This is a genomic window from Exiguobacterium sp. s39 (assembly GCF_018618925.1).
Classification (GTDB): domain Bacteria; phylum Bacillota; class Bacilli; order Exiguobacteriales; family Exiguobacteriaceae; genus Exiguobacterium_A; species Exiguobacterium_A abrahamii.
Window position 1 is genome coordinate 1,835,712 of the sequence record NZ_JACSNA010000001.1, and the last position, 56,425, is coordinate 1,892,136.

General features: G+C 49.0%; 63 protein-coding genes and 1 other annotated feature (2 of these 64 only partly in view). Of the genes, 20 read left to right on the plus strand and 43 right to left on the minus strand.

The genetic code is table 11. The features are described 5' to 3' along the window. The 11 genes from ftsX to KNQ11_RS09660 all read right to left on the minus strand — a co-directional run. Positions 1 to 444, minus strand: the start of a protein-coding gene (gene ftsX, locus KNQ11_RS09615; protein WP_058704575.1) for a permease-like cell division protein FtsX. 456 nt of this gene lie to the left of the window's left edge; the window shows 444 of its 900 coding nt (coding positions 1-444); the start codon lies at positions 442 to 444; the stop codon falls past the left edge of the window. Next, positions 434 to 1,120, minus strand: coding sequence for a cell division ATP-binding protein FtsE (gene ftsE, locus KNQ11_RS09620; protein WP_035410018.1), 687 nt, complete (start codon positions 1,118 to 1,120; stop codon positions 434 to 436). Before ftsE ends, ftsX begins: the two co-directional genes overlap by 11 nt. A gap of 194 nt (positions 1,121 to 1,314) precedes the next feature. Next, positions 1,315 to 1,686 carry a cytochrome c551 gene (gene cccB / locus KNQ11_RS09625; RefSeq protein ID WP_208796364.1) on the minus strand — a complete coding sequence of 124 codons (372 nt, stop codon included), beginning with the start codon at positions 1,684 to 1,686 and terminating at the stop codon, positions 1,315 to 1,317. A gap of 114 nt (positions 1,687 to 1,800) precedes the next feature. Beyond that, on the minus strand, positions 1,801 to 2,670 hold the full coding sequence (locus KNQ11_RS09630; protein ID WP_023469242.1) for a YitT family protein: 870 nt from the start codon (positions 2,668 to 2,670) through the stop codon (positions 1,801 to 1,803). A gap of 97 nt (positions 2,671 to 2,767) precedes the next feature. After that, on the minus strand, positions 2,768 to 3,271 hold the full coding sequence (locus KNQ11_RS09635; protein WP_214771300.1) for a GNAT family N-acetyltransferase: 504 nt from the start codon (positions 3,269 to 3,271) through the stop codon (positions 2,768 to 2,770). Beyond that, positions 3,271 to 4,038: a class I SAM-dependent methyltransferase gene (locus KNQ11_RS09640; RefSeq protein ID WP_214771303.1), complete on the minus strand. Its 768-nt coding sequence runs from the start codon at positions 4,036 to 4,038 to the stop codon at positions 3,271 to 3,273. The genes KNQ11_RS09635 and KNQ11_RS09640 overlap by 1 nt, the downstream gene beginning before the upstream one ends. A gap of 60 nt (positions 4,039 to 4,098) precedes the next feature. Next, a complete protein-coding gene (gene prfB, locus KNQ11_RS09645; RefSeq protein WP_023469245.1) occupies positions 4,099 to 5,199 on the minus strand; it encodes a peptide chain release factor 2 in 1,101 nt (366 codons plus the stop codon). 68 nt (positions 5,200 to 5,267) lie between these two features. Beyond that, complete coding sequence (gene secA, locus KNQ11_RS09650; protein ID WP_214723912.1) at positions 5,268 to 7,787, minus strand: preprotein translocase subunit SecA; 2,520 nt, start codon at positions 7,785 to 7,787, stop codon at positions 5,268 to 5,270. A gap of 3 nt (positions 7,788 to 7,790) precedes the next feature. Continuing rightward, positions 7,791 to 7,919, minus strand: a complete 129-nt coding sequence (locus KNQ11_RS16910; RefSeq protein ID WP_255343755.1) for a hypothetical protein — start codon at positions 7,917 to 7,919, stop codon at positions 7,791 to 7,793. Between the two features lie 84 nt (positions 7,920 to 8,003). Continuing rightward, positions 8,004 to 8,567, minus strand: coding sequence for a ribosome hibernation-promoting factor, HPF/YfiA family (gene hpf, locus KNQ11_RS09655; RefSeq protein ID WP_023469247.1), 564 nt, complete (start codon positions 8,565 to 8,567; stop codon positions 8,004 to 8,006). A 279-nt stretch (positions 8,568 to 8,846) separates the two neighbouring features. After that, positions 8,847 to 9,047: a cold shock domain-containing protein gene (locus KNQ11_RS09660; RefSeq protein ID WP_023469248.1), complete on the minus strand. Its 201-nt coding sequence runs from the start codon at positions 9,045 to 9,047 to the stop codon at positions 8,847 to 8,849. 251 nt (positions 9,048 to 9,298) lie between these two features. Between KNQ11_RS09660 and KNQ11_RS09665 the strand changes: the two genes are divergently transcribed. The 8 genes from KNQ11_RS09665 to KNQ11_RS09700 all read left to right on the plus strand — a co-directional run bounded on the left by KNQ11_RS09665 (position 9,299) and on the right by KNQ11_RS09700 (position 16,317). Continuing rightward, on the plus strand, positions 9,299 to 9,805 hold the full coding sequence (locus KNQ11_RS09665; RefSeq protein ID WP_029342501.1) for a competence protein ComK: 507 nt from the start codon (positions 9,299 to 9,301) through the stop codon (positions 9,803 to 9,805). A gap of 108 nt (positions 9,806 to 9,913) precedes the next feature. Next, complete coding sequence (locus tag KNQ11_RS09670; protein WP_214771307.1) at positions 9,914 to 11,767, plus strand: hypothetical protein; 1,854 nt, start codon at positions 9,914 to 9,916, stop codon at positions 11,765 to 11,767. Between the two features lie 15 nt (positions 11,768 to 11,782). Next, positions 11,783 to 12,073 carry an EscU/YscU/HrcU family type III secretion system export apparatus switch protein gene (locus KNQ11_RS09675; RefSeq protein ID WP_029342503.1) on the plus strand — a complete coding sequence of 97 codons (291 nt, stop codon included), beginning with the start codon at positions 11,783 to 11,785 and terminating at the stop codon, positions 12,071 to 12,073. Then, positions 12,070 to 12,462: a flagellar export chaperone FliS gene (locus KNQ11_RS09680; RefSeq protein ID WP_149427778.1), complete on the plus strand. Its 393-nt coding sequence runs from the start codon at positions 12,070 to 12,072 to the stop codon at positions 12,460 to 12,462. Before KNQ11_RS09675 ends, KNQ11_RS09680 begins: the two co-directional genes overlap by 4 nt. After that, positions 12,459 to 13,349 (plus strand): flagellin N-terminal helical domain-containing protein, encoded by an 891-nt coding sequence (locus KNQ11_RS09685; protein WP_149427779.1) that lies wholly within the window; start codon positions 12,459 to 12,461, stop codon positions 13,347 to 13,349. The genes KNQ11_RS09680 and KNQ11_RS09685 overlap by 4 nt, the downstream gene beginning before the upstream one ends. Positions 13,350 to 13,362: 13 nt before the next feature. Continuing rightward, entirely contained in the window at positions 13,363 to 13,803 is a 441-nt protein-coding gene (locus tag KNQ11_RS09690) for a YaaR family protein (RefSeq protein ID WP_149427780.1), read from the plus strand. 24 nt (positions 13,804 to 13,827) lie between these two features. Further along, positions 13,828 to 14,490, plus strand: coding sequence for a DUF2225 domain-containing protein (locus tag KNQ11_RS09695; RefSeq protein ID WP_064299405.1), 663 nt, complete (start codon positions 13,828 to 13,830; stop codon positions 14,488 to 14,490). Positions 14,491 to 14,577: 87 nt separating this feature from the next. Beyond that, on the plus strand, positions 14,578 to 16,317 hold the full coding sequence (locus tag KNQ11_RS09700; RefSeq protein ID WP_214723917.1) for a sensor domain-containing diguanylate cyclase: 1,740 nt from the start codon (positions 14,578 to 14,580) through the stop codon (positions 16,315 to 16,317). 49 nt (positions 16,318 to 16,366) lie between these two features. Here KNQ11_RS09700 and KNQ11_RS09705 read toward each other — a convergent pair whose 3' ends face one another. Genes KNQ11_RS09705 through KNQ11_RS09725 form a run of 5 tightly spaced genes read right to left on the minus strand, consistent with a single transcriptional unit; the run spans position 16,367 to position 19,250 of the window. Continuing rightward, a complete protein-coding gene (locus KNQ11_RS09705; protein ID WP_167507588.1) occupies positions 16,367 to 16,543 on the minus strand; it encodes a hypothetical protein in 177 nt (58 codons plus the stop codon). Positions 16,544 to 16,570: 27 nt separating this feature from the next. Next, a complete protein-coding gene (locus tag KNQ11_RS09710; RefSeq protein ID WP_029342509.1) occupies positions 16,571 to 16,924 on the minus strand; it encodes a hypothetical protein in 354 nt (117 codons plus the stop codon). Then, positions 16,921 to 17,289, minus strand: a complete 369-nt coding sequence (gene fliS / locus KNQ11_RS09715; RefSeq protein WP_056063022.1) for a flagellar export chaperone FliS — start codon at positions 17,287 to 17,289, stop codon at positions 16,921 to 16,923. Before fliS ends, KNQ11_RS09710 begins: the two co-directional genes overlap by 4 nt. A gap of 15 nt (positions 17,290 to 17,304) precedes the next feature. After that, complete coding sequence (gene fliD, locus KNQ11_RS09720; protein ID WP_149427782.1) at positions 17,305 to 18,876, minus strand: flagellar filament capping protein FliD; 1,572 nt, start codon at positions 18,874 to 18,876, stop codon at positions 17,305 to 17,307. A gap of 17 nt (positions 18,877 to 18,893) precedes the next feature. Beyond that, entirely contained in the window at positions 18,894 to 19,250 is a 357-nt protein-coding gene (locus tag KNQ11_RS09725; protein ID WP_149427783.1) for a flagellar protein FlaG, read from the minus strand. A gap of 128 nt (positions 19,251 to 19,378) precedes the next feature. Here KNQ11_RS09725 and KNQ11_RS09730 point away from each other — a divergent pair, with 128 nt between their 5' ends. Continuing rightward, the gene (locus KNQ11_RS09730) at positions 19,379 to 20,212 is read left to right on the plus strand and encodes an endonuclease (RefSeq protein WP_244290057.1); all 834 of its coding nucleotides are present in this window, start codon (positions 19,379 to 19,381) and stop codon (positions 20,210 to 20,212) included. Between the two features lie 398 nt (positions 20,213 to 20,610). Here KNQ11_RS09730 and KNQ11_RS09735 read toward each other — a convergent pair whose 3' ends face one another. The 6 genes from KNQ11_RS09735 to KNQ11_RS09760 all read right to left on the minus strand — a co-directional run bounded on the left by KNQ11_RS09735 (position 20,611) and on the right by KNQ11_RS09760 (position 27,069). Beyond that, the gene (locus KNQ11_RS09735; protein ID WP_149427784.1) at positions 20,611 to 21,453 is read right to left on the minus strand and encodes a flagellin N-terminal helical domain-containing protein; all 843 of its coding nucleotides are present in this window, start codon (positions 21,451 to 21,453) and stop codon (positions 20,611 to 20,613) included. Between the two features lie 214 nt (positions 21,454 to 21,667). Further along, positions 21,668 to 22,951 (minus strand): methyl-accepting chemotaxis protein, encoded by a 1,284-nt coding sequence (locus KNQ11_RS09740; protein ID WP_050678723.1) that lies wholly within the window; start codon positions 22,949 to 22,951, stop codon positions 21,668 to 21,670. 161 nt (positions 22,952 to 23,112) lie between these two features. Further along, the gene (locus tag KNQ11_RS09745; RefSeq protein ID WP_149427785.1) at positions 23,113 to 24,621 is read right to left on the minus strand and encodes a peptide ABC transporter substrate-binding protein; all 1,509 of its coding nucleotides are present in this window, start codon (positions 24,619 to 24,621) and stop codon (positions 23,113 to 23,115) included. Between the two features lie 98 nt (positions 24,622 to 24,719). Further along, positions 24,720 to 24,957 (minus strand) — a binding site (T-box leader). A 62-nt stretch (positions 24,958 to 25,019) separates the two neighbouring features. Further along, on the minus strand, positions 25,020 to 25,412 hold the full coding sequence (locus KNQ11_RS09750; RefSeq protein ID WP_035396226.1) for a hypothetical protein: 393 nt from the start codon (positions 25,410 to 25,412) through the stop codon (positions 25,020 to 25,022). A gap of 280 nt (positions 25,413 to 25,692) precedes the next feature. Next, on the minus strand, positions 25,693 to 26,523 hold the full coding sequence (locus KNQ11_RS09755) for a GNAT family N-acetyltransferase (protein WP_214771310.1): 831 nt from the start codon (positions 26,521 to 26,523) through the stop codon (positions 25,693 to 25,695). A 63-nt stretch (positions 26,524 to 26,586) separates the two neighbouring features. Continuing rightward, complete coding sequence (locus tag KNQ11_RS09760; protein WP_214771313.1) at positions 26,587 to 27,069, minus strand: hypothetical protein; 483 nt, start codon at positions 27,067 to 27,069, stop codon at positions 26,587 to 26,589. Between the two features lie 137 nt (positions 27,070 to 27,206). On the opposite strand from KNQ11_RS09760, the gene KNQ11_RS09765 reads away from it, so the two are divergent. Next, the gene (locus tag KNQ11_RS09765; RefSeq protein ID WP_035410079.1) at positions 27,207 to 27,710 is read left to right on the plus strand and encodes a hypothetical protein; all 504 of its coding nucleotides are present in this window, start codon (positions 27,207 to 27,209) and stop codon (positions 27,708 to 27,710) included. 257 nt (positions 27,711 to 27,967) lie between these two features. On the opposite strand, the gene KNQ11_RS09770 is transcribed toward KNQ11_RS09765, so the two are convergent. Continuing rightward, positions 27,968 to 29,233: a HAMP domain-containing sensor histidine kinase gene (locus tag KNQ11_RS09770; protein WP_214771316.1), complete on the minus strand. Its 1,266-nt coding sequence runs from the start codon at positions 29,231 to 29,233 to the stop codon at positions 27,968 to 27,970. Continuing rightward, positions 29,230 to 29,886, minus strand: a complete 657-nt coding sequence (locus tag KNQ11_RS09775) for a response regulator transcription factor (protein WP_214723927.1) — start codon at positions 29,884 to 29,886, stop codon at positions 29,230 to 29,232. The genes KNQ11_RS09770 and KNQ11_RS09775 overlap by 4 nt, the downstream gene beginning before the upstream one ends. Positions 29,887 to 30,016: 130 nt before the next feature. Here KNQ11_RS09775 and KNQ11_RS09780 point away from each other — a divergent pair, with 130 nt between their 5' ends. From KNQ11_RS09780 to KNQ11_RS09800, 5 genes are all read left to right on the plus strand, one after another. Then, positions 30,017 to 31,171 (plus strand): hypothetical protein, encoded by a 1,155-nt coding sequence (locus KNQ11_RS09780; RefSeq protein WP_214771318.1) that lies wholly within the window; start codon positions 30,017 to 30,019, stop codon positions 31,169 to 31,171. A gap of 198 nt (positions 31,172 to 31,369) precedes the next feature. Continuing rightward, on the plus strand, positions 31,370 to 34,195 hold the full coding sequence (locus KNQ11_RS09785; RefSeq protein WP_149427789.1) for a sensor domain-containing protein: 2,826 nt from the start codon (positions 31,370 to 31,372) through the stop codon (positions 34,193 to 34,195). Positions 34,196 to 34,281: 86 nt separating this feature from the next. Beyond that, entirely contained in the window at positions 34,282 to 35,163 is an 882-nt protein-coding gene (locus tag KNQ11_RS09790) for a YitT family protein (protein WP_035410093.1), read from the plus strand. A gap of 23 nt (positions 35,164 to 35,186) precedes the next feature. After that, positions 35,187 to 36,083 (plus strand): alpha/beta hydrolase, encoded by an 897-nt coding sequence (locus KNQ11_RS09795; protein ID WP_149427790.1) that lies wholly within the window; start codon positions 35,187 to 35,189, stop codon positions 36,081 to 36,083. 15 nt (positions 36,084 to 36,098) lie between these two features. After that, a complete protein-coding gene (locus KNQ11_RS09800) occupies positions 36,099 to 36,266 on the plus strand; it encodes a hypothetical protein (RefSeq protein ID WP_214771321.1) in 168 nt (55 codons plus the stop codon). Positions 36,267 to 36,316: 50 nt separating this feature from the next. Here KNQ11_RS09800 and KNQ11_RS09805 read toward each other — a convergent pair whose 3' ends face one another. From KNQ11_RS09805 to KNQ11_RS09870, 14 genes are all read right to left on the minus strand, one after another. Further along, positions 36,317 to 37,141, minus strand: coding sequence for a squalene/phytoene synthase family protein (locus KNQ11_RS09805; RefSeq protein WP_029342526.1), 825 nt, complete (start codon positions 37,139 to 37,141; stop codon positions 36,317 to 36,319). Between the two features lie 194 nt (positions 37,142 to 37,335). Next, on the minus strand, positions 37,336 to 37,560 hold the full coding sequence (gene csrA, locus KNQ11_RS09810) for a carbon storage regulator CsrA (protein ID WP_029342527.1): 225 nt from the start codon (positions 37,558 to 37,560) through the stop codon (positions 37,336 to 37,338). Continuing rightward, positions 37,560 to 38,000 carry a flagellar assembly protein FliW gene (gene fliW, locus KNQ11_RS09815; protein WP_244290058.1) on the minus strand — a complete coding sequence of 147 codons (441 nt, stop codon included), beginning with the start codon at positions 37,998 to 38,000 and terminating at the stop codon, positions 37,560 to 37,562. The genes csrA and fliW overlap by 1 nt, the downstream gene beginning before the upstream one ends. A gap of 4 nt (positions 38,001 to 38,004) precedes the next feature. Further along, positions 38,005 to 38,583: a DUF6470 family protein gene (locus KNQ11_RS09820; RefSeq protein ID WP_214771327.1), complete on the minus strand. Its 579-nt coding sequence runs from the start codon at positions 38,581 to 38,583 to the stop codon at positions 38,005 to 38,007. A 13-nt stretch (positions 38,584 to 38,596) separates the two neighbouring features. Next, complete coding sequence (gene flgL, locus KNQ11_RS09825; RefSeq protein WP_064299389.1) at positions 38,597 to 39,535, minus strand: flagellar hook-associated protein FlgL; 939 nt, start codon at positions 39,533 to 39,535, stop codon at positions 38,597 to 38,599. Positions 39,536 to 39,542: 7 nt separating this feature from the next. After that, positions 39,543 to 41,069, minus strand: coding sequence for a flagellar hook-associated protein FlgK (flgK, locus tag KNQ11_RS09830; protein WP_029342531.1), 1,527 nt, complete (start codon positions 41,067 to 41,069; stop codon positions 39,543 to 39,545). A gap of 12 nt (positions 41,070 to 41,081) precedes the next feature. Continuing rightward, positions 41,082 to 41,489 (minus strand): flagellar protein FlgN, encoded by a 408-nt coding sequence (locus KNQ11_RS09835; RefSeq protein WP_058705005.1) that lies wholly within the window; start codon positions 41,487 to 41,489, stop codon positions 41,082 to 41,084. Positions 41,490 to 41,585: 96 nt separating this feature from the next. Beyond that, complete coding sequence (gene flgM / locus KNQ11_RS09840) at positions 41,586 to 41,834, minus strand: flagellar biosynthesis anti-sigma factor FlgM (RefSeq protein WP_047393186.1); 249 nt, start codon at positions 41,832 to 41,834, stop codon at positions 41,586 to 41,588. A 36-nt stretch (positions 41,835 to 41,870) separates the two neighbouring features. Then, the gene (locus KNQ11_RS09845; RefSeq protein WP_029342533.1) at positions 41,871 to 42,251 is read right to left on the minus strand and encodes a hypothetical protein; all 381 of its coding nucleotides are present in this window, start codon (positions 42,249 to 42,251) and stop codon (positions 41,871 to 41,873) included. A gap of 42 nt (positions 42,252 to 42,293) precedes the next feature. Beyond that, the gene (locus tag KNQ11_RS16820; RefSeq protein WP_251139649.1) at positions 42,294 to 42,698 is read right to left on the minus strand and encodes a ComF family protein; all 405 of its coding nucleotides are present in this window, start codon (positions 42,696 to 42,698) and stop codon (positions 42,294 to 42,296) included. A gap of 233 nt (positions 42,699 to 42,931) precedes the next feature. Beyond that, positions 42,932 to 44,140, minus strand: a complete 1,209-nt coding sequence (locus tag KNQ11_RS09855; RefSeq protein WP_214771333.1) for a helicase-related protein — start codon at positions 44,138 to 44,140, stop codon at positions 42,932 to 42,934. A gap of 229 nt (positions 44,141 to 44,369) precedes the next feature. Further along, entirely contained in the window at positions 44,370 to 45,218 is an 849-nt protein-coding gene (locus tag KNQ11_RS09860) for a DegV family protein (RefSeq protein WP_214771336.1), read from the minus strand. A 134-nt stretch (positions 45,219 to 45,352) separates the two neighbouring features. After that, the gene (locus tag KNQ11_RS09865; protein ID WP_029342537.1) at positions 45,353 to 46,045 is read right to left on the minus strand and encodes a response regulator; all 693 of its coding nucleotides are present in this window, start codon (positions 46,043 to 46,045) and stop codon (positions 45,353 to 45,355) included. Beyond that, entirely contained in the window at positions 46,042 to 47,202 is a 1,161-nt protein-coding gene (locus KNQ11_RS09870; RefSeq protein ID WP_230088503.1) for a sensor histidine kinase, read from the minus strand. Before KNQ11_RS09870 ends, KNQ11_RS09865 begins: the two co-directional genes overlap by 4 nt. A gap of 111 nt (positions 47,203 to 47,313) precedes the next feature. On the opposite strand from KNQ11_RS09870, the gene KNQ11_RS09875 reads away from it, so the two are divergent. The 3 genes from KNQ11_RS09875 (at position 47,314) to KNQ11_RS09885 (ending at position 49,447) form a co-directional block, all read left to right on the plus strand. Next, a complete protein-coding gene (locus tag KNQ11_RS09875; protein ID WP_214771349.1) occupies positions 47,314 to 47,955 on the plus strand; it encodes a YigZ family protein in 642 nt (213 codons plus the stop codon). Positions 47,956 to 48,090: 135 nt separating this feature from the next. Further along, complete coding sequence (locus KNQ11_RS09880; RefSeq protein WP_353049752.1) at positions 48,091 to 49,056, plus strand: LCP family protein; 966 nt, start codon at positions 48,091 to 48,093, stop codon at positions 49,054 to 49,056. Next, positions 49,031 to 49,447, plus strand: a complete 417-nt coding sequence (locus KNQ11_RS09885) for a GNAT family N-acetyltransferase (RefSeq protein WP_214771375.1) — start codon at positions 49,031 to 49,033, stop codon at positions 49,445 to 49,447. Before KNQ11_RS09880 ends, KNQ11_RS09885 begins: the two co-directional genes overlap by 26 nt. Positions 49,448 to 49,501: 54 nt before the next feature. Here the strand turns inward: KNQ11_RS09885 and chrA are convergent, their stop codons facing one another. The 4 genes from chrA to KNQ11_RS09905 all read right to left on the minus strand — a co-directional run bounded on the left by chrA (position 49,502) and on the right by KNQ11_RS09905 (position 53,376). Continuing rightward, positions 49,502 to 50,653, minus strand: coding sequence for a chromate efflux transporter (gene chrA, locus KNQ11_RS09890; protein WP_214771378.1), 1,152 nt, complete (start codon positions 50,651 to 50,653; stop codon positions 49,502 to 49,504). A gap of 52 nt (positions 50,654 to 50,705) precedes the next feature. After that, positions 50,706 to 51,809: a DUF418 domain-containing protein gene (locus tag KNQ11_RS09895; protein ID WP_214771381.1), complete on the minus strand. Its 1,104-nt coding sequence runs from the start codon at positions 51,807 to 51,809 to the stop codon at positions 50,706 to 50,708. 62 nt (positions 51,810 to 51,871) lie between these two features. Next, complete coding sequence (locus KNQ11_RS09900) at positions 51,872 to 52,915, minus strand: glycosyltransferase family 4 protein (RefSeq protein ID WP_029342543.1); 1,044 nt, start codon at positions 52,913 to 52,915, stop codon at positions 51,872 to 51,874. Between the two features lie 59 nt (positions 52,916 to 52,974). After that, on the minus strand, positions 52,975 to 53,376 hold the full coding sequence (locus tag KNQ11_RS09905) for a Rok-like winged helix domain-containing protein (RefSeq protein ID WP_029342544.1): 402 nt from the start codon (positions 53,374 to 53,376) through the stop codon (positions 52,975 to 52,977). Between the two features lie 293 nt (positions 53,377 to 53,669). Here KNQ11_RS09905 and KNQ11_RS09910 point away from each other — a divergent pair, with 293 nt between their 5' ends. After that, positions 53,670 to 55,157 (plus strand): N-acetylmuramoyl-L-alanine amidase family protein, encoded by a 1,488-nt coding sequence (locus tag KNQ11_RS09910; protein ID WP_214771384.1) that lies wholly within the window; start codon positions 53,670 to 53,672, stop codon positions 55,155 to 55,157. A 94-nt stretch (positions 55,158 to 55,251) separates the two neighbouring features. Here KNQ11_RS09910 and pgmB read toward each other — a convergent pair whose 3' ends face one another. After that, a complete protein-coding gene (pgmB, locus tag KNQ11_RS09915; protein WP_214771387.1) occupies positions 55,252 to 55,923 on the minus strand; it encodes a beta-phosphoglucomutase in 672 nt (223 codons plus the stop codon). A gap of 279 nt (positions 55,924 to 56,202) precedes the next feature. Here pgmB and secA2 point away from each other — a divergent pair, with 279 nt between their 5' ends. Then, positions 56,203 to 56,425 carry the 5' portion of an accessory Sec system translocase SecA2 gene (gene secA2 / locus KNQ11_RS09920; RefSeq protein WP_214771402.1) on the plus strand. 2,141 nt of this gene lie beyond the right edge of the window, so only the first 223 of its 2,364 coding nucleotides appear in the window; it begins with the start codon at positions 56,203 to 56,205; its stop codon lies off the right edge, out of view.

Below are 56,425 nucleotides of genomic sequence, written 5' to 3' on the forward strand. Positions count from 1 at the left end.
TACATTTTCCATTTTTTTGATGGAATTTGCAAGTGTTTCTGTCTCTTTTGGTGAGGTAGCTTTGACGATATATCGGTCGTGAAGTGGGTTATCCTTTTCAACCGACTGATAAGCTTGTGAGCCTTCGCCAAGTTGCTCCTTGAAGCGGTCCAGTTCTTCTTCTTTCGAACTATAACGAACAGAGTTGACACCCGGCATCTGCTTGAGGGAGTCACCCACTGCATCAATCTTCGACTGGTCTGCTTCCCGTTCGACGAACACTTGGATTTCAACGTCTTTTTCGACGTTATCGGAAATCTTGTTGACGTTGAACATGAGCATCGCGAATATTCCTACGAGAAGTAAAGTGACGGTAACAGCACTGACAGAAGCGAATGTCATCCAGCCGTTCCGGACGAGACCTTTTGCCCCTTCCCGTAAATGACGGAATCCATTAAACTTCATAGCCGTACATTCCTTTCTCTTCGTCTCGGACGATTTTTCCTCCGTCGATCGCTAAGACACGATGACGCATCTTGTTAACGATGTCTCGGTTGTGTGTCGCCATTACGACCGTTGTCCCACGGCGATAGATCTCTTCGAACACTTCCATGATCTCCCATGCTGTATCCGGGTCTAGGTTCCCAGTCGGCTCATCGGCGATGACGAGTGACGGACGATTGACGATGGCTCTCGCGATCGAGATCCGTTGTTGTTCGCCCCCAGATAATTCGTCCGGATAGTTGCGCTCTTTATGCTTGAGCTTCACGAGATCGAGGACCTCGAGGACTTTCTTCCGGATTTGTGCTTTGTCTTCTCCTACGACTTCTAGCGCGAAGGCAACATTTTCATAAACCGTCAATGACGGGAGTAGTTTGAAATCTTGGAAGATGACGCCGATTTGGCGACGAAGTTCGGGGATTTGACGGTTTTTCAGCTTACCGACTTCGATTCCTTTAAATAAAAATGAACCGCTCGTGGGTTTCTCTTCGCGGTACATCATTTTCATGAATGTTGATTTACCCGCACCCGACGGACCGACGATATAGACGAATTCGCCTTGATTGATCGTCAAATCGACCTCACGGAGTGCCGTGACGCCGTTCGGATAAATCTTACTGATTCGTTGCATCTTGATCACGTACTTCACATCCTTACTTATTTACTGATGCTGAATGGATAGGTCTAAAAACCTACCGACCACCATTATAACAGGGACAAAATTGAACGCACATTACAATCAAATGTCATTTCAGGCGATTATACCACAAAAAAGAGGCACGAATGACGAACACATGTCGTGTGTGTCATCTCGTACCCCATCATATCCCATAATTACTTTTTCTCAGCGAGCCAGTCAGCAACGGCAACGATTTCTTCATCCTCTTTGAGGATTCCAGCAGGCATTTGCCCTTTCCCGTTCTTGATGATCTCTTGGATCTCTTCTGAAGAGTACTTCGAGCCGACCTTCGTCAGGTTCGGTCCGACATTTCCTTCAAGGTTGTTCCCGTGACACGATGCACAGTTGTTCGCGAAGATTTTTTCCGCATCGACGGCTGTTTCCGTCTTCGACGAATCATCGTTCATCGTCGACTCTTCCTTCGTGCTTGACGAATCGCTAGAGCTTGAGTCGTCACTACCACCACATGCTGCGAGTGCAAGTGTCGTGCCTAACCCTAACGCGAGTAACAAGTTTTTCAGCTTCATCCGGATATCCCCCTCTGTAAGTATCTAAGTAAACGCTTCTGACCTAGTTAGAGTATAACCGTTATCCGGAAGAGTTAAGCGTGATTTCACAAAAACTTCACGAGTTCGGAACAATTACGGCACATTCCGGTAGCGTTTGTCGTCCGTAAAACCAAGTCCCAGTACTTCATGGGCTTCACTGACGACGAGGAACGCTGACGGATCGATGTGTTTGACGATTTCTTTGAGCGTCGTGATCTCCCCTTGGCGGACGACGACCATCAGCATCGGTTTCCGTGTCCGTGTGAACGCACCTGCTGCCTCGATCTCCGTCGCTCCGCGATCGAGCGTCTCGAAGATTTCCTTCACTAACGCTTCCCGCTGATCGGAGATGATATAGGCGAGCTTGTCGTTCGTGATCCCAAGCTGGACGACGTCGATCATCTTGATTGTGATGAACAAGGCGACGAGCGCATACAATCCGATCTCGAGCGAGAAGATTGTCGCTGCACTGATGACGATCGTTCCGTCGAGCAAGGCAATACAGAGATGGAGCGGCAACTTCGTGAAGCGATGCAAGATTTGCGCAATCAAATCCATTCCCCCGGTCGACGCTCGTCCCCTGAAGATCAGACCGAGTCCGATTCCGACACCGGCACCGCCGAAAATCGCGGCAAGCATCGGATTCATCGTCGCAGCCGGAACATCGAACCGCTCATACACGAGGATGACGACCGGTAAAAAGATTGAACCGACGAGTGATTTGACACCAAAGCCCATCCCGAGGATCATCCACCCGATCGCGAGCAAGACGACGTTTGCGACGAGCTGGAACAAGCCTGGCGAGATCCCGAACAAATCGTTCAAGACGATTGATAAGCCACTAACGCCTCCTGAGGCGAGTTGATTCGGTGCTAAAAATAAACTAAAGGCACTTGCGACGAACAAGGACCCGATTAACAAATACGCATAATCGCGCACGACTTCCTGACGCGTCGATGTCATGACATTCCATTTCCCCTTATCGATTGATTCTCGTGTTTCATTTTAGCGGAAAAGTCAGACAACGACTAGAGAGGCGGAACAACTCACAGTGTTCCCTTTATACCGCACTAAAGGGCGGACTGTAGCGGACGATGCCACTAACACCACGCAACCCATTTCGTTCAAGCGCAAGAACGAGAAAGACCTCTGGCGGAACGGGGAACGGCGGCTGAATATCATAGTCGATCGCCCGTTCGAAACCGAACTGTGGATAATAGCTGTCGTGACCAAGCACTACAATGTGTGATTCGCCAGCATCCCGCGCATCCTCAATCACTTGACGGATCAATTCAGAGCCGATGCCCTTTCGTTGCCAGACCGGCAGGACACCGACTGGTGCTAAGGCAAGTGACGGAATGTCATCGATATGGATCCGGCTCAAGAGAACATGACCGACGATTTCCCCTTTGTCGGTCACGGCGACGCGACCAAAAACTGGTTGCGCCGCATCGTCCTCGCGTAACGCATCAACGAGGTTCGCTTCGTTTGGTTGTTCGAACGCTGCTTCATGGACAAGCCGGATTCCCGCTGCATCCTTAAAGCCTTCTTTCCGAATAATCATTAGCTATTGCTCCCTTCGAGTGGTTTCGTTGCGAGAAGCGTGAACTCGGACGGGATGTTCTCACCGTTCCAGCCACGATGCTCGTCGAACCGGTCTAATGTGAATCGCGTCGCGATGACGCCGTTTAAAATCTCACTCAGCGTAAAGTAACGGACGGAGACCTCCGGAAAATCGACTTGCTCCTCGTCCGTAAAGTGTGTCTTATACGCCAAGTCACCCGCTTGTACCGCTTGATCGAAATAACGCGGTCGATACGTCAACTCCGCATCAATCCAGCGTCCGACCGGATGAAAATCGCTAAGGATCAACTGTCCGCCGGGCCGCAAGATTGTAAAGAGAATCTGCAGAAAACGCTCGAAATCCGCAAAATAATGCAAAATCCCGCCTTCTAAGTAGAGGAGATCAAACGTATCGCGATATCGTTCAAGATCAATCGCATAGAGATCACCGACGACATAGTGGATTGATGTCTCAGCATGGTGCGCCAGTTCAAGCGCATACTTGGCATTCTCCTCCGAGATATCGAACACGGTGACGTCTGCCCCGAGTAACGCTAACGGCACCGCCTTGCGTCCGTTCGAACCACAGATGTTCGCGATCGTCTTCCCGGCGACGTCTTCGAAATGACGACGATGTTTCTTCAAACATGCGGCTGGATCTTGTTTGATGATCGCAGCATATTCCGCCGGTGTTCCGTCGCGTTTCTCCCAAAATTCATACGCCCGGTACTCCCACGCTTGTTTGTTGATCCGACTTTGCTCCTGCATGACTGTTCCCCCTTTGACGGTCAAAAAACCAGTCGAACATCGTCCGACTGGTTGATTGTCTTACATATTCATCAGACGGAGGTATGCATCGATGAAGCCCATGATGTCACCATCCATTGCTCCTTGCGTGTTCCCGACTTCATAGTTCGTCCGGTGATCCTTGACCATGCTGTATGGGTGGAAGACGTACGAACGGATTTGGCTACCCCATGCGATATCCGATTTTTCACCACGGATCTCGTCGAGTTTCTTTTGTTGCTCTTCGATTTCACGTTGGTAGAGTTTCGCTTTCAACATTTTCATTGCTGCTTCACGGTTTTTGATCTGCGACCGTTCTTGTTGACAAGAGACGACGACGCCTGTCGGAACGTGTGTGATCCGGACAGCCGAGTCCGTCGTATTGATGTGCTGACCACCGGCACCAGAGGCACGGTACGTATCGATCCGTAAATCTTCCGTACGGACTTCGATGTCGATGTCATCGTTGAATTCCGGCATGACGTCACACGAGACGAACGATGTATGACGGCGACCTGACGAGTCAAACGGTGAGATCCGGACTAAACGATGGATCCCTTTTTCGGCTTTTAAGTATCCATAGGCATTGTGCCCTTGAATACGGAGCGTGACCGATTTAACACCTGCTTCATCACCCGGTTGGTAGTCCATCGTTTCGACTTTCCAGCCTTGCTTGTCGCAGAAACGTTGGTACATCCGCAACAGCATCGATGCCCAGTCTTGCGACTCGGTACCACCTGCACCTGGGTGTAGCTCGAGGATCGCGTTGTTCGCGTCATATTCGCCGTTCAAGAGGATTTGTAGTTCGAAGTCTTCGAACTTCTTCTTAAGGTCGCCAAGTTCTGACTCGAGCTCTTCTTGAAGATCCGCATCCGGCTCTTCCTTGATCAATTCGTATGTCAAAGCGACGTTTTCGTGACCTGCTTCGAGTTCTTTGTATTTGTCGACCATCGCTTTTAAGCCGTTCGACTCATCGATGACTTTTTGTGCCGATTCCTGGTTGTTCCAGAAGTCTGGGTATGTCATCTCGTTTTCAAGTTCTTCGATTCGGGCAATCTTCGACTCGAGGTCGAGTGATGCCTTATATTCGTCGAGTTTCTTTTCCATCCACTCGGCGGTGTTGCGAATTTCTGCTAATTCCATGTGTTCCACCTTCTCTTTCCGTGAAAAGAGGCAGGAATCTCCTGCCTCTCTTTCAGTCGATTCATCACTTATGCCTGACGGCCGTGACAGTTCTTATATTTCTTACCGGATCCACACCAGCACGGATCGTTGCGTCCGATTTGGTCATTTGGATTTTTCCGGACCGGCTTTTTCTTGACCGCTTTATCTTCCTTACCTGAAACAGCGACTTCGTCTTGGACGACTTTTTCACGTTTGAGGTTTGGATCGAGATCTGCCCGAAGGACGAATTGTGTCACTTCTTCAGCAATCGCAGCGTTCATCGCATCAAACATCATCGAACCTTCCGATTGGTATTCACGGAGCGGGTCGTTTTGACCGTATGCCCGGAGGTGAATCCCTTCACGGAGTTGATCCATTTGATCGATATGGTTCATCCAGTGTTGGTCAACGGCACGAAGAACGATGACTTTTTCGAACTCATCGAATGCTTCGGCTGGTACTTCTGACCGTTTGTGCTCGTAGTGTGCGAATGTCCGCTCTTTGAGCAACTCGATGATTTCTTCGCGTTCTTTTCCGAAGAGGTCGCTTTCCGTGACCTTCTCTTCGATCGCGAGCGTCTGGTTTGCCCACTCCGCAAGCGCACCGATGCTCCACTCTTCCGGAACGAACTCGACCGGCGTGTACTGATGGACGCCTGCTTCGATCGTCTGCTCGATCATCGGACGGACGATATCTGACACGGAGCCCGCATCAAGGATCGCTGCCCGGTCCGCGTACATGACTTTCCGTTGGTCCGCCATGACGTTATCGTAGCCGAGGACTTGTTTCCGCGCATCAAAGTTGTTGCCTTCGACGCGTTTTTGAGCCGATTCAACGGCACGAGACACCATCCGGCTCTCGATTGGTTGTGAATCATCCATTCCGAGACGATCCATCATCGATTGCAGCGAATCAGAACCGAAACGACGCATCAATTCATCTTCAAGTGACAGATAGAATTGTGATGCCCCTGGGTCCCCTTGACGACCGGCACGACCACGGAGCTGGTTATCGATCCGACGTGATTCATGACGCTCTGTTCCGAGGATGTAGAGACCGCCTTTTTCCAATACACCTTGACCGAGCTTGATGTCGGTACCACGACCGGCCATGTTCGTTGCGATCGTGACCGAGTTCGCTTGACCGGCGTTCTCGATGATTTCCGCTTCACGCGCGTGGTTCTTCGCGTTCAAGACTTCGTGACGGATGCCACGTTTCTTGAGGATATTGCTGAGTAACTCCGACGTCTCAACGGCAACCGTACCGACGAGGACAGGCTGTCCTTCGCGGTGGGCACGTTCGATTTCGTCTGCGACGGCAGCAAACTTCCCGTTCATCGTCTTGAAGATCAAGTCCGGCATATCGTTTCGGACGACTGGTTTGTTCGTCGGAACCGGTACGACGTGCATGTTGTAGATGTTACGGAACTCTTCTTCCTCTGTCTTCGCTGTACCCGTCATCCCGGCAAGCTTCGTATACATCCGGAAGAAGTTTTGGTACGTGATCGTCGCAAGCGTCATTGATTCGCGTTGAATCTCGACGCCTTCCTTCGCTTCGATCGCTTGGTGCAGACCTTCCGAGTAACGACGCCCTTCCATGACACGACCTGTGAACTGGTCGATGATCATGACTTCGTCTTCACGAACCATATAGTCGACATCACGATGCATGACGGCGTTTGCTCGGAGTGCGAGGCTCAAGTGATGGTTGAGTGAGACGTGCTCGAGACCAAACAAGTTATCGATGCCGAAGTATTTCTCAGCGCGGTCGATCCCTTGCTCCGTCAACAGGACACTCTTCGTTTTGATGTCGACCGTGTAGTCTTCATCTGCCTTCATGATTTTCGCAAATGCATCAGCTTGTGAATAGAGTGCTGTCGATTTCTCGGCAGACCCTGAGATGATGAGTGGTGTCCGCGCTTCATCGACGAGAATCGAGTCGACTTCATCGACGACGGCGTAATGGAGCGGTCTTTGAACACGGTCTTCTTTATACAGGACCATGTTGTCACGCAAGTAGTCGAAACCGAACTCGTTGTTCGTTCCGTACGTGATGTCACAGCTGTATGCTGCTTGTTTTTCCTGACGCGACATGCTTGAGAGGTTCAAGCCGACCGATAGACCAAGGGCCGCATAAAGAGGTTCCATGATGTCACGGTCACGTTTTGCAAGATATTCGTTGACGGTAACGACGTGAACGCCGTTGCCAGCGAGGGCATTCAAATAAACAGGGAGTGTCGCGACGAGCGTCTTACCTTCCCCGGTCTTCATTTCGGCGATATCACCGTTATGCAGGACATATCCACCGATCAACTGAACGCGGTAGTGGCGCATGCCGAGAACGCGTGTCGAAACTTCGCGACAGACGGCGAAAGCTTCCGGTAAAATATCATCTAAGTCTTCTCCGTTAGCGAGACGCTCACGGAATTCAACGACTTTTCCTTCGAGTTCTTGATCCGATAACGCACCGATTTGTGTCTCGAATGATTCCACAGCATCTGCTGCTTTTTCGGCTTTCTTCAGGACACGTTTCGTTGGTGCAAATAATTCTTTTAGAAAATTAGCCATGCCTTACAGTCCCCTTACTTCGAACGATTCTTTGAACGAACAGAATTCCGAGATTTTTCCTTTATTCAGTGTACCGAATACGACGTCAAATTTCAACAAGCGGACCGAGTAGCGGTCTCGGTCTTTTGTCATAGAGCAAACGTACCTTGTGTAAAAATAGTTTTTCATCATATCAAAAAGGGACCCGCCCGTAAGAGCGAGTCCCTGTTGTATTCATTATTCTGGTTCAATCAAACCGTAACGACCATCCTTACGACGGTAGACGACGTTCGTGTTGCCCGTTTCTGCGTCTGAGAAGACGAAGAATGCGTGTCCGAGCATGTCCATCTGAAGAATTGCTTCTTCCGTATCCATTGGTTTGAGTGTGAAACGCTTCGTCCGAACGAGTTCGAGTTCTGCCTCGTCCTCTTCATAGACAGGCGCTTCCGCTTCCGGTCCTTCGAGCGTTTTGAAGTACTCTCCGATGCCGCCTTCTTTAGCGCGCCCTCTCCGGTTCAACTTTGTTTTGTGTTTCCGGATCTGACGTTCGAGCTTATCGACGACGAGGTCGATCGCTGCATACATATCGCCATTGATGTCCTCTGCACGGAGCAAGAGGTTTGGCATTGGAATCGTCACTTCGACTTTTTGCTTCTCATTGTTGACTTTGAGATTGACATAAGCCGTTTGCGCTTCCGTAGGAGTTGTAAAATAACGAGTTAACTTTTCAAGCTTTTTCTCGACGTAATCCTTGAGAGCATCTGTGACGTCCAAGTTTTCACCGCGAATGTTGTAGATCATGTAAACTCCTCCTTAAGTAACCGGTTGAACCTATGAATTCGAGATGATTCAGTCGTTTCCTTCTGAATATTCGAAATTCTTTGGTTCGTTTTTATTATAGCACGATAAGTGAAGGAAGACCATGAAAACGATGACATTCTCATGAACGTTCCCATCTGTTCTTAGCGTACGATAATATTGAAGCATGTTGATGTTAACGTATATACCCGTTTTATTCGAACTCAAAACAAAAACCGCTTTTAGGCGAATAGCCTAAAAACGGTGGCGGCTGCTATTGGATTAGATCTTTGAAACGTTCGCAGCTTGTGGACCACGATCGCCTTCAACGATTTCAAATTCCACTTCTTCGCCTTCTTCAAGTGATTTGTAACCATCGACTTGAATCGCTGAGAAGTGTACGAATACGTCTTTCGCGTCAGACGTCTCGATGAAACCATAACCCTTTTCAGCATTAAACCATTTTACTTTACCTTGTTCCATTCGAATTCACGTTCCCTTCGCAAACCAGAGTTCGAGAGCAAGCTCTCTACGGCTTAGTCTATCAAAAGAAGGAATTATTTACAATTAAAAATTCTGATTAATTTGAATTCATTCAGAAAAATGAATAATATTCCCTACTTATTGGTCTATATTTCAAAAAATTACGTTGTCATTACAGTTGTATTATTGTATTATATCGTTAGTAATTACCTATTTTATCCATTGTCCTATCTTAAGGAGGATGTAGTCGAATGCGACCATTCCATAATGACGAAAAGTATCGAATCACGAAACGGACGGTGGCGATTCTCCCGTGCTACGACATGATGAAGCAATCCATCATCGTACTCGAGGATGGCTCGACCATCATGACACCGCTTCGGCCGTATCAACTACTGCAGCTTTCCTGCAGGCAATACAACAGTTCCATCGAGGAACGCATCGTGACAGCAAAACGTGTCGCATCTGTAAAAGGAAAAGTCCCAGTCGTCATTGAACCGACACTTGGCCTCGTGTTTTTCCCAACGAAATCACCGAAACGTGATGATTGCGAGTGGTACGCTTGGAGCCACATGTCCGAAGTCATCGAGGAAGACGGACAGACGAAGCTCAAGACTCGTAATGGCATGATCCTTCCCGTAAACGCCTCTCCTTACATCGTCCGCAACCAAATGAAAGCAACTGGCGAGCTGATGGCTCGTTATCAACAATTGAACGCGATGACATTAGAGGAACGCTTTAATGCAATCAAATCTTAAGCAGTGACCGTAAAAAAATCAGGGTTGGGCGATGAATTCGCTCAATCCTTTTTGGTTTCTGCCGATATATAATGAGATGACAGTTTTAAAAAACAAGGAGGCTTCTCGATGAACATCCAATTGAACCCGGCACGTCCGGCGCAATCCCCTGGTCAGACGCCGCTTTCGGAGACGAAGACCTATAAGGGAACGGTCCTTGAGCAGACCGGACCACATACGGCTCTCGTCCAGGTCGGTCGGGATAAGATCGAGATGACCTTCACGGGCGACGTCCCGACAGGTGATTTTCAGTTCAAGGTCAAAGGACAGACCGCAGAAGGTTACTTGATTGAACAATTGACGCCCGCGACACCAGACGCGGAAACCCCACCCGTCCTGTCCGTTCCGTCAAACGTTGATCCTGCCTTGCTAGAAGGCGTGCCGGCTGAACTGAAACAGGCCGTCGCAAAGTTACTTGCAAGCGGTCAACTGCCGCAAACACCAGAAATCGTCGCCCAACTCGTGACGGCACTGCAAGGCACTTACAAGGATTTAGCACTCGAACTCGTGTCGCGACCAGACACAGCACTGCCAGTTGATGCTGATGTCTTGATTGCAAGTCTCCTTGCGACGACGGAAGACTATCCGGACGTCCTCCCAGAGCGCGACGCCTTAAAGGAACAACCGACATTCGAAAAAGCCGTCGCGCTTGATGTCGCCCGCGTGACGCTACCGACGCAACGCGAGATCGAGACAGCGTCGCCCCTGCATATCCGTCAATACATTGAACATCTACCAGCGGAAAAACGTCCAGCACTCGTCGCTACGATCGAACGTGGCGATATCGAAACAGTCCGCAAACAACTCGCGCCCTACTTCCCGCAAGCGCCGCTCGAGCCAAAGACGAGCGTCCGCGAGCAACTGATTGGTCTGACGGCACGTGCGAGTCAACCAGAACCAACAACGGGGCAAACGACACCGGTCCGCTCTGCCTTGACACTTGTCCGCGAAGTGACGCCACGGCTCGCTGAGATTACGAATGATTTCAAGAGCCAACAGCGAACGATCGTTTCGCAACTCCGGCAAATCGAACCGCTCGTCGAGACACGTCCGGTCCAGATGGTCGCCGTCATCGAGAGCACGGCGCAACGCTTAAAACAAGTCTTCCAGCAAACAGATGCCTTACTGCATACCTCGATGAAAGATGAAAAACAGCTGATTCATTTCTTATCGAAACTCGAACGGGGCGCGGAACTGGCATTACTCGGACGCGGAACAGAGGCAAAAGCCGTCTTACAGGAAGTCCGGATCGCATTCGAAGCCTTCCGTTATGCGCCGGCGAACGTCCGCCCGACCTACTTACCGGAGATGCAAGGACTGCCACCGCAAGCACCAACGCTACCAGCGCAAGTAGCAACAAAAGCCGTTCCATATGAGCCGCAGCAGAACAGCCCACGACTTTTGCAAGAAACCGTCCAAAAGACGCTTCAGCTTCAGACGGCAGAACTGAAACTGAGTACACCGGCAGCGAACCCCGAAGCCGCCAAATTGCAGACGTTCCTTGCAGCGCAACAGCAAGTCAATAAACCGGATAGCCAGCAACAGTTGAACCAGATTCTCCTGGCGTTACCGGTCCAACTCGTCGAAGCGACGGCAGGACTCCACGTTCACTTGCAAAATAAACGTCCGGACGAAGTGATCGACTGGGAAAACAATACGTTGTATGTCCAGCTCAATACGCCGCGCCTCGGTGAAATCGGTGTCCGCGTTGAGACCGTCAACCGAAAGATGCAGATCACGATTGAAAATGATTTCCCAGTTCTTGAACAACTGGCGACCCCGTTCCTCGACCGAACGACGGATGCCTTGCAAGCGACCGGTTACCAAGACGTCCGAATCCAGTTCCGTCCGTTCACGCGCGAGCAAGTGACGGAGACCGTCAAACAAGACGAGATACCGCGTGGCTACGACTATCGTATCTAAAAAGGAGAGACCGTTATGTATCAGAAAATCGATTTAACCGGACGCAAGACCGCTGCCGTCCTCCGCTACGATGAAGCATCCGGTCAAGCACCGGTCGTCGTCGCTCGGGCCAGCGGACAAGCCGCCGATCGAATCCTACAAGAAGCACGAGCAAACGGTGTCGCGATCGAACACGATACGTCACTGCTCGGTCACTTACTTGATCTTGATCTCGGAACAGCGATTCCCCCGCAACTGTACGACGTGATGGCAGAACTGCTCTTATTGATCGAAGAACTCGACAACGCGAAAGGACGGCAAACATGACAGAACAAGAACTCTACGCGATGACCCCGCAACAGCTGACGGAAGTCATGCTGACGGGGCTCGTCCTACAATATGATCGCGCCACGATTGCGCGTGACGCGAACCGCTTTGACGAAGTCAACGAACGTTTACAAAAAGCCTATCAGTTACTCGACAAACTGCAGGCAGGGTTACACGACGACGGTGGCATCATCACCGCACAACTCGATGCCATCTACCACTATCTTGCCGAGCAGACGTTACACGTCTATAAGACACCAAGTATCTTAGACGAACTACTCGAACTGGCAGAAGACTTACGCGTCACTTGGCAAGCGGCGCAGACCGTCGATCGACCACTCGTGCGCGCCGCACATCATCAACGATACGAAGGGATGGAATACGAATGAGAATCACGAATAACGTCCAAGCCTTGAAGGCTTATCGCAACCTCAGCATCAACCAGGCGAACGTCAAGACGACGATGGATAAACTATCGAGCGGTCAGAAGATCAACCGGGGTGCGGATGATGCAGCTGGTCTCGCGATCTCGGAGAAGATGCGTAATCGCTTGAAGGCACTTGATAAAGCGGAACAGAATGTCCTCGATGGTGTCTCGATGATTCAGACGGCTGAAGGCGGCTTGAGTGAAACGCATAATCTGTTGCAACGGATGCGCGAACTCGCCGTCCAAGCTGGTAACAGCACACTCGCGACAGAAGACCGGACAGCAATTCAAGAAGAGATCAACCAGTTGACGAACGAAGTCTCGCGGATCGCGAAGACGACCCAGTTCAACGGCAAAGAATTGTTGAGCGGCAAGTTCAACGATGCCGACAGTGCCCTGTTCATCCAAACGAATGCGGGAGCCAACGAAGGCATCTCGATCACGATTAACGACATGCAAGCCCTCGCGATTGGTGTCAGTTCAACGACACAAGCTGATCCGTCAATCCGTCCGCTTGATTTCCCGAGTGGTGATGCACCCGAGTATGCCCTTAGCGTCATGACGGCAACGGACGCGAATGACGCGATCAGCCAGTATACGAAAGCAATCGATACGATCTCCCAGCAACGGGCACAACTCGGGGCAATCCAGAACCGGTTCGAAGCAACATCATCCGTCCTCAGTGTCAGCGTCGAGAACTTAACAGCGTCGGAATCACGGATTCGCGATACTGATATGGCGCGTGAGATGATGGAATATGCGAAATACAACATCCTTAACCAATCGGGGATGGCAATGATCGCTCAAGCGAACGCCTTGCCGCAAGGCGTCTTACAATTACTCAACTAAGGAGGCAGACCCGATGGATATCCGCCGCATCCAAGAAACGCAACGACTCCAGTCCTTAAAGGGTGGTCCGCGTGAAGTCGAAGCGTCGACGACCTTCTCTGCCTTGATGCAAGAGAAACGGGACCACAAAGGTTACGAGCGCCTGCAACAAAAGCTCGCGCTCGTCGAAGAACACGGACAATTGCTCGCTGAGAGCCAGACGATCGAACATCTCGAAAGCTACAAAGAAAAGATTAAGGATTTCCTAAAAGATGCCCTCGACCAATCGCAACAACTTGAAGAAAAGCGTGGCTTTAATCGCCGCGGTCGGACGAAAATCTATAAAGTCGTCGAACAAGTCGATGCAAAGCTCCTCCAGTTGACGAATACCGTCATCTCTGGTGAGTCGCGCCGTCTCGATATCCTCGACCAAATCGGCGAAATCAAAGGGATGCTCGTCAACGTTTTCGTTTAATTCAAATTAGAGGAGTTCCTCCACATGCCAGACCTATATCTAAAAAAATGTACCTGCCCCTTCTGCCTGAAGACGACAGAAACGAAACGAGTCCTGTCGCGGCATATCCGTGTCGCTTCGACGGACTTTGATGGCTTCATCCGTCATCAAGGCGTCAACGTCTATCTCTATGAACCGGTTCAGTGTAGTCATTGTCGGTTCTTCTTCCACGAGTCGTTCGGAAAGTTATCACCAGACGTTCGGGCGACCTTACAAGATCACATCCTGCCGACGCTTCCTGTCTTACCATTTGCCGGGACGGAGCGGACGATCGAGCAGGCAATTCAGCTCTATAAGCTTTGCCTCTACACGGCTCAAGTGACGGAGCAAAAACCAGCGATCCAAGCGATGCTCGGAGTTCGTCTATCCTGGTTGCATCGTTTGACCGGTCAATCAGCGGAAGAACAACTCTGGGCCAACCGAGCAATCGAGAAGTATGTCTCGCTTTACGAAAATTACACATCCGTTAAAGAAAGTGGTATTCCAGAAGATGTTCTATGGCTTCGGATTGCTGATTTATATGCTGTGACAAAAGACAAAGAACATGCCCGTTTATGGTACAGCCGTTTGTTCCAAAGTCAAACGGCGACCGACAAAGTTAAAAAAGACGCACGAACCCACTGGGAATGGGTGCAAGAGCAGGATTGATCCTTGTTCGTCAATAGACGCAACAAGGATTTTTTTCCCCACTCGTCGAAAGGAGCCAACACACCGCTTCAGGAAAGGAGGTCCGCGATGCGACCGACGTTACCGCTTCTTTATTTACTCATCACCTATGGGGTGATGTTACTCGTTAGCAGAACACCATTCGTTCCAATAATTGCCGTTCTTGCGACGCTACTTGCTGTGACGTTCGTCGCTGTTAAAGCAAGGCGTTGGTTCTTTCCGAAACACCCGGAACGTTCGGTCGGCATCGCGATTCTCTTGTTCGCAAGTGGTCTCTGGATCAACTTTATCCTGACCTTCTTTCCGCACCCACCGGAAGTCGACTCTGCTGCGAACCTGACATTGACCGCCTTTTTAATGTTGACGGCCATCGCCTTTTCCCGATTGATCGACTGGTCATCGATCCGTCATGCGCGGCTTCTCTACGTCGACGGTATCCTCTTATTCGGGATGGTCTTCGTCTTCGGTTACACGGTCATATTGCAACATGTACCGACGTTCGCTCGCTCCGACATCGAGTTCGTTGCCATGCTCGGCTACGCGATTAGTTTTATTGCGCAGTTGTTCTTCTTTCTGGTCTTATATGCGACAGGACTTCGTGGACCAGCACACAGACGACTGATCCGCGCGATGATGGTATTCATCTTGGCGAACTTCGGTTATTATACGTTCTTCGTTCGTGATGAGTTGACGTTCGCTGCTTGCTTCTTCCCGCTTTATGCGGTCAGTTTGCATGAACTAGCTGTCTATTTCAAAGATGTCCCACCAAAGCAACCGGCACGCGATCGACTCGGGCGACCGTATTTGCCGTATATTAGTTTGCTTGTTCTGATGACAGGCATCACGTTCCTCCCGATGGCGCAGGATGTCTACTTCCCGACCCTGATCATTTTGTTCTCGTTGTTTACGTTCCGGCAGTTTTTCTCCGAACGTCTCAATCGTCAGTTACTAACGGAACTCGAGACGTTCGAAGTCGATTTGACACACCGGATCGACCGCCATACAACACAACTCGAACTCCGGAAGGAAGAGTACCGCCGCCTGTTCCTCGCCCACCCACAACCGATCATTCGTTTCGACGGCAATGGGCATGAGAAAGCGATGAATCCGGCAGCAGAACGTTACTTCCCGCACGGGTATGTTCCTGATGCGTTAGTCGATCAATTGATTGCGGCATTTCTGAAACTTGAGACTGGTGAAAAACAACTCTTGATGCGTCCCGTCGACGGACGGACATTCGAAGTGACGTTGATTCCGATTCCGGGTGAAGCAGATCTTTACGTCATTCTGTCCGATTTGACGGAAGCCTTATCGCAAGAAAAATGGCTCCAGGAGCTCGGTTATCACGACGCCTTGACGGCACTTCCGAATCGCCGGTATTTCGAGGATCACCTTGGAGCGCAGCTCGCAACCTTAACCGAAGGATCACTACTATTCATCGACCTTGACGGCTTTAAGCAGATTAATGACCGCTATGGGCATGACGCCGGCGATTATGTCTTGCAGGAGACAGCACGGCGCTTGCAACTTGATTTAATACAGGATGATTTAGCGGCGCGCCTCGGTGGAGATGAATTCATCGTTTTCCTCGCTCGCAGTCGCGCGGAGACGATCACCTACGCTGAGAATGTCCTCCTTCGCTTGAACGATCCCTTCTTCTTTGACGCTACTGCGATGCAGGTCACGCCGTCAATCGGCATCGCTCGTTATCCCGAGGATGGTCGGACGACGAGTCTGCTCTTAATTCGCGCCGACGAAGCGATGTACACCGTCAAGCAGGAAGAGAAGAACGCCTACCGCTTTAAATGAACGGCAAAATGCCCTATCCATGGAAATGGACAGGGCATTTTTAGTGAGCTTACGACTCACGACGATATTTTTCTTCTTCATAAGCATCTGGCGCATCGGAGACAGGGCGTTCGAACTCTTCCCATGATTCCGATTCAACGTCCGGTTCAATGAACTGATCGTACGAGCCATCCGATTGGAAATACGGCTGCGGTACCGAACGTTTCTTGTCTTCCCGCTTGGTCACGAAAGATCCCTCCCTCACACAAGAAAGTTACTGACGAGAATCAAAATACGGTGAAAAACTATGATCGACTTCCTCATACGGATCAACGTACGATTTACGACTCGTTTGCGTCTGACGCAACTGACTGATTTGTACCCCTAATTTAGCCGTTTCTGCTGATAATTTCAAGTCGATTTTTCGACTATCAGCGACGAGTTCCTGGATGACGGCTTGGTTGGCACCGGCTAGCAGATTCGAGTGTGCCGCGATGAATGCTTCTCGTTCGTTCAGCAGACCTTGAATCTTCTCGATCCATTCATCATACGTCTCTTCATTCGGCGTTTGATCAAGTAATTCAATCAATCGTTTCGTCTTCAGGCGAAGCGGATCGAGCGGACTCATCGTTGCCGTGCGAGTTTCATCGCTTCTTTCCACGTCTCGCGGAACTCCTCGGCAAAACCGATCACTTCGTCAATTGCAACCAAATCATTTTTTACGTTGGCATCAATCAGCCGTGTTTGCATGTAGTCATACAGACTGTTCAAATCCTTTGATAAGGCGATCGATTGATTCAACGTCAATTGCAATTCGGTAATGATTGCTTGTGCTTTTTGGATATTCGTATTTTTTTGTTCAATCATCTTCTGTTCGATCGCTCGTTTTGCGAGCATTGAGAATTTAATCAAGCCTTCGTATAACATCAACGTTAAATCTTGAGGTAACGCCGTCGTTACCGAGTTCGTCTGATACGTTGCATAAGGGTTCATCGCGTTTCCTCCTTTTTATTGTCCTTGTCCGAGATAACCGGCAAGCGTCGCCGATTGACTGTTCGCTTGATTCATTGCTTGTTCCATCGCCGCGAATCGGCGATAGTAACTGTCTTCTTTTCGTTTCAACTTGTCTTCCCACGACAACATACTCTTATCGAGATCAGCGAGTGATTTTCCGAGTCGATACGTCGTCGCTACCGCTCCGTCACGTCCAGCGACGCCAGAAATCTTATCACGAAGTGTCGTCGCAAATCCTTGAATCTGACGCACGAATCCGTCCAGTCCATTTGGGTTTGGAACGGTGTTACCTTGCCCATCTTTCGTCGGTTCCGGCGCATCAGCTGTGAATAGTTTAAAGACACCTTCCGGCTGTTCTTCAAGCATCTTCTTCAATTTCGTCTCATCTATTTTTAGCTTTCCACCGTCACGAAAGTCACTCGTTGAAGTGATCCCGATTTGCGACATGTACCGGAGTTGAATTGTATCCGTACCTGACGTATACGAGTAACCCGTATCGACCTTTGACGAGATTGCACTCCTAAACTGATTCAGCCCGTCCTGCAAGTAGCTATCATTCTTGAGAACACCGCTCATTGCTTTTTCTTCCCATTTTTTGACTTCGTCCTCACTTAGTTCTTTCCTTTGCGCATTCGTCAATGGTTGGAAATCACGATACTTCTCCTCACGAACCTTTTTGTTCATTTTATCGATGACATCGTTGTATTTATCGACGAAGTTCTTAATCGAATCAAAGTTTTTCTGTGTATCGAGTGTCGTATTAATCGTCGTCGCTGTCGTCGAGACATTATTTAACGTGATTGTCAGTCCGTTTTGCGTGAACGTGTTCGTTGTCTGTTCGAGTTCTTGTCCACCAATCGTGTACTTCGCATTCTGTCCTTCACGACCGAATGTGCTGTCTTGTGAATTAACCTTCGCAGTATTATCTGATGCATCGACGATCGAGATTTCCGCTCCCGCGGTGTTTAAGTTACCGGTACTCGTTTTCGTTAAGACCAGTTTTCCTGTTAAATCGTTGAAGACGGCATTCATTCCAAGACTGGTTTTACCGTTGATCGCTGCTGTTAAGTCAGAGATTTTTTGTGTTGCGTCCAGTTGCAGTGTCTCCGTCACCGCTACGCCCGTTGCATCAAATGTATTGATTTGGACATTGATTTTGCCATTCGCATCTTTCGTGAACAGTCCACTTTCTTCAAGAGTTGCATCACTCTTCTTTCCGCTTGCCGCAATGAGTGTTACGGATGCAGCACTCGCGAGTTGACTAATACTGTCAATCGTCACACTGCCAGTTGACGCTGTTGGACTCGCCGTCACCGTCAACGCCGTCGGATTCGAGCTCGTGACCGTTTTCGATTGATAATTCTTTGATAATAACATGTCACTTGCAGCTGTCCGAAAATCAAGCAATGCCCGATTCATCTCTCTGTACGCATCACGTTGCCATGTCAACGTCTGTTTCTTTTGCGATAAACGATCAACCGGTGCTCGCTCCGCCTGCATCAATTGTTTAATCATCGTTTCCGTATCAATCCCACTCGCAAGACCACTTAGTCGAATCCCTGCCATCCAATCAGTCCTTTCTGTTAAATCCGTTTATCGATTAATTGATTAAATTCCATGAATGCCGCAAAGAAATCGAGTTCTTTTTTACTTGGGATTTCTTGCACGACGTTATTATTCGTATCGACGACTTGAATGTAATATTCGTTTAATTTTTCATGTTTGACGAATTTAAGTCCTGTCCGTTGCAGTTCAAGTTTTACATTCGCCTGCTCCATCGCCGTCTCAAGTTTCGTGATGTGTTGCGGTGTCGGTAGGACAACGACTCCTTCTTCTGCTAGCGCTTCCTGATTCGCTTCCACAAACACATTGCGTGTCGCTTCGTACGGCAGGACGTTCGAAGGCAGATGAAGGCGAATTTCCGTATTAATGGAATTCATAGTCGGTCACTCCTTATTTGTTCTCTATGTAGTATATCGGCTGAATTAGATATTTTATAAGTATTAATTTAAGGAACGTGATTTCAGGGTAAAAAGAACGTATGTTTCTATAAAAAGGAGGTATGATAATGCTGTTGCTAAACAATCTATCGTCACAACAACAAGCTATTCTATTAGCTAGTATTCTAGGAGATGGAGAAATCACAAAGTGTTATTCAAGTTCTAGGCGAAAGAACAATAGTTATCGCGAACACTTTGGAGAGTCACAGCGATTTTATCGGGAATGGAAGCGACAACAACTTCCTGATTTGCTATACATTCGTCAAAACAACTTAGTGTCACGCTCCCTTCCTTTATTTACGGAACTTTATCCTTACTTTTATCCATCTGATCAAAAAGATATTCCTTTCGCCTTACTCTCCTTATGTAATCATCCGCTTTTCTTATTGACCCTCTATCTTGATGACGGCTCACTAATTGTCTCAAAACGCCTTACATCAAAACAACAACTGATTGCTTCTCCTACAATCGCACTTTACCTTCAGTCTTTTTCAAAACAGTCACTGACTCTGCTTTGTGAATGGCTAAATCATAATTTCCGACTCTATTTCAGAGTAGCCAAAACGTCGAATGGCTCCGGATATTTCTTGCGAACAACTCGTTTTGAAGACACGATGCAGTTTCTTGATTATTTGACACCCTATGTAAATGAGTTACCTGACTTTTCGTATAAACTCGATTGGAAAATTCGATTGAAACAAATACAACAGGATCACCCACATGTCCATATCTTAAGTACAAAGCCAAATCGATACTTCAGTCCATTAGAAATGGAACAATTGATGAATGACATGGCCAATCAAGTTCCTGTATCAGAAATCGCACAACGCTTAAATCGGTCGATATGGTCAATCTACGCTAAACTCAAGGCCATAAAAAAAGGTCACGGAACGAGTCCGTGACCTGAACAATCGAGATACACCAATTACGATTAACGGAGTAATTGGAGAACGCCTTGCGGCTGTTGGTTCGCTTGCTACGCGCATTAACTTTCGCCAATGATAAGACTATATCTTCATCCTTAAAGTTCAAGGAGCTGGGCACTTCCCCCGCCGTTTACGGAGTACGGATTTCATAACCATCGGACAAGTCCATTAGGTCGTCTATCCTAGTCGTTGAACCTTCACCAAGGTTTCCCTACAGGTGCTTGGCTGCTGATTGTCCAATCCTTGATGTTTTTCAGAACGGTCACGCTCGCCGTTTCCAGCCACGTTGTCGTACATCAAGGCTCTCAGGAGTTCCAGCAATTCACCCAGTCATGATCTAATCCGTTACCAGATTAGACGCCCGGTAGAATCAATCATCGAAGGAGTTGAAGAACGCCCTGCGGAGTTTGATTTGATTGAGCCAACATTGCTTGTGCAGCTTGTGCAAGAATCGAGTTCTTTGTTTGGTTCATCATTTCTTTCGCCATGTCAACGTCACGAACGCGTGATTCAGCCGCTGTTAGGTTTTCAGAAGATGTTTTAAGGTTGTTGATTGTATGCTCTAAACGGTTTTGAGTAGCACCAAGTTTAGAACGCTCTGCTGAAACTGTTTCAATCGCAGTGTTTACTGTAGTGATAGCTGTGTTAGCACCAGTCTGAGTAGTAATGTCAATACCAACTGTTGAAGCCTCATCTGTTCCTGTACCAACTAAAAGTGCAGTTGCATCCATGTTACCAATAACTAATGTAAGGTTTTGTGATTCATTCGCACCAATTTGGAACACTTTACCGTCAGCATCTGAACCATCAAGTAATTTTTGAGTGTTAAACTCAGTAGTTTTAGCAATACGTGTAGTTTCTTTTGCTAACTGAGTAAATTCTTTTTGTAATTCTTGACGGTCAGTAAGTGTGTTAGTATCGTTGGCAGATTGAGTCGCTAATTCACGCATCCGTTGAAGAATGTCATGCGTTTCATTCAATGCACCTTCAGCTGTTTGAATCAAGGAGATACCGTCTTGTGCGTTACGTGAAGCTTGATCAAGTCCACGAACTTGTCCACGCATTTTTTCAGAGATTGCAAGACCAGCTGCATCGTCACCCGCTTTATTGATGCGAAGACCTGAAGCGAGTTTCTCCATTGATTTACTTTGTGCTGCAGAAGCTGCAGACAATTTGTTGTGCGTGTTAAGCGCTGTTACGTTGTGATTGATAATCATTGTAATTTCCCTCCATAGGATAAGTTTTTTGTCTCTTCGAAGATCCGTCTTCTCCGAGATGTGCCCCCTGGCCGGCCCAAGGGTGACACGATAGAATTAGTCGATGACTGCTTCCACCCTATATATCGTCGCCCATCCGAAATGTTTAACAACTTTCTTCAAAAAAATGCAAAAAAATCGTACATCCATGTCGGATGTACGATTTCCCCATAGTTTAGAGACGCGTCGCACCAGTCTCTTCCTGTAGTTGTTCCGCTACAGCAACAAGCTCTTCCATCGCCCCGTTCACTTCACCGAGCGATGCTGCTTGATGGCTTGATGCCTGTAAGACTTGTTCCGCGTGCTTTGATGCTTCCTCAACCATTGCAAGGATATTCGCTGTCGTTAAACCGACTTGATCAATCTCTTGATCCGATTTGACGACGAGCTGGTCGACCGATTTAACGCGTGAGTAGACATTCTCTGTCGAATGATGAATCTCTTCAAATGACGATCCTGCTTGTTCAACGAGTCCGACACCTGTTGCGACTTCACTTTGAACATCAGTCATCGCGTTTGCCGTATCATTAACGAGACGTTTGACGCCAGAAATCAAATCCGTGATTTCTTTTGCTGAGGTCGCCGTCTGTTCCGCGAGCTTCTTGACTTCTGCTGCAACGACCGCAAAACCTCGTCCTGCTTCTCCTGCTCGTGCCGCTTCAATCGATGCATTCAAACTGAGCAAGTTCGTCTGAGCTGAGATATCACTAATGACATCCGTGATCCGTGAGATTTCGCCTGTCATGTCCGTCAGACGACCGTTCAGTGTCGCTGACTGTTCCATCTTCTTCGAAATCATATGCATCGCTTCGACGGAATCTGTTGCGAGTGTCTTCCCGTTCTGTGCTTCCGTCTGCATGACTGTCGCTGATTTCAATGCTTCGTTCATCTCTTTTGCAACTTCATCCATCGTCCGTTTGACCGCACCGAGGGCGTCCATCGACAAGTAGGCTTGATCGACGTTTTCGTTCATCTTCGCTGATAGCTCTGCCATCGCTGAACGGATGCTTTCACCCGACGCATTGCCTTCTTGGACTGCTGCTGCGATCTCTTGCGCGGACGCTGTCAGCTTATCGCTCGAGCTTCCCATCTGTGTCGCTTGTTTACGGATATGTAAGACCATCACTTCTAGTTCGTGCATCAGTTGGTCGACTTCATCACCGCGCTTCGCTTCCTCGAAATCGACGTTGAAGTTGCCATTCGCGACTTCGCGTGCCGTTTCCGTCGCCTTTTCGATCGCTTTGATCGGTTGACGTAAGATCAATTGCGTCAACGACGTCCCTATCAACGATAACAATAAGCCAATCCCTGCTCCAATCCAGATCGCGTTCGTATCCGCGACATCAAGTCCACGGTGGAGATAGAGCACGAGCTGAGCTGAGATGCCGCTCGTGATGACTGAGATCGCCAAGACCCAAAAGAATAACCGTACCTTCAAGTTGCTTCGTAATTTACGCATAACCGAAACTCCCTTTCCTGTATCTTCTTTCACCGTCCTCTCTATCGGTTTCTTTTGTAACCGTTTTAAGTCAGTTGACCCGATTTTCAAAAACGATTCCCAGTGATATGACAAAAACACACCAAAAAGAGTGATGATCGAATCGTCCATCACTCTCTTTCTTATTTCCGCTCAATCTCAACATACTTATACGAGATATCCGTTCCGACATTGTGTCGTGCGAGATTTTTGACTTCCGTGTTTTGCAAGAAGGCATTCTTCCGTTGGTAGACCGGTGAGATCGCTTGATCGTCGAGCAACAAGCTTTCCGCTTTACTGAGTAAGGCAAGACGTTTGTCTTGATCGAGTTCACCTTCAGCCTGTTTCAAGAGACGATCATACTGTTTGTTCGAATAATCCATCATATTGAACGGGTTACCGGTCGTGAACAAGTTCAGGTATGTCGTCGCATCCTGATAGTCCGGAGCCCAGCTCGCAAGTGACAAATCATAGTCCCCTCGTCCTTCACGGGCGAGACGTTCTTTCTTCGGAAGTGACAACAGTTTAACGTCGACATTCTGCTTCTTCAACGCGCCTTGGATATACTCCCCGATTTTTTTCGAGACGTCGTCATCTTCGATCAACATCGTCAACTCAAGATTTTGCTTCGCCAGCACTTTATTTGCCGCTGCTACATCATATGATGATTCGATTTGACGCGCGTTATCGTATTTCGGATCAAGTTCTTTCGGTACGATGTAGTCCGCAGGGAGTGATCCGTTCCCGAGCAACGTTTCCGTCATCGCTTTTTTATCATATGCCGCATCGATCGCTTGGCGTGTTTCTTTATCTTTCAAAGCATCCGTCTTTTCGTTCATCCGGATGAAGAACATCCGCGAATCGCTGAACGTGTTGTACTCTTTTTGATTTTTATACGTCACGACGTTCTCCGAGTTGAGTGGCGCGACATCGAGCTCTCCTGACTCAAACAAGTTGATCGCAAGCATCGGATCCTTGATGATTTTAACGTCGACTTCGTCGATCTTGACATTCTTCCGGTCTGCGTACTCAGCGTTCTTCGCGAGCGTATAGCCTTGTTCCGCTTGATATTTCTTGAACGTGAATGGTCCGTTGTAGACGTTCGTTTTTGGATCCGTTCCGAACTGGTCGCCTTCTGCTTTGACGATATCTTCCCGGACTGGCATATATGTGCCGAACGTCGTCATGCTAAGGAAGTATGGTGTCGGTCGCTTTAGTTCGATTCGGAGCGTTTGGTCGTCGACCGCTGTCGTTTTTTCGACAGGTTCAAGCAAGTAAGCGAACGGTGAGTTCGTTTTGATGACACGCTCGAATGCATAGCGGAAGTTCTCCGCTGTGACGGGCTTTCCATCCGACCATTTTGCATTCGGGTCAAGCTTGAACGTATAGACTTTTCCGTCTTCAGACACGCTATGTGATTTCGCTGCCGCTGGAACAAGTTCGTTGTTCGCGTCAAAGCGATAGAGTCCTTCGTAGATTTGGTTGAAGATGTTTGACGTGATGGCATCTGCCGGGTCAACCGACAGGAGGTCATAACTCTCCATCGTATGCAGGACTTTTTTGTCCGCTTGTTTATCTTCTGCTGGTTCTGTCGTTGCACATCCTGCTAATAGGACTGCCGTACTCGCCGCTGCGATCAATGTCTTTTTCATGTGTAGTGCCTCCTGAGAAATATGATGAGCGTTGGATGATTCGGCATACCTTGACGTACAACAAAAAGCGCCCTCTACGCATAGCTAACAGCTAATGCATAGAGGACGCCTGTATCCGCGCGGTGCCACCTCTGATTGAGACGAAAAATCGTCTCCACTTGTCGCTGGTCCAACAACCAGCTAGCCCGGTAACGGGGGCAACCGTCCTGTCTACTCGAAGGTTCAACAGGCTCTCAGCGGTCCATTCTCGTTCAGCTTACCGTGTCAGGCTCTCACCATTCCTGACTCGCTTGGTCGGCAGTGTTGACGATACTTACTCCGCGTCGTCGATGTAATTGATATGGCTTAACTTGTTGTTTACTTTACACGGCTTGTTTTTCACTGTCAACGAAAAAAACTCAGAACGGATGATCTTCTTGTTTTTCTTGCTCCCGACGGACCGGACGTGGTCGAATCGGTTCGACGTGTTTGACATGTGTTCGTGTAACGATTCGGTTACTGAGTGCTGCGTCAAGTAAGATCGTGATCGCTGCTGCCATGTGTAAGAACATCCCGACGACCGGAATGACACCGACCGTTGATGCGACGATCCCGACGATGTTCCCTTTTGAGACGTTCCCGGCACGTGCCGTCAATACGACGACGACGATGTGAAACGCGAGCATCAACCACAGGGCATTGTAACCTGAGAAAATAACGATTGAACCACCTAGGAGCGGAATCCCAAGCACCGCTTCCATTCCACCTGATACCCACTTCAACGTCCGCAATGAATCCTGTCGACTCTCCATGACGTCGCCTCCTCTTTTTTTCCATATGTCTAGTATACGACGGATTGCAGAAAAGGTTCCAACGTTTTTGTTTAGTTTGTAAAATAACAAAAAAACGATCGACGACTATACTCAAGTCTTGCTCCCTTTCCTCAGGCGAGACACAAGCCGCGACTCTTTCGCTTCAAGCGAAGAGCCGGTTCTTGTTTGTCTCTGACAGCGCAACTGCGCTTTTTTCTGTAGGAGTGGAGCACCTTGAGCATCCAGCATGCACTGGAATATCCGTCAATCGCTCATTATTTTAAACCGCCAACACGTGGAACTGATAACCACGATGGACGACGAATCCTGCCTCTTTGTAAAGATCGAGTGCACGATCATTATCCGTCTCGACGTCGAGCTCAAGTTGTGTCCGACCCGTCCGGAACAACGCTTGAACCATCAATTTCAGCATCTTTTTGCCGTAACCATTACCTTGCGCTTCTGGACGAACCGCAAACGCATGGATGCTCGCTTGTGTATCGGAAGCGAGATAAGCACGGATGACACCGACCGGTTTGCCGCTCGCGACACCGATGAACGTAATTCGGTCGTCAGATTCAATCGCTTGATAGATCGACTCTGCTTCTTCGTCCGTGTTCCCGAACGATTTACCAAGCGTCTCGACGATGAACGGACGGTCGTCTGCTGTCGCTTCGCGTAATTCGAAATCCGGATCGGCTTTCAAGAACAACTGCGCCTTTTTCAAAATCATGTTGTATTCGGTCATCCGGTACTCAGCACCTAATCCTTCGAGGACAGCTTGACCTGACTCACTTGCATCGTCAATGACGAACGTAAATGCTTCGACGCCCGCTTCCGTTGCCCGCGAACGTGCCGCTTCGACAAGTGCCGTGAAGATGCCTTGTTTCCGATAATCCGGATCAACGAAGACATTCAATTCCCACTCCGTCGGTAAGTAAGCGAATGCTTGTAAATATCCAATCAATTGCTCGCCATCATAGATTGCGAAATCGTTCTCGCCAACCCAATCGGCTGCGACTTTTAATTCAATGTCATCGTGATCGTTGACACATTTTTCGAGTTGTAATACATCTGTTGTTTGTTTGACGTCTGTGACGTTCCATTCCATATTCATTCACCTCATTTTCAACTATACCGAACGAACAAAAGAAGCACTAGCAAAAGCTAGTGCTCATTGCAGTTTGAATGTCTTCATCATCTGCGGGACGTCCTTGACGATCAAGTTTTCGATCGTTTTCTTGCCGACAGCGCCTTTGACGGCTTCCGTCGGTAAGACGTAGTAGTACGTTTTGCTCCCTTTCGTCCCGAGATATGTACCATATCCGATTTCACGGTCGAACTGTTTTTTCGAGAGCTTCTTCGGCTCGTAGTTCAAGTTGACGAGCAGCTGATCCGCTCCTTTGACTTTATAGTACAACGCGAACGTGCCGCTCCGCGTGACGACACCGTATTTCGATTTGACCGTCTTGTTCTTAACGAGATCGACTTTATCTTGTTGGATCGCCTTTTTTAACGCGTCCGTCGTCTTGACGGTATAGCCGAACGTCTTGTTTGCGACGACTCCTTTGCTATACGTCACGTTACTTGCAGCAAAGCCCGTCACTGGAGTCAGACATGCTCCGAGTAAGACTCCTGTCATTGCGATTCGTTTCATGCTGACTCCCCCTTAAAATGATCGATAGTTATGAATTCCCTTTTGTGAAATAGGTAAACTCTATTCTTGAAAAAGATTTGACGGAATTGTCTAAATTTCTTACGATAGGGATAACGAAACGAAATGGGGTTAAAGCGATGACTGAACAAGAACAATTAACGCAAGAACAGCTCGATAACTTGCTCAAGAATGCGTTTGCAATGCAGGTTCCGATCCTCGAGAAGTTCATGAAGGATACACACGATCGTTATGCACTCGCAACGACGTCATTCAAGCGTGACATGGAAGCGATGAAAGAGACGGAATGGCATCAGTTCTTCGCTAGTAAACTGTTACCGCACTTCTTCCTCGAGCACCTCGGATTCGGTGCCTCGTTCCGCTTCAACGGACATGATAAGGAAGTCGATCTTCCGGAAAACGTCGTACCGGTCCGCAATGATGCCGATGAGCAAATCGAAAAAGTCGTCCTTGGGGTCAAAAAGGCGATGCAAGACGAGCACATCAAGAATCACGATCTCGTCGCGAACTTCTATAAGGAAACACTCGAACTCGCGTGCCAAATGGGCAGCCGTGTCGGGATGAGCGATGAGTTCTATACCCTCGTCAAACCAAGTCTCGTTCATGCGAACGAAGGCGAATGATCTTTAACTTCTACCAGCATTAAAAGGAGAACAGCTTCTGTGTGAAATGGAAGCTGTTCTCCTTTTTCGTATGCCTATTCCAAAACGAAGTAGCTCATCCGCGACTCCTACAGGAAAAGAAAGTCCAATAGCACTTTCGTCAGGGACTAGTAAGACCCGGCAGATGGCACGGAGTGCAAGATGCCGCGGCTTACTCCCGCCTGTGGAAAGCAAGGATGACGGAATCGTTTGTCAGAATCCTCTACCATTCTACCCCATCAAAACCGAACGTAGAACACCGCTCCGCCACCGCTTCGGTCGCGCACACCATAGTCGAATTGATGACTATCGAGAATCATCCGACTGATTGCAAGACCCAGTCCGTGCCCGGCGCTGCCTTCTTGTTTAACGTAGACGTCCCAAATCGTCGCCCGGTCTTCGGCCTGAACTCCCGCTCCTTCATCCTCGACCGTCAATTCGTCATGCGTTAAGCGAACGGTGACTGTCCCGCCGACGGGTGAAGCAAAACGGGCGTTCATCAAGAAGTTGATTAAAACACGTTCGAACATGCGTGGATCAATGGACTGCTTAATCGGCTGGAGATCGGTCGCCAGTGTCAGTCCTGCCTGCGTGAACGTCCCGCGCAGGCGTTCAATTGTCGCAAGCACGAGTTCATCAAGTGCCACATCCGTTTTTTCAAGCGGCATCCGTCCACCAGCAAGCTTCGAATAAAGCAACGTCTCATCAATCAGATGACCGAGTCGATCCGTCTCCTCGATGATGCTCGTCGTCACGTCGGGCAGTTCAGCGACGGGAATGACACCTGCTGCCAGTGCCTCGGTCTCGTTTCGAATGATCGCGAGCGGCGTCCGCAAGTCATGGGTGATGCCGGCAATGAACGTCTTCTGTAGATGATCCTTCTGTTTGAGTTGCGTCTGCATCTCGTCGACCGCGTCAATCAACTCCCCGACTTCATCCTTCGGTCGCGCCGGCAGGACGACGTCCGTTTCGCCAGCACCAATCTTTTGAGCAACGGATCGAAGCGTGACGATCGGTCGTGTCAGGTGTCGTCCCATATAGTAAGCGAGTAACGATGCGAGTAATAGGGTCACGAGTAACGCGAGTCCGATCGCGAGATAAACACCACTCAGCGCACTACTCGCCAGTGGTGCTTGTCGGACCGTCGTGATGCGCGTTCCGTCAACCGTCAACTGATACGTCAGCAACCGTTCATTTTGCACTTCAATGACATCTTCCTTCTTGAGATTATCAAGAAGTGGCAACCGCCCCGCCGGTCCGCGCGCCCCAATCCGTTGCGTCAACCCGTCGGTCGTCAAAAACCCTTGAATATCACGCGGTATCGGCGTGTCGGCTTCAAGCGCTTGTTTAATGATGTTCGCTTCCCGGGCGAGTTGATCGTACCGTTCGCCTTCTGCGAATCGATTGACGAGAAACGCCGTCAAGACGAAACTGAGGATCCCCATCACGAGCAGCGGACCGACGACAGCGTATAAGAACTTACGTATCAAAGGACGCCGTTTCATTCAATCGCCTCCAATCGATAGCCGACCCGGTGGACCGTCTTCAATTGTTGTTTAATGACAGGTAACTTATCCCGTAATTGTTTAACGTGTGTATCAACGGTCCGGGTATCGCCACCAAACGCGTACCCCCAGACGTCATCAAGAATCTGATCCCGACTCAGTGCCTCCCCGAGGTGTTCGATGAAGTAAAGCAACAGTTCGAATTCCATTTTTGCGAGACTGATCGCCCGCTCACCTGTTTTGACTTGGCGTCCCTTCTCATCGATCGTCAAGTCACCGAACGCATGGCGAGCGACCGGACGGACTTTAAGTGCCCGTTCAAGCCGGATCGTCAATTCTTTCAGGACGACCGGTTTGACGAGATAGTCATCGGCACCGAGTTCGAGTCCGAAGACGCGATCATCGGCCTCGCCGCGTGATGTCATCATGAAGACGACCGGTGGCTGAACTTGTGATTTGATACTTGGTACAAGTGACCAACCGTCCCCGTCCGGTAAGCGGACGTCGATCAAAACGGCATCAAACGCTCTCGTCAGGCACTGTTTCGCCTCTGCTAACGAACCGGCAATCGTCACCTCATACGCATGGTGCCGAAGGAAACGTGCCGTCACCTGCGCTAATTTTTGTTCATCTTCAATCAATAGTACGTTCATGGTCATCCCTCCACTCTTAGTGTAGCGCCTTTTTGCCTACATTTGCCTTTCTTCGCAGTTTCTTTGCAACTTCCTCACAACTTCTCTTTCGTGACCCTCTACCATAAAAGGTGAAAGGAGTGATCATCCCATGACATTCAAAAAACAATGGATCACTGCATTGACAATTAGCGCATTAACAGTCGGAGGCGCATCAGCATACGCTGCGACGAACGACGACTCGAGCACGACAAAACAAGCGAAACACGGGCACCACTTCGAAGGTATGAAAAAACATGATATGACGCTACTCTTGAAAAAATTGAACCTGACACAAGCTGAGGCAGATGCTGCCCGGGAAAAAGGGCAATCAATCGCCGATCTCGCAAAAGCAAAAGGAATCTCGTTCGCTGATTACAAAAAAGCAGAACTCGCAGCAGCGAAGGAGCAGCTGGCAAGTCTCGTTAAATCAGGCGACTTAACGCAAACGCAAGCAGACGACATGTTGAAGCGTCAAACGGAACGGTTCAGTGGCGTCAAGAGCTACGCTGAACTCAAAGACAAGATGCCGATGGGTCGCCACGGTGGACCAGGTTTCTTCAATGAATCATTGATTGCTGACGTCCTGAAGGCACTCGGACTGAGCCAGTCGAAGTTCGACGCAGCGAATCAATCGCTTGCTGCTTATGCGAAGGCACAGTCGATCAAGTTCGCCGACTATAAAAAAGCATTGCTTGCGGCGCAGACAAGTGAACTCAATCAACTCGTCAAAGACGGGAAGATGACGAAAAAGCAAGCAACGGAAATCAAGTCTCGACTGACAGAGAAATATAAGGATGCAAAGAGCTACGACGATCTTCCGGATCGCGGCGAACACGGTAAGCGTGGCGACCATGGACCGGGTGGTGTCTTTGGTGATTCAACATCCGCAATTTTAAAAGCACTTGGACTCGATGAAGCGAAATTTAAAGCTGCAAAGCAATCATTACCTGAATTCGCGGAAGCGAACAAGATCGCTTACGCCGATTTCGAGAAAGCCGTCCTGACAGCTCAAACTGCTGCGATTGATCAACAAGTCAAAGATGGCAAGCTGACAGACAAACAAGCGAAGCAGATCAAGGAACACATCCAGTCTCGAGCGGATGAAGTCTCAAGCTACGCTGATTTGAAGAAAGGACCAGCACGCGATGGTGGTCATGGTCGAGGACACGGACCTGGTCCGGACGGCGACATGCCGGGCGCACCGGATCAAGGAACGGATACCGATCCAAATGCCAGTGACACGTCCGTCGATTTAGCGATTTAAGGGTGAGACCGAAGCTCTTTCATGAGAGTTTCGGCTTTTTTGTGTTCGATTTAGGACAGATGTCTTTTAATCATGATTTTCATATACTGGTTCACTTTTTTGAAAAATAAGTCTATTCCTTGAACGAAGGTTGCAATTTCCATTTCCTACACCCGATACTAGTAAAGAGAACGCTAGTATTGTAAGGAGGTGACGTGGATGGCTTTTCATGAAGCGATGAATCGGATTCGTCAATCCGACACAGCCCCACTCTATATCGGTGGACTGGAAGTGTCCCGTCCGGAAACGGCGGAAGCCTTCTTTCAGCAACAGACAGATGCAATCTTTTTATTCGATGCCTCTGGAACGATCATCTATTTCAATGAACAGTTACCAGACATGCTCGGCTATTCCGCTGAGACGCTCTATGAGCATTTCGCTGTGTTCAATCCGCCTGATCAGATTGAAGCGGTGACTGCCTTTTTCACGCGTGCCTTAAACGGTGAGACCGTTCATTATACGGCGCAAGGACTTCATGCTGACCAACACCGGGTCACATTAAAGATCACGAACATGCCAGTCGAACAAGACGGACAAGTCATCGGTGTCTACGGAGTCGCACGCGATATCACACGTGAAAAACAACTCGAAGAAGATGTCTCGTCGATTCGTTCTCAACTTGAACTGACGGAACAGATTCCGGAACTCGTCGTCTTTCACTTCGACGTCAACACACAAACAATCGAGTTTTCTCCCGCTTTATTGCATTTTCTAGGTCTTTCAGAAGTCAACGCGACGACGCTTGACCAAGGACAGTTATTTAGTCGGATTCATCCACGTGACTTCGATCCGCTCCGGTTCGAGATGGAACGTTTGATTGCGGGTGAAAAGGAACGTTTTGAAATGGAAGTCTCCCTGTTGACCGCTGACGATACCTATCAGCTGTTGCGCTTGAAAGCCTTTCATCGTCCACATCATCCAGATCATCTATCGGTCGTCCTCTATGATTTATCGGAAGTCGACGAAGCGCGACGTCAACTCGTCACGGAACGGGCACAGGCACGTGAAATCTACGAAGCCGTTAATGCCGCGATCTCACAAATCGACTTGTTCTCGGGACGAATCCTCTTTCACTCACAAGGTTTCCTGCACATCTTTGAAGAATTGCCGCAGGATTTAATTCTTAGTCGTGAGTGGTTGTTTGAACGGTTGGACGTCCGTGATCACGCGGCGATGAAACAGTTCATTAGACGGTTAGTCGACGGTCAGGCGGGTACGATCCAGTATCGTCTTCACTTCCCGGATGGTCGCGTCAAATGGATCGAGGACCAACAGATCCCGGTCTTCCAACTAGACGGCACGATTGCTTACACAAATAGCATCATGCATGACATCACGCTTCAAAAAGCGTACGAGGAACAATTAAGGCAGCTTGCTTTGCGTGACGCCGTGACACATCTGCCGAATCGGCAAGCACTCATCGAGACGATTGACGCGTGGCAAGAAAAGAATCAATCGTTCTTCGTCCTCACTGTCTCCTTCAACCGGATCGCTGAGATCAACAACGCCTTCGGACACGGTTCCGGTGATCAGTGGCTACAAGGAACGGCAGCCTTATTACAACAAACAAAACCGGACGAGACGTTTCTCGGGCACCTTGGTGGCGATGAGTACGCCTTGCTCGTACCGACGAGCTATAAACAGGACGTGACGACATGTGCTGAGGCACTACTCGACTTATCGGAAACACCGATCTCGATCGAACCGTATGCCTTGTTCGCGCGAATCTCGGTCGGGGTCAGCCGATATCCGGAAGACAGTACGGACGCTGTCGAATTATTGAAGCATTCCTATACCGCCTTACGTCGCTCACGTCGTGAAAACCACAGCGCGATGCACCACTACGCATCGAATCTTGATATCGATTACTACCGACGCTATCGTCTTGAGCAGGACTTGCATTATGCGATTGAGCGTAATCAACTGTTCCTCGAATATCAGCCGAAAGTCGATAGCTGGACCGGAAAAATCGTCGGTCTCGAGGCATTGATTCGCTGGCAACACCCGGAATGGGGACGCATTCCCCCGAACGATTTCATTCCGCTTGCTGAAGAGAGTGCCTTACATGTCGCAATCGGGGACTGGGTCGTCGAGACGGCGTGTCGTTCGATGCAACACTGGAAAGCAACAGGCGCAGAGCTCGTTCCGATTTCCGTCAACGTCTCACCAAAACGATTCTTGATTCCTGGTTTTGAACATCATATCGAGCGGATGCTATCGACGTATCAGCTCGCACCTGAATTACTTGAACTCGAAATCACGGAAGCGGCCTTGATCATGGATGACCCGATGACGAGTCGGACGCTTGAATACGTCAGTCGGATCGGCGTTCGGATCGCACTCGACGACTTCGGGAAAGGCTATTCCTCGATGGTCTATCTGCAACGGTATCCGATCAACGTCATCAAGATTGATCGACAGTTCGCAACCCACATCACGGATGACGCCAAAGCCCAAGCGATCGTCAAAAGTATTCTCTACATGGCAGGTGAGTTCAATCTAACGGTCGTCGCAGAAGGCATCGAGACACTTCGTCAGCTCGATACGTTCCGGACGCTCAATTGTCCGAGTATCCAAGGCTACCTGTTTAGTCGCCCGGTGCCAGCGGACGTCATGGAATCGTTCCTCTTGCGCGAGATCTTGTATCCGATCGAAGCCTGTTCCTTGTCGAGCGATACGGTTCCTCGCTTCTCTGTCTCAGGAAAGGTTCGCATGTTAACGCATCATGAACGACCATTCGAACTTCCTTTTTCGGACATCGAAGCCCATCAGACGAGTACGCGGGCGCTCTACTTTTCAACGAAGACACCGTTACCGTTGTCGGATGCGACGTTTGAGGTTCGCTTAAGTGAAGGATTACAACTCGTCACGTGTACGGTGACGATCACCGGACAGGAAGATGAACAATATATCGGCGAATACACGAATCCGACAGAAGCGGAACAGATCATGCGGTTCTTCCAGTCGTTACGTTATCGCCCTTGATCTCTCCACGAAGACGTTCACACACGTCTTCGTGCTTTTTTGTTATAGTAATCGTAAAGCGTTTTACTTCTGAAGGGAGGAATGGCATGCAGTCACCACTACCTACGAAACATCATCGCCGCTCTACGAAAGGTCAGCTCTTTCGACGATTATTGATGCTGACGATCGGTGCCATCATCTTCGCGCTTGGACTGAAAGGATTCCTTGTTCCAAATAACATCATCGATGGTGGAATCGTCGGGATCTCGATCATCGGCTCAAAAGTGACCGATACGACGCTCGCCTTATGGCTGTTCTTCTTGAACATCCCATTCATCTTCTTTGGCTACAAACAAATCGGAAAAACGTTCGCCCTGTCGACGTTATATGCCATCTTCGTCATGGCGATCGCAACAAAACTCCTCGAGCACATCGGTCCGCTGACGAGCGTGGATTTGCTCGCGACCGTCTTCGGTGGCTTGATTCTTGGAATCGGCGTTGGCATCGTCATCCGCTCGAGTGGATCACTCGACGGAACCGAGATTCTTGCTGTCTCCTTCAGCCGCTCAACGCCGTTTTCAGTCGGTGAGATCGTCATGTTCTTCAACGTCTTCATCCTCGGCGCCGCTGGCTTCGTCTTCGGTTGGGACCGGGCGATGTACTCGTTGATCACCTATTTCGTTGCCTTCAAGACGATTGATGTCGTCATCGACGGACTCGATCAGTCGAAGAGTGTCTGGATCATTTCGGAGAATTACGAAGAGATCGGTCTTGCAATCATGGATCGACTAGGTCGAAGCATGACGTACTTAAACGGAGAAGGTGCCTTCACCGGCGACGGTAAAAAAGTCATCTTTTGCGTCATCAGTCGCCTCGAGGAATCAAAACTCAAAGACATCGTCCGTGACTTCGATGAACAAGCCTTCATTGCGATCGGCAACATCCATGATGTCCATGGCGGTCGCTTCAAGAAAAAAGATATCCATTAACCGAATGAAAGGAAGGAACACGGGTGTGGAAAAAACATCGTAAGAAAATCATCGGTGGCGTGATCGTCATCGTGACGCTTGCTGTCATCGTCGTCATCGGGATTTCCGGTTATGTCGGCTCCTCGTTGACGCAACCGGAACGAGAAGCCTTGACGACGACACCAAAGAAAGCGGAAGGACTCGACTATGAAGACGTCACCTTCCGCTCCTATAAAGACCGGACACGTTTGTCCGGCTGGTGGATGCCAAGTGAGGATGCAAAACTGACGGTCGTCTTCGCCCACGGTTACGGCAAGAACCGGGAGCAAGAAGATGTTCCGATCTTCCCGTTATTCAAGAAGTTCCACGACGCGGGCTATAACGTCCTGACATTTGATTTCCGCGGGTCCGGTGAATCGGACGGAAAACGTGTCACAGTCGGTGCAAAGGAACAAGATGATTTGCTGACGGCCGTTCGCTACGCGAAGTCACGGTCTTCAAAACCAGTCGTCCTCTACGGTATCTCGATGGGCGCTGCAACATCACTCGTGACCGCTCCAAAGGCGGACGTCGTCGGCGTCATCGCCGACAGCCCGTTTAGCGATCTCGAGAACTATCTCGCAACGAATCTGCCTGTCTGGAGCGGATTACCGAACTTCCCGTTCACCCCGATCATCCTGGAGATCACGCCACCTCTGACAGGCCTCAATCCAGAACGGGTGAAACCGATTGAAGCGGTTCGACGGATCGAGTATCCGATCCTGTTGATCCACGGGAAGGACGACGATGCGATTCCGGTCACGGAAAGCATGAAGATTCAAAAGGCGGCACCGCGCTCCGAGCTCTACGTGACGGAAAATGGTGGACACGTCCAGTCGTATGCGCACGACCGGAAAGCATATGAAGAGAAAGTCATGACGTACTTGTCAGATCTGCATTGATGAAAGGAGATTGACATGCAACAGTTATCGTTGTTCCTGACCTTTTTCGTCGCACTGATAGTCATGACAATCGGACTGCTCGTCTCCCGCTGTGCCGGCTATCGTTTACCGTACGGACGAACGATAGCCTTGATTTGGACCGGCTCTGCCCTAATCGGACTAGCTCTTTACTTATTACGTTAAACGAACAGCCGCTCGCTTCCTTGACGGAAACGAGCGGCTGTTGTTTGTGCTTATCGTTTTAGTACGGCAGCGCCGACAATCTTCAAGACTTCCGGACGACTGAGTTTCTCTTTCCCTTTTGCAAGGGCATCCAGCGTTCCATGTGCGAGTGCAAGTGGAATGTGACAGAATTCATAAATCGTCGTCTCCTTCGGAATGGACGCAAGGTAAGCATCGGCTTCTGCGAGATTCTCGCGCGCATAAGCAAACATCGTATCCGTCGTCCAACCAGGTGGGAAGTAACCGACACCACGCTCCGCATCCTCCTGTTGGTTACGCAGGATGTTGACGGCTTGTAAACCACGACCAAATCCGATCGCTTGCTGTTTATCAGTGACGATACCAGCCTTCCAGTACCAGATGTCGGATAACATGACACCGACGAGTCCGGCGACATAATACGTATACTCGTCAAGATCCGCTTCCGTCTCGACCGTCCAGTCACGCTCTGCCCAGACAGCCATCCCTTCTGCCATCTCCGCCGTCGAATCGAGGACCTTCGGACGAATTGCGGCCGGACAATAGGCGATCCACTCCGGTAGACGGAGTGTCACTTCCGGTAGGTGCGCCGTGTAGGGCGCAATCAACTCGAGATAGGTCGTAGCGGAGAACGTGCCCCGCATCAATAACGCTGTCTCGCGAAGCAACATCGTCTTGACGTCCGTCGCCAAGTCCTCATGGTCTTCAATCTCATCGATGGCACGCATGCATAGATAAGCAGCACCGACCGCTTCCTGTAAGTCTTGCGATAGTCGACTAATCGGGATATAGAAGGTGCGACTCGTCGCTTTTAATACACGGTTCGCGTCTTTTTTCAGCTGCTTCGTCTCATTCATTCCTGACAACTCCCTCTTTGGCTCAAAAGGTTTCTTTTCTCTTCATTACTATACACGATTCAACGCGTTTCAGCATTTGTTTCATGATAAGAAAGACTCCCTTTGCAGCACATTCGGGCAAAGGGAGTCTTTTCGTCCTCGTTTAAAGCGCATCGTTCATTAAAAAGATACGTTCCGATGACATTCAAATGGAATCATTTTTCCTGTTGTTTCAAGAGTTGTCCAATCAATCCAGTACTACGGGACGCTTCCGTATTCTCCTCTTGGATCGACAAGTAGACTTCCTTCCGGTGGATATCAACTTGCCGTGGCGCCTTGATACCAATCTTGATTTGATCGCCTTCGATTGCAAGAATCGTCAGTTCGATGTCGTCACCGATTTGAATCGCTTCTCCCGTCTTTCGTTTAAGTACGAGCATCAGCGACCACCTACTTCCGTCAGACTACCGATCAGATGACGATTCGTGTATGAATCGTCTAGGATGATTTGTTTTGCGAGCCGTTGTTTTGTCTCCATGACGAAAGGTGCTCGTAAGTTCGTCGTCGACGTCGTGAACGGATCCCGTAATGTGACCGTCGTATAAACGGCGACTTGCGCCGTATCCTCGATTCCGAGTTGCTCTTTTGCTGCCTCCGGTAACTCGAAGACATATTCCGGATCAATCCAGAACGGGTTCGTCACGACGAAGGCACACTCCGGCTGATCAATCGATTGAAACGACCAGAACGGGACCCCTTCTCCGAACGGGAGCAAGATGAATCGTTTTGCTTCCGGAAAACCTGGTAATTCGGACGCGAAGGTGATGATTTCCGTCTCGTCAATCGTAATGGTTCCAAAAAAATCCGTTTCGATCTGCATGTCGTTATCCTTCCTCATCGAATATGCCGCCAACCGGCCACATATTCAGTTGATTTTGTTCTTGTAGATAAATGTCGACCTGACCTTCTTTCACAGTCAGTTCCGGTCGATGCGTTTCAACATCGATTTTCGGACGATTCGCGGTATAACTTAGTCGCACCTCAGCCGGTGTATAGGTCGTCTTGACTCGATCGAGGCTCCGCGGAATGAATCCGAGGGTCGTCACTTCAGCAGGTGGTGTATCATCGGCTTTCGCAATCCGCGCGACAGTTCCACCGCCCTGCTCGATCCGCATCAGTTGATCGCCTTCAGAGGATCGTCTCGCAACAGCTTCCTGCCCTTTTTGTCGTCCATAAGTAGCATACTGCCGAACGGATTCGAGCGCAGGAACGCGCCCCATCTCGATCCAGGCTTGCGTCGAATCGATCTCAAGGCGCGCCGCGACGGTTTCAATCGATAGTTCCCCACGTGGTTGTTCGATCGACAGGGAGGCAGGTGTCTGCTTCTGCTCGATTTGCGGACGCGTGATGTTCATCCCGATTCGTGCCGCCGTCTGACGTATTTCAAGATGCGGAAGATTCATCTGCCTTCACCCCTTATCGTAGGAAATCGAGTAATGTCGGCTGAATGATTCGTGCCCCGGCGCTGAGTGCTGCGCGGTGTAACGTCTCGTATGACTTCAGCTCCATGATGACTTTTTCCGCCTCAATGTCTTCGTTATCCGACATGACCGTCTTCGCGATGATTTCCTGATCCTCGAGCCGTGATGTGTTCAAATCCATCCGGTTGACCCGTGCCCCAAGATCAGCACGTGTCTCGACCGTTCCATTGACCATCTCATCGATATCTTTCAACATCCCGGATAAGGTAGCCCCGTTGTTATCAGCGTTCGTTCCAAGTGCATCATAGACTTTTTTCAACGTTTGGAACGTTTCCGGTCCAAAGACGCTGAGTGGTGAAATGTTAACTTGGACTTCGATACCAGAAGAAACTTCATATTTGATGGATTCCGTCTCCTTACCTGTCGGATCACCATCCGTGAAGACACCGTCAACAGGACCAGTTGTACTCGCTAAGTAATCACGCAATCCGTCCATCGAGACGAATGCCGTATCCGTCTTCGTTCCGTTGAAGATGCCTTTTTCATTGTATTTCGTATTCGCGAGCGTCCCAATGTGTTCAATCAATTGACCGACTTCGCTCTGGATCGCTTTACGTTGTGTAGCATCATACGTATCCGTCGCCGCTTGTGTCGTCAACTCACGAATCCGACTCATCGCTGATGTGACTTCGTTAAGGGCAGAATCCGTCAAGTCCATCCAGCCCGTTGCTTCGCTGGCATTTTTCTTGAACTGTTCGACTTCTCGTACTTCCGTCCGGTAACGCACGCCTTGCATCGCAACGACCGGATCCTCAGACGGACGTTGAATCTTCTTCCCACTGATCAATTGTTCCTGAAGCGTGCTCAAGCGCTGATAGCTTGAGGATAAGTGCCCGATATTCGTTTTCGTCAACATCGTTTGTGTTACTCTCATCTATTCATCACCGTCCTACGAGTCCCATACCGTTGATGATTTTATCAAGCATCTCATCGACGGTCGTAATATTTCGTGCTGCTGCATTATAAGCGTGTTGATACTGAATCATCATCGTCATCTCTTCATCGATCGAGACGGCAGACATCGACATGCGGCGCTGATCCGCACTTTCCATCAAGACAGCAGCACTCTTACCAAGGCGTCCGACCTGATCGGTCGAGACCGCCATATCGCCGATGACGTTTTGATAGAACGAGCCGATCGTCGTCGTCGTTTTCGACTCCGTGAATTCGATGCTCGCTGTCTTCATCTTCGCCAGTTTCAATGCCCCTTGACTATCCCCGATGTTACCGTCCGTCGACGTCGCGATGTTATCAAGACTAGCCTTGATGTCCGAACCGACGGAGATCGTTGCTGCCGTGATGTCACCGCTTGTTGATGCGAAGAAGGCATTTGATCCCGCTGTACCATCTTTCTTCAAGTTCGTCGCATGCGCAGCGTTAAAGGCATTCGCGAATGTCTTTGCCATCTCATTGAGTTGACTTTCCATCTTGACGTATTCCCCGACGGCTTTTCCGTCTCGCTCTTGCCCGTACATCTCAATTAGTCCTGATAAACGTCCTGTTGAGAAGCCGCCGAGCTGATCGAACGTATACGTCTGTGTCTCAGACTTAAAGCCGGTGTACAGTCCCTGTTCGTTCGTCGTGAACGTCAGTGTGCCCGCTTTCGGTAAATCGGAGTCGACAGCAAGCAGCTTGTCCCCGTTCGGAAACTTGATGTTGACGTCGATGCGCCCTTCCGCATTGCGCAACGCATTCCCCATCTGTCCTGTTTCGATCGCCTGAGCATCTACTGTCACTTTTTCGAAATCGACATATTGAGCAAGCTCATCAAAGTAACGATCTCGTTCATCGTAGAGTGCGTTTGGTAAAGCACCAAGCGGTTCGACAACGTGGATTTCCGTATTGATGTTATGGATTTTTTGTAAGAGGTCGTTGACTTTTTTCGTCGAGACCTCGATTTCACTTTTTAAGTCTGTTTTGACTTGATTGATCGCTTTTGCCATGTAATTGAAGGTCTGCGTGAGAGTCTCCGCCTTTTGTCGGACGACACTGCGTGCACCTGAATCTTGCGGATTCGTCGACAAGGTCTGGAGTGATTCCCAGAATCCATCGAATGCTTTTGCAAGACCGGTGTCAGACGGTTCATTGATGATATCTTCCATCCGTCCGAATGCCGCTTGTTTCGTACCGTAGTAGGACACCTTCGTCACTTCATCCCGGTACTGCTTATCGAGCATGACGTCGCGAATTCGCTCGAGCATTTCTCCGCGGACTCCGGTTCCGACTTGTCCATTTCGTCCAGATCCAAGTGAAATCGAAAGTTGTTCCGTTGTTCCCATGACGAGACGCTGACGAGAGAATCCTTCCGTGCCGGCGTTCGCAATGTTATTTCCAGTCGATTGCAGAGCCCACTGGTTCGTCGTTAATGCCCGACGTCCTGTCTCAAGCCCCATGAAAGTCGATCCCATCCGTATTCCTCCTTACGCGTTTCGATTGAAGTGTGTCTGGTTCAGTGCGGACTGTCCATATGTGAAGTCGTCCGCTTCTGGAATTAAGAGTTGGAGATGCCAATCCAAATAATGCAGGGATTGCTCTAGCAACTCCGCGTTTAGTGTGTTGAGCTGTCGCAATTGACCGATCGTCTGCAACAACGTTCGGAGTGAGTCGACATCTTCCGGATGCGTCGCGATCCATTCCGTCATCGTCACGCTCCCCATCAGTGCGAGCCGCTCTTGTTCTAGCCCTTCGATCCGTTTGATATGTACGGGTTCTTCTTTAACGATTTCAGACAAACGACGCATGTCATTTGCAATCAAGACTTGCTTCTTTTCTTCTGCGAGCGCAAGTAAATGAGCATGCGCTTCGTTAAGCTGATTGATGAGTTGCATTCGGTTTCTCCTTCCGAATTGAAAAGGTTCCATTCATATAAAAAACGACCCGCGCATCCGTGCCCCGAGTCGCCTCCATTGTCTACGATGTCCAACTTACAGGTTCAAGAAACGTTCCGCGATTTTTTTCGCATCCGGTTTATAGGTTCCATCCTGGATCGCCTGTTTGAGGGATTCAATCTTTTCAGTCCGTGACGACTGTGTCTCGTTGAAACGCGCACGCGCTTCTGTAGAGATACTGACTTCGTCCGGACGATTCGTACGTTGGTTTTTTGTTCCTTCTACTGATTGAGTTCTTTCGTACGTTTTGGGCATGTTCACCCATTTCGTAGAATCAATTCGCATGTGAACACCTGCTTTCTAGACTACAAGATTCTTAGTTCAAGTCCGATACGTCCTTGGTTTCGAAGAGTCAGAAGAGTCAAGCATCGCCTGGGCGAGGTCACGTCGTAAACGATCACGACATGCGGCACAAATCGTGCCTTCACGGGAGGGCTTCCCGCAACTCTCACACATGATTTCCATTTGGGAAATCTCGGAGATCAATAAGCGCCCTTCCTTGATGTAACGGAAGACGGTATCTCGACTAACACCCGTTCCGATCTCGACATCTTTAGGTGAAGTCCGGATTTTTCGTCGTTCTCGCAGAAATTCGCGTACCTTCTCAAAATCCGTATGATCCTTTCGTATGCAATCAATACACAGTTCTGAAGATTGACGCACGACTAACTTCCCGCAAGATTTACAATTGATGACATCCATTTCCTTCACCTCACATAGAGTATCGGCAGGAATGTTGCTTTCTTAAACACTTCGAAATAAAGTTACAGCAGAAATTTCTTTCGCTCCCGCTTCCTTGAGTCGAAACATCGCTTGGCGAAGCGTCGCACCTGTCGTATAGACATCATCGACAAGTACGATGTTCTTTCTTTTGACGTCACTCGTTACACAAAACGGATTGCTACGCGCAAGTCGCGCTTGTCGTCCTACCTTGCTTTGTTCTGGACCATCCAAACGACTTAAACACGGAGCGATCTTTCCGCGCATCCGACGTGCGATCAGCTCTGCTTGATTGAAACGGCGGTCTGAGAGACGTTCCGCGCTTAACGGAATCGGCACAAGAACTGCTTGCTTGATTTTTACCTTCTTCAAGTCATCGGTAAACATCTCAAGCAACGCACTATCACCGAGAAACTTGAAGCGATGCATGAACTCCTTCGCTGCATCATTGTATAGATAAAGAGGTACTGTTTGGAGCGTCAGCCCTTGCCTTCGCCATTCTGTGCAGTCTGAACAGCACACTGGACCCGGCTTTCCACAATCGATGCATTCCCCTCTTTTTACAAACTTTATTTTACAGGTCGGACAGGTCACTTGCCTAGTCCAGAGATTTCCGAGTTCCCAACTAGGTAAATAGACCTCTTGACAGAATAGACATCGATTCATGGTCGCACAGCATTTGCTTTCTTGATGTGATGGATCGCTTCGTACATCGCATCACTCCGGTCATTGGCGCAAAATAAAATGTCACCATCCGGGTATGCCGACGACCGTCCGACTCGTCCGCTGATTTGAATCAGGGCTGCCGTACTGAATCCTTGATCCGCATCAAGAATCGCGACTTGAACGTTTTCGATCGTCACACCCCGCTCAAGAATCGTCGTCGTCAGTAAGATTCCTGTCGACTGTCGAAAACGCTGGACCTTCTCGACTCGTTCCGAGTCTGCGGCATGGACGGTCTCGACATTATAGCCCGCTGTCGCGAATCGATTTTGCCATCGCTCGAGCTCCGCGATCCGTGAGACGAAGACGAGCCGTGGTACAGCGCTATAACGCGCCAACCAATCGAACACGATCTGTTCGCTATACGGTACGACGAGCTTTGGGACTGGTAACGGATAGCCATGATAGCGTCGCATCAGCCGAACCGTCGGAAACCGTCGATGCCAAAACGAAGGGGTGGCACTCAATAAAATCAGCGCGGCATCTTTCGTCATCGCGCGCTTGACGTATCGATGTAACGTCCGGTCGAGCCGGTACGGAAACGCATCGACCTCATCCAAAAACACGACGTCAAAACAATTCCGGTAATGAATCAATTGATGTGTCGTACTGACCGTGATGTCCCCCAGCTCAAGACGGTCCGACGAACCACCGTACAAGGAGACGATGGAAGCGTCAGCGAATGCCCGCTTCAAATGTCCCGTCAATTCCCGGACGACGTCTGCCCGTGGTGCTGCGACAAGCACACGGCGTCCGCTAGCGAGAGCGTCTGCGATTCCCGGGAAAAGCATCGGTGTCTTCCCGGCACCACACACGGCATGAACGAGAAGCCGTTTGTTAGTTAGAACCGTTCGTTGGATCGCTTGAGCAACACGTAGTTGTGCCGGCGTCAACGTCAATGGTCCATGTTGTGCCGGTGTCACCGGATCAAGTGCCCGCTGATCCGTCACGAGTCGTCCACAGCTTCGTAGTTTGCCGTAAGCGAGACATTTCCGACAATAATAACAGGCTTTACCACATGTACAGTCCCCTCGCACTGGAAGCGCGCCACATCGTTGGCAACGCCATGTCACGGCTGGTCTGAATCGGTATGTCACTTGTGGTGTGTCGATCCATTCAACAGGTACGAGTCGTCCTCGAAGATCCATCGTCATCTCTCCTTTTCTGTTTCGTCTCTTTCTCGCGGACGTCCGTCATCTCCTTGTGAGCGTTCCACTACTCAACTTGAGCTTTTGACTCGCAGAATTCGAGGTAACGTCATGCGGTACGGTTTCAACAGGCGTTTCCATATAGTCATCCATGATTTTTGAGGATTTTGACAAAACAAAAGCAGCAGGTATCCTCATGAAGAGAATCCCTACTGCTTGCGCTCTTATCTTATTCTGCTGCGTGATACCATGTGACACCGATTGCCCCTGGTCCGAGGTGTGTACCGATGACAGGTCCAAAGACACTCATCTCGATGCGTGCCTGCGGGAAAAGTGCCTTCAGTTCAGCAATCTCTGCTTCTGCTTTCGCAGAATCCTCGGCATGGATGACACCGATGACATAACCGGTACCGTCACCGCGAATATCTTCCTTCATCATTTCCTCAATCCGATTGACTGCCCGCTTAAACGTTCGAATCTTTTCAAACGGAACGATTTTTCCATCAACGAAATGAAGGACCGGCTTGATTTTCAGGAACGAGCCGACGAATGCTTGCGCGACACTCAAACGTCCTCCACGCTGGAGGTGTTCGAGATCGTCGACGACGAAATAAGCTCGAATCTGTTCCTTTAACGTCTCAAGACGCTGGACGATCGTCTCTGCCGTCGCTCCTGCATCTCGCAAACGAACGGCTTCTTGGACGAGAAACGCTTGCGGCATACAGGAAATACGTGAATCGACTGGATGGACGTTGACATGATCCGCCATCATGTTGATCGTATGTAACGCTTGGTACGTTCCGCTGATCCCACTTGATAGTGTAATACCAATGATATCCGTTCCTTCTGGCAACTGCTCGAACGACGACACGAGATCACCGATGTTCGGTTGTGAGGTCGTCGGGAGACTGCCCGTCTGGATGCGTTCATAAAATTCCGCTACCGAGATATCGAACCCTTCCCGGTAGGCGTCACCGTCGAAGATGACACTAAGTGGTGCGACGTGCACTTGATGTTCTTCACAATAGGTAGTTGGCAGATAGGCTGTGCTATCCGTTAAGATCACAATCTGGCTCATCCGTGAATTTCCTCGCTTTTATAGTTCCGTCGTGACGCTGCCAAATGTGACACGCCACAATCGCTTTTAAGTGTAGCATTTTTTACTGGATAAAAAAAGAAAGACGGAAGCGGGAGCTCCTGTCTTTCAAGATATTAAACGACGACCCATCCACGACGGATTGATTCGACGACAGCACCGGTCCGGTCCGGCACATTCATCTTCCGGAGGATCGATGAAACGTGGTTCTTGACCGTCTTTTCACTGATGTATAACGTATCACTGATCGCACGGTTCGAGAAACCGTCCGCTAACAATTGCAAGACTTCACATTCGCGACGCGTCAAGACGTGGAGTGGTGCTTCCGCGACTCGTTTTTCAACAGGTTGTGACGCCATCGTTTGTTTCATCTTCATCAAACGACGATATTCCTGCAATAAGTTCGGTGTGACTTTCGGGTGGACGTATCCGCCTTCGCGGTACACGGAACGAATCGCATTGACGAGTTCATCCGTCGCCATTTCCTTTAAGAGGTAACCGACTGCACCTGCACCTAAGGCGTGCATGACATACGTCTCATCATCATGAATCGATAAGATGATGACACGCACGTCCGGATAGACTTCCATCAGACGTTTTGTTGCTTCAACACCGTTGACTTGCGGCATGTTGATATCCATTAAGACGATATCCGGTTGATGGGTTTCGACGAGCGAGATGACTTCTGCTCCGCTTTCCCCTTCCGCTACGACGACGAACTCTTCTTCGAAATCAAGAATTCGTTTAACGCCTTCGCGGAATAACTGATGATCGTCGACGATGACTACTTTCACTTGCTCGTTGTTCACAGTGTTTCCCCTCTCGCTTCGGATTCCTCGATTGGAATCTTGACCTTGATGACCGTACCTTTTCCGGGCTGCGTCTCGATATCGAATTCACCATCGATCAATTCGATCCGTTCACGCATACCAACGAGTCCAAATGACTCGTCGCACGATGCGACGATGGAATCGAAATCAAATCCAACGCCATTATCCTTTACATGGATTCGTACGGAATGTTGATATTGTTCTATGATAATACGAATGTCACTCGCTTTGGAATGCTTAACTGCATTTTGGACGGCTTCTTGAACGATTCGGAAGACGGCAACTTCATACGTCGAATCGATCCGTTCACCGCCTCCTAGATAATTGAAGTGAACCGGAATATTCGAAATTTCTTGAATATGGCGAAGATAACGTTCGAGCGTTGGAACGAATCCGAGATCGTCAAGCGTCATCGGACGTAAATCGTATATGATACGGCGGATATCGGCAAGTCCATCCCGAATCAACGTCCGTAAACGGTGAATCTCTTCAAAAGCTGCCTCTGCCCCATTATGCTGGTGAATCTTTTCAATCAAATCAGCCCGGATCAAAACGTGGGCAAGCGTCTGCGCCGGACCATCGTGCATGTCGCGCGACAAGCGGCGGCGTTCATTTTCGGCGGACTGGAAGACTTTTAGACCCATCTCCTGTTTTTGCATCGCCTTTTCATATTTTTCATTCATCATCTGCATATCGTCCGTCAAGAAGTTGAGGACGACCGAGACACGTCCAATCAATTGATCTGCCCGTTCAATCGTCTCATCGAGCTGAATCAGTCGGCGTTCGAGCTCATCGCGGCGCTTTCGGCAATTCATCTCATCTCGTTGATTGATGAACGATTCGAGTTGTAACGCGTTCGCTGTCTCGTAGGCCGACCGGACATCCTGTTCCGAGTAGCTGTCGAAGTTCTTACTGACGACGACGAGTCGCGCCTTTGCATCCTTGATATGGCGTTCGAGTCGTTCTGCTTCTTTTATATAGTCGTGCACCCGAATTTTCAGGTCGCGCAGTTCTTGCTGGATTTCGGCATATTGTTCGCGAGAACTTTCCGTGATCCGGACGATTTCTTCCCGACTCTCTTCTACGACGCCGATGATGTTCTGTACGATATCATTCAAGGATAGCCGCTCCCTCATCTCATTCGTCATGGTATTCCCTCCATTCCTTGCCAGTCGTCTACGGTTGTCTCTCTCTTGGAACGTCGTTATGCTAGAAAGAACTAGTTAACGAGGAGGACATTTTTGATTATGACATTATCTAATTATTATACAGTAAAAGAAAACGGTTTCCACGAAATCATTATCCAAAAGTCTCGATTCATCACTTATTTAGCTCGCGCAACGACGGAAGAACAAGCCCAGGCGTTCATTTCCGAGCTGAAAAAAAAACATCACGATGCGAACCATAACTGCTCCGCCTACGTCATCGGTGAGCGTAATGAGATTCAAAAAGCGAATGATGACGGTGAACCAAGCGGAACAGCTGGTGTTCCGATGCTCGAAGTCTTGAAGAAGCGTGACTTACGCGATACGGTCGTCGTCGTGACAAGGTATTTCGGCGGCATCAAGCTCGGTGGTGGTGGATTGATTCGCGCATATGGTTCGAGTGTCTCTGAAGCATTGAACGCAGTCGGTGTCGTCGAACGAATCGAGCATACCGTCATTTCTGTCAACGTCGACTACACATGGCTTGGAAAGCTCGAGAACGAATTACGAGCGAGTGTTCATCCGATTGATCAGATCCATTACCTCGATCAAGTCCAGATCGACGTCCTCGTCAAAACAGCCGATGTCCCCGATTTTCTCGACTGGATGACAAACATGACGAACGGTCAAGCCAATTTGTCAAGCGGCTCTACTCGTTACCTCGAACGTGACATTATTTCCTGACCTGCTATACTGATTGTAAAGAATTTTAAAGTTTTTTAAAAATTCAGTTAAAGTTAGGAGTTAATAAAGGTGGAAGAGCGAACCCGCAGTAATAAAAAAAAGATAAAGAAAAAACGTTCGTGGTTCAAGGTGTTCGTGATCAGTTTTCTGGTCGTGCTCGTCGGTGGAGGTGCGACCTTCGCTTACGTCGCGTATAAGACGTTCCAGACTGCAAACGATGCGAATGTCGATTTAGCGCGCGGTGACAAGTCCGAGAAACGAGAAGCAGCCATTGATTTGACGAAAGATCACTTTTCCGTTCTGCTCGTCGGGACGGATGAACGACCTGGCGACACCTCATCCCGTGCTGATACAATGATTGTCGCGACATTCAACAAGGACGATCAAACCGTTGATATGGTCAGCATTCCCCGTGATTCACTCGTCGAGATCCCTTCTGTCGGTTACGAGGATAAAATCAATCACTCTTATGCCTTTGGTGGCATCGATTCAACGATTGAAACGGTCGAGACGTTGCTCGATATTCCAATCGATTATTATGCATCGATCAACTTCAATGGTGTCGTCGCGATAGTCGACGCATTAGGCGGCATCGATGTCGATGTCAAGTTACCGATCGATACACTCGACTCATCCGATAAGCGCAATGGCGTTAAATTGGAACCGGGTCAACAGACGTTGAACGGCGAGGAAGCACTCGCCTATGCCCGAATGCGTTATCAAGATCCTGAAGGAGATATTGGTCGGACAAAACGTCAACAACAGATCGTCGAAGCCATCGTTGATCAGTCGACATCGTTCGGTTCAATCACCAAACTAAATACCCTGATGGACGCGACGGGAGACAATTTCCGGACGAACATGTCGTTGACGGAAGCGTTCCAACTGCAACCGTTCATCAAAAAAATCGGTTCCATCAACCGGATCGATCTTAAAGGAACGGACACGAAAATTAACGGGGTCTATTACTACCAGCTTGATCAAACTTCATTGGCTGACGCGAAGACGACATTGAAGGAACAACTCAATTTGCCAATTGATGAGACGACAGACAGCATCACGTCGGAGGCTGCAGATGATTCGTTCACTCCAAGCAACTGATCATGCGTCACTACTGGAAGTACAACGTCGCGCTTATCAGATAGAAGCCGCATTACTCAATGCGACTGATTTCCCGCCCTTACACGAAACGATCGATGAGATCGACGTTGAAGCGCCGATCGGTTTCGTTTACGTCATTGATGACGACATTGTTGGTGCTGTTACGATTAATGACGAGACGATCACTCGACTCGTCGTGGATCCGCCATACTTCCGTCAAGGAATCGCACAATCTTTGCTGCATCACGTGATGGAGCGACATCAGACAAGACACGTCATGACCGGTGCACGTAATCTGCCAGCGCTTTCGCTCTACACTCGTTTCGGCTTCACGGAAGTCCGGCGCGAGTGGCGTAGCGGGATCGAACTTGTCTTTTTGATGCGCACCTGACTTTTAGGAACAACAAAGAAGCAGTAGACACCGGGTCTACTGCTTCTTTGTTGTTTAGAAGAAAAGAAATCCGAGAGCGGCTCCGATTAACACGATTCGTAACGGCGACTGTTTATAAAAACGAAGTAAACAGAACAAACCGAAGGCAATCAAGAAATCAAGACCACTCTTGATGCTTGACGTAAAGATTGGATCATAAAGAGCGGCAAGCAAGATACCAACGACGGCAGCATTGACGCCAATCAACATGCGTCCGACTGCTTGATTCTTCCGAATACGATCCCAGTACGGTAAAACACCGATGACGAGTAGGAATCCTGGCAGGAAGATGGCGAGCGTCGCAAGAAGACCGCCGGATACACCAGAGACGATCGTACCGAGATACGTCGCGAACGTAAAGAGTGGACCCGGTACCGCCTGTGCAGCAGCGTAACCAGCAAGGAACGTATCCGTGTTCATCAGCCCAGGTACGAGTGTCTGCTCAAGGAATGGCAAGACGACATGTCCGCCACCAAAAACAAGGGCACCAGCACTGTACATGATACTCGTCAGTTGGACGGTTCCCGTCGCAGATTGCGCGAGAAACGGTGTGACGGCAAGTAAGACGAAGAATAAGACGAGTGCCGTGATGCTAAGTAGGCGTGGTACGCGAATCGACAAGGATCCACCCGTCTCCGTCTCTTCTTTGAACCAGAAGAACGCAAGAAGACCTGCGAGCAACAAGACACCGACTTGCGCCAATGGATGTGCGATCAAGAGTACGCCTGCTAGCGCTAGGAGCATCAACGTCATCCGTTTGACGCCTGTCGCAAGTTTCATTCCCATGCCAAGGACGGCGTCAGCAACGATTGCGACAGCGACGAGTTTCAAGCCATGAATGAATCCGGTTTCCGCGACATCGAATTGTGCCGCAAGAATCGCGAATAGAATCAAAGCGATACTCGATGGCAACGTAAAGCCGACGAAGGAAATGATCGCCCCTGCTACACCTCCACGGATCAGACCGATTCCCATTCCGACCTGACTCGAAGCGGGACCCGGTAGGAATTGACAGAGTGCAACTAAGTCAGCATAGGCTTTCTCATCAATCCATTTTTTCCGTTTGACATATTCCTCATAAAAATATCCGAGATGGGCGACCGGACCACCGAATGATGTCAATCCGAGCTTAAATGATACAAGAAAGATTTCAATTAAACGATGCATGTTTCACCTCCATCCTTCATTCTACACAAAATATGTTAAGTTCCTGTGAACTTCAACGGTTTTTCTTTCCATAAGTCCCTTTTCGCCACAATTTCTCCATGGGACCTTGTGGATGAGACTGGAGATATCTGTTTGAAGCAACACCTTGTGCGATCAAAATTAGGAAAACGAGTAACAGTCCTTGCCATAACGGTGTCGTTCCATGTTGTCCACTGAAGAAAACGAACACGGTAAAGACGACTGTATGCATCAAATAATTCGTCAATGCCATCCGTCCCAGTCCAGCAAACCATTGCATGCGCCCAGCACGAACGAGTAGCGCGACGGCACAAGCATAGGTGATTGCAAGCGTGCGTCCTGAGAGCCAGACGTAAAATAAATTGATTGATCCGTCTGGTACGTCAGCATGCGCCTGTATGATTCCAGCAAATGATGGAAGTGTCAGGAGTAAACTAATTCCAAGCGTCCACCACAGGAAACGATTCGTCGGGGGCGCTGCGCTGAAGCGTTCCATCAAATAGGCTCCAATCAAGAACAGGGATAAAATTTCTGGCCAAATGACACCAGAATTCATGAGGGCTTCCGGTAATTGAACTGTCGCGTGATGTGATAAAAATCCGAGGAGATCGCGCGATGCGACGAACGACTGAAGTGTCTTATCCAGCTCGACGACGGGAGCGTCGCCAAATTGACGAGCCCCAAAGAAAATAAGTAGATAGAGCAGAATGGCATAGATTTGAAATGCTATCGCAAACAAGAGTTTCGTGACAGGCTTTGTTTTGGCGAACAATAACAAAATGAAGCCCGTCAACGCATACGTATGTAAAATATCTCCCTGCCAGACGAGCAGGTGCAAAAGACCAATGATGAGCAGAATTCCGAGCCGCCTTGCGAAGATCGTCATCGGTAGACCACGTTGTCGCAACCGATTGATGAACAGATAAAAACCGGCTCCAAAAAGAACACTAAACAGGGTATAGAATTTCGTCTGGATGAAGAGATCGAAAATGAGACGAATCGATTGATCCATCTCCCCCATCATCGCATTCGGTCGATCACCGAGAAAACTCGGCATGTTGACGAATAAAATCCCGCATAATGCAAAACCACGCAACACATCCAAATAGACGATGCGTTGATTCAATGATTGATTCATTCCAACACTCCCTTTCTGAAAAAAGACCGCTCACACGGATGAGCGGTCTTTTTTGATATACGTTATTTCGATGTAAAACGTTCCAACAAATTCAACAATGGTCGATAACGTTCGCCAAGCAAACCGAGCGACTCGACGAGAATGTCAAGAACGAGCAATAACATGACGAGTGAGACGAGGGCACCGATCGAATTCGTCTGCGAGAATAGAATCGCTGTCATCCCGAAGATGGCGCAGAGTCCATAGATGACGAGCACGGCTTGGCGCATCGTAAAGCCGAGATCAAGCAATCGGTGATGCAGATGGGCCTTATCCGGCGCAAATGGTGGTTTTCCTTGCAATACCCGTCGAACGATCGCAAACAACGTGTCGGAAATCGGGATCCCAAGCAAAATGACCGGAACCGCAAGCGAGAACAACGTCACGTTCTTGAATCCAAGGAGTGATAACACACCAAGCATATAGCCGAGGAACAAGGCACCAGTATCACCCATGAAAATCTTCGCTGGGTAGAAGTTATGAAACAGAAAACCGAACGTACTCATCAATAAGAGAATCGCGACGATCGTCACGTAGACGTTTCCTTGAATGACGGCAAGACTGATCAATGTCAACAAGACGATACTCGAGACACCCGCTGCTAATCCGTCTAATCCATCAATCAAGTTGACGGCATTCGTAATCCCGATGACCCAAAGGAACGTCAGCGGAACACTCCACCATCCGAGATATAACTGCTGGTCGAACGGTAGATTGATGAACTCGATCCGGATCCCACCGTTTAGGACGATGACGGCAGCAACGATTTGCCCCATCAGCTTCAAACGGGCATTGAGTTGGAATCGATCATCCAGTGCACCGGTCAAAATGATAACGAATCCACCGACTAAAATGTGCGTCGCATACGGACTCGAAGGTTGTAAGATAAAATAACCGATCATGAAGGCGATATAGATCGCTAATCCGCCAAGTCGCGGCATGATTCGGACGTGTACTTTTCGCGCGTCTGGACTGTCAACGGCACCGACTGCAATCGCAAAGCGTTTCACGACGGGTGTGATCAGTAAGGCGGCGATAAAACAGACGATGGACGCAGTCCATAACATAGTAACATCACGCTCCTGCGCGAATTATATCATAAAAAAAAAGAGCCGACGAGCGGCTCTTACATGAAGATCGGTACTTCAGCAGCTGGATCATATGTATAGATACCGCGCCCGACTTTTTTGATGGCAGGGTTTGCCTGTTCGACTTTCGCCATCAATTGGTAGATGTTACTAATTTGGTGACGGTAACGCAATTCAAGCTCCATTTGGATGTCACGTGCTGTCATCGATTCACGCTCGCGCATTAAATCGCTGATTTGGTGCACGTAGACTTCTAGCGGGTACCGTTGGTTGACGCGACGTTGTTTTAACGGACGCTCATGCGTGACGGCGACTTCTTGCGAATGTTCTCCCGTTCCACGGCTTAATTCCGAGATCAAATACTCGGCACGCCGCTGTAAACGACGGTATTCCTCTTCGATTTCCATTAGTTCGCGGTAGATGTGTTCACTGTTACCCATTCCTTGCCCCTCTTTCCTTTTTTATACATTAATGTTTCAATCGTGTTTCATTTGTATGTATTTTGAAATATTTTAAACTATAATTTGTCTTGATAATATATAATTTCTTTAATTATTTAATTATCCTGTAATATTTTCATATCCTTACCGATAAATTGGCTACACCTCATATTAACAGAAAGGAGTGAAAACGGAACATATAATTTCGATATTTAACTATTTTAATAATACTTAAGTTCTACTAATTCAATATATATCTTTCTTATTTTACCGAAAAGGAGACTGGAAATTTAATGGGCAAATTACCTAAAACACTTCGGACCGCGCTAGTACTTTCGTTGGTATCCGGTTGCTTCGCCTCTGCTTCTTCTACTGTATCGGCTGCTTCTGGTATAACCTTTACGAAAACTTCGTATCAGACGACGGATGCCTTGAATCTACGCAGTTCGAACTCGACGTCTTCTAAAAAGTTACTGACGATCCCGAAGACGACGAAAGTCGCGTCGAGCTATCGAAAAGGCTCTTGGTATAAGTTGTCATATAAAGGAAAGACGGGATATGTGACCGGATCTTATCTGAAGAAAATCGAGAGTGGCACTTCTTTTTCGAAGACGTCTTATAAGACGACGGATGCGCTATCCTTACGTAGTGCCGCAACGACATCTTCTACTCGATTACTGACGATTCCTAAGGGAGCCGGTGTACAATCAAGTTTCAAAAGCGGGAATTGGTACAAAGTGACCTATGCAAATAAGACCGGTTATGTTTCTGGTTCGTATTTAAAGAAAGTGACCACACCAGCCAAAACAACGGTCTATACGACGACGGATCGCTTGAATTTCCGTTCGTCTCCTTCGACATCCGGAAAAGTCCTGACGACGATTCCAAGTGGAACTGCTGTCAATTCCCTCGCCGTTAAATCGAATTGGCACACGGTCCAGTACCAAGGGAAAACGGGGTATGTCATGGGAACGTACCTGAAAAAAGGGACTTCCGTTCCTGCCTCGACGACTGGAAACGTCGATTATAGTGGTTCAAAGATGTATGTGTTGATCCCGTCAGGCAATAGTGTCGCGCTTCGTGCGAGCGCGTCGACGCTCAGTGGTCAAATCGCCCGTCTTGGACGCGGTACTCCTGTCGTCGTCACGAATTCGCGTCATCAAACAAAAGGGTTCGTTGCTGTCAGGACAGCAAGTGGTCAAAGCGGTTATGTCGATGCGACATATCTGACGTTGTTCCAACCGGCACCATCGAACCGTCCACTTCTCGTCCTTGATCCGGGTCACGGCGGACACGACGCAGGTGCAGTTCGTTACGGCGTTGCTGAACGCGACATCGTCCTTGCTGTCACGAAACAAGTCGCCGAGCGTCTTGCCGGAAAAGTCGATGTGACGATGTCGCGTTATACGAACGACTACTACCCGTCACTCGGAGAGCGGAGTGCCCTTACGAACAGTCATGCAACGACTGCTTTCGTCAGTGTCCACATCAATGCTTCCACAAGTACGCAAGCATACGGAGCAGAGACCTTCTACTATAAAGGAGCCTCTTCGATCAACCTCGCTCGTAACGTCCAACAACGCCTCGTCTCATACGCTGGCATGCGCGACCGAAGCGTCCACTATGCAAACTATGCCGTCATTCGTGGTACGAAAGCACCGTCGATTCTAGCGGAACTCGGTTTTCTCTCGAACAGCGCGGATCGTGCTAAACTGACGAACGCATCGTATCAGTCACGTTACGCGCAAGCAATCGCGGACGGCATTCTCGCCTCACTTTAAATCAACGCCATATCAAAAAAGGATCGCTCAGGGAAGCGATCCTTTTTGCATACACATAACTTTCAAGGAATGTCCTTCACCATCAGGGAATGGTTCAGACAAGGGAGCGACTAGCGAGGATTTGCTCAAGGGATAGCAAATCTGTCGAATCGACACGATAGTCTGCCTCATGGAGTGCCGACTCCGGTCCAACTCCGACGGCATACATGCCGGCAGCGTGGATGGCAGTGATGCCAGCTGTCGCATCTTCTACACCGATGCAACGGCTCGGTTCGACGTCGAGTGCTTCTGCAGCACGGAGAAACACTTCAGGGTGTGGTTTCGATTGTGCAACGGTCGCAGCGTCTACGATGTCATCGAAATAGTGTCGGACCTTTAGTGCCTCGACGACCATCAGCGCATTTTTAGAGGCGGACGCCATTCCGATCTTCAGCCCAGCGTTTCGGATTTCATCGAGGAATGCAGTGATTCCAGGAAGAAGATCCTGTTCAGAAATATGTTGGATCAATGTGACGTAGTGTTCATTTTTCTTCGCAGCAAGTGCTAGCTTCTCTTCCTCCGAAAAAGCGTTCTGTTTTCCACCGAGCGCAAGGATACGCCCGAGTGAATCCATCCGGCTGACACCTTTTAATGTCTCATTGAATTCCCGGTCGAACGGGATATCCAAATCCTCTCCAAGTTGTTTCCACGCTAAGTAGTGATACTCTGCTGTATCGGTAATTACGCCGTCTAAATCAAAAATGACCGCTTCGATCGTTGGTGCCATCCGACATCCATCCTTTCTTCCATCGTCCATGAAAGGCAAGAAATCGAATGACTTTGCGCAAACGATTGCACTTGCCTTATGAATAATTTTACTGGTTCTTCCGAATCTTTGCAAGCGTTATCAAATATTTCTGATTTTCTATTTTTAAGCGCGAAACACGTTAATTTTGATAACGCTTTCAATTTTAAGGGAATGTTTTACTTATTTCGTTCTTTACTATTCGTTTTACATTTTTTAACTGCTATAATGAATCTCATAGCATATGAGGGAGTGACGAAGATGTTTCAACGTGTTAAACAGTTGTTGAATGATCAAAGTCGAAGAATTCATCGTTATGAAAAAATCGTAACGACGATCAATAGCCTAGAACGAGAAATGGAACAAACATCCGATCAAGCGTTACGTGAATTGACCGCCTCATTACGTGAGCGGCTACAAGCCGGGGAACGAATCGATGCAATCACACCAATGGCATTCGCCCTTGTCCGAGAAGCGAGTAAAC

Coding starts and splice junctions, on each gene's coding strand:
- KNQ11_RS09775 (WP_214723927.1), bottom strand. CDS start 29,886: ATGAACGTACTATTGATTGAAGATGAACAAAAATTAGCGCAGGTGACG.
- KNQ11_RS09740 (WP_050678723.1), bottom strand. CDS start 22,951: ATGCGTAAATTACGAAGCAACTTGAAGGTACGGTTATTCTTTTGGGTC.
- KNQ11_RS09685 (WP_149427779.1), top strand. CDS start 12,459: ATGAGAATCACGAATAACGTCCAAGCCTTGAAGGCTTATCGCAACCTC.
- KNQ11_RS09675 (WP_029342503.1), top strand. CDS start 11,783: ATGTATCAGAAAATCGATTTAACCGGACGCAAGACCGCTGCCGTCCTC.
- KNQ11_RS09665 (WP_029342501.1), top strand. CDS start 9,299: ATGCGACCATTCCATAATGACGAAAAGTATCGAATCACGAAACGGACG.
- pgmB (WP_214771387.1), bottom strand. CDS start 55,923: ATGGCACCAACGATCGAAGCGGTCATTTTTGATTTAGACGGCGTAATT.
- KNQ11_RS09730 (WP_244290057.1), top strand. CDS start 19,379: ATGCTGTTGCTAAACAATCTATCGTCACAACAACAAGCTATTCTATTA.
- KNQ11_RS16910 (WP_255343755.1), bottom strand. CDS start 7,919: ATGACAAAAGACCGAGACCGCTACTCGGTCCGCTTGTTGAAATTTGAC.
- KNQ11_RS09785 (WP_149427789.1), top strand. CDS start 31,370: ATGGCTTTTCATGAAGCGATGAATCGGATTCGTCAATCCGACACAGCC.
- KNQ11_RS09710 (WP_029342509.1), bottom strand. CDS start 16,924: ATGAGTCCGCTCGATCCGCTTCGCCTGAAGACGAAACGATTGATTGAA.
- KNQ11_RS09885 (WP_214771375.1), top strand. CDS start 49,031: ATGATTCGTTCACTCCAAGCAACTGATCATGCGTCACTACTGGAAGTA.
- hpf (WP_023469247.1), bottom strand. CDS start 8,567: ATGATCTACAACATTCGCGGTGAAAACTTGGACGTCACAGATGCTCTC.
- KNQ11_RS09870 (WP_230088503.1), bottom strand. CDS start 47,202: ATGAGGGAGCGGCTATCCTTGAATGATATCGTACAGAACATCATCGGC.
- KNQ11_RS09630 (WP_023469242.1), bottom strand. CDS start 2,670: ATGACATCGACGCGTCAGGAAGTCGTGCGCGATTATGCGTATTTGTTA.
- KNQ11_RS09725 (WP_149427783.1), bottom strand. CDS start 19,250: ATGAATTCCATTAATACGGAAATTCGCCTTCATCTGCCTTCGAACGTC.
- KNQ11_RS09860 (WP_214771336.1), bottom strand. CDS start 45,218: ATGAGCCAGATTGTGATCTTAACGGATAGCACAGCCTATCTGCCAACT.
- flgL (WP_064299389.1), bottom strand. CDS start 39,535: ATGAGAGTAACACAAACGATGTTGACGAAAACGAATATCGGGCACTTA.
- flgM (WP_047393186.1), bottom strand. CDS start 41,834: ATGCGAATTGATTCTACGAAATGGGTGAACATGCCCAAAACGTACGAA.
- KNQ11_RS09800 (WP_214771321.1), top strand. CDS start 36,099: ATGCAACAGTTATCGTTGTTCCTGACCTTTTTCGTCGCACTGATAGTC.
- KNQ11_RS09835 (WP_058705005.1), bottom strand. CDS start 41,489: ATGCAACTCATCAATCAGCTTAACGAAGCGCATGCTCATTTACTTGCG.
- KNQ11_RS09670 (WP_214771307.1), top strand. CDS start 9,914: ATGAACATCCAATTGAACCCGGCACGTCCGGCGCAATCCCCTGGTCAG.
- KNQ11_RS09905 (WP_029342544.1), bottom strand. CDS start 53,376: ATGGGTAACAGTGAACACATCTACCGCGAACTAATGGAAATCGAAGAG.
- fliW (WP_244290058.1), bottom strand. CDS start 38,000: ATGCAGATCGAAACGGATTTTTTTGGAACCATTACGATTGACGAGACG.
- cccB (WP_208796364.1), bottom strand. CDS start 1,686: ATGAAGCTGAAAAACTTGTTACTCGCGTTAGGGTTAGGCACGACACTT.
- KNQ11_RS09640 (WP_214771303.1), bottom strand. CDS start 4,038: ATGCAGGAGCAAAGTCGGATCAACAAACAAGCGTGGGAGTACCGGGCG.
- KNQ11_RS09895 (WP_214771381.1), bottom strand. CDS start 51,809: ATGAATCAATCATTGAATCAACGCATCGTCTATTTGGATGTGTTGCGT.
- KNQ11_RS09770 (WP_214771316.1), bottom strand. CDS start 29,233: ATGAAACGGCGTCCTTTGATACGTAAGTTCTTATACGCTGTCGTCGGT.
- KNQ11_RS09910 (WP_214771384.1), top strand. CDS start 53,670: ATGGGCAAATTACCTAAAACACTTCGGACCGCGCTAGTACTTTCGTTG.
- KNQ11_RS09690 (WP_149427780.1), top strand. CDS start 13,363: ATGGATATCCGCCGCATCCAAGAAACGCAACGACTCCAGTCCTTAAAG.
- KNQ11_RS09735 (WP_149427784.1), bottom strand. CDS start 21,453: ATGATTATCAATCACAACGTAACAGCGCTTAACACGCACAACAAATTG.
- KNQ11_RS09745 (WP_149427785.1), bottom strand. CDS start 24,621: ATGAAAAAGACATTGATCGCAGCGGCGAGTACGGCAGTCCTATTAGCA.
- KNQ11_RS09750 (WP_035396226.1), bottom strand. CDS start 25,412: ATGGAGAGTCGACAGGATTCATTGCGGACGTTGAAGTGGGTATCAGGT.
- KNQ11_RS09695 (WP_064299405.1), top strand. CDS start 13,828: ATGCCAGACCTATATCTAAAAAAATGTACCTGCCCCTTCTGCCTGAAG.
- KNQ11_RS09780 (WP_214771318.1), top strand. CDS start 30,017: ATGACATTCAAAAAACAATGGATCACTGCATTGACAATTAGCGCATTA.
- prfB (WP_023469245.1), bottom strand. CDS start 5,199: ATGGAATTAGCAGAAATTCGCAACACCGCCGAGTGGATGGAAAAGAAA.
- KNQ11_RS09660 (WP_023469248.1), bottom strand. CDS start 9,047: ATGGAACAAGGTAAAGTAAAATGGTTTAATGCTGAAAAGGGTTATGGT.
- KNQ11_RS09820 (WP_214771327.1), bottom strand. CDS start 38,583: ATGAATCTTCCGCATCTTGAAATACGTCAGACGGCGGCACGAATCGGG.
- KNQ11_RS09760 (WP_214771313.1), bottom strand. CDS start 27,069: ATGAAACGAATCGCAATGACAGGAGTCTTACTCGGAGCATGTCTGACT.
- KNQ11_RS09765 (WP_035410079.1), top strand. CDS start 27,207: ATGACTGAACAAGAACAATTAACGCAAGAACAGCTCGATAACTTGCTC.
- KNQ11_RS09755 (WP_214771310.1), bottom strand. CDS start 26,523: ATGGAATGGAACGTCACAGACGTCAAACAAACAACAGATGTATTACAA.
- KNQ11_RS16820 (WP_251139649.1), bottom strand. CDS start 42,698: ATGCATCGCTTCAAGTTTCTCGGTGATAGTGCGTTGCTTGAGATGTTT.
- KNQ11_RS09845 (WP_029342533.1), bottom strand. CDS start 42,251: ATGGATGTCATCAATTGTAAATCTTGCGGGAAGTTAGTCGTGCGTCAA.
- csrA (WP_029342527.1), bottom strand. CDS start 37,560: ATGCTCGTACTTAAACGAAAGACGGGAGAAGCGATTCAAATCGGTGAC.
- chrA (WP_214771378.1), bottom strand. CDS start 50,653: ATGCATCGTTTAATTGAAATCTTTCTTGTATCATTTAAGCTCGGATTG.
- KNQ11_RS09700 (WP_214723917.1), top strand. CDS start 14,578: ATGCGACCGACGTTACCGCTTCTTTATTTACTCATCACCTATGGGGTG.
- flgK (WP_029342531.1), bottom strand. CDS start 41,069: ATGGGATCGACTTTCATGGGGCTTGAGACAGGACGTCGGGCATTAACG.
- KNQ11_RS09805 (WP_029342526.1), bottom strand. CDS start 37,141: ATGAATGAGACGAAGCAGCTGAAAAAAGACGCGAACCGTGTATTAAAA.
- KNQ11_RS09900 (WP_029342543.1), bottom strand. CDS start 52,915: ATGTTATGGACTGCGTCCATCGTCTGTTTTATCGCCGCCTTACTGATC.
- fliD (WP_149427782.1), bottom strand. CDS start 18,876: ATGGCAGGGATTCGACTAAGTGGTCTTGCGAGTGGGATTGATACGGAA.
- fliS (WP_056063022.1), bottom strand. CDS start 17,289: ATGAACCCTTATGCAACGTATCAGACGAACTCGGTAACGACGGCGTTA.
- KNQ11_RS09855 (WP_214771333.1), bottom strand. CDS start 44,140: ATGGATCTTCGAGGACGACTCGTACCTGTTGAATGGATCGACACACCA.
- KNQ11_RS09680 (WP_149427778.1), top strand. CDS start 12,070: ATGACAGAACAAGAACTCTACGCGATGACCCCGCAACAGCTGACGGAA.
- KNQ11_RS09635 (WP_214771300.1), bottom strand. CDS start 3,271: ATGATTATTCGGAAAGAAGGCTTTAAGGATGCAGCGGGAATCCGGCTT.
- secA (WP_214723912.1), bottom strand. CDS start 7,787: ATGGCTAATTTTCTAAAAGAATTATTTGCACCAACGAAACGTGTCCTG.
- KNQ11_RS09875 (WP_214771349.1), top strand. CDS start 47,314: ATGACATTATCTAATTATTATACAGTAAAAGAAAACGGTTTCCACGAA.
- KNQ11_RS09790 (WP_035410093.1), top strand. CDS start 34,282: ATGCAGTCACCACTACCTACGAAACATCATCGCCGCTCTACGAAAGGT.